Raw genomic sequence first — 57,196 nt, forward strand, 5'->3', positions numbered from 1 at the left:
GATCCACCCCCGGCAACCCGTGCAACCACCCCGCCAACGCCCGATTCGACAACCGCGACACCCCCAACACCTCACGGGCACGGGCAGGCGCATCGGCCGCTGTCGTCACGGGGACATCGGTGTCAGTGCTCACCGTTCGAGTCTAGCCCGGCGCACGACGGGGACACCTAGGATCAGGCCATGGCACTGCATCTGGAACCAGTCCGCATCCCCGTCCCGGGCGGCAAGGTCATCGAGGAGCTGGCCGGCCGCGTCGCGACCGGGCACAACAACTACTCGGTGGCACGCATGAGCGCGCCGGCGGGATGGGACGAGCCGGCCCAGGTCCCGGCCTTCGACGAGGTCACCTACGTCATCTCCGGCGAGGTCCTGGTGCACACCGAGGACGGCACCGAGACCGTGCGGGCGGGAGCGGGGATCCTGACCCGGGCAGGGGAGCAGGTGCGCTACGAGGCGGGCCCGGAGGGTGCGGAGTACCTCGCCGTGTGCGTGCCGGCCTTCTCGGAGGAGGGCGCCCGCCGTGCCTGAGCCGCTCAGCAGCGAGACCATCCGGTCGGCCCCCAAGGTCGTCCTGCACGACCACCTGGACGGCGGGCTGCGGCCACTGACGGTGCTGGAGCTGTCCCGGGAGGCCGGCCACGAGCTGCCCGCCGACGACGTGGAGACCCTCGCCACGTGGTTCCGGGACAGCGCCGACTCCGGATCCCTGGAGCGCTACCTGGAGACCTTCGACCACACCGTCGCGGTGATGCAGACCCGGGACGGGCTGGCCCGGGTGGCCAGGGAGTGCGTGGAGGACCTGGCGGCGGACGGGGTCGTGTATGCCGAGGTCCGGTACGCGCCCGAGCAGCACCTCGAGCAGGGGCTGGGTCTGGACGAGGTCGTCGAGGCGGTCGAGGCAGGGTTCCGTGAGGGGGTGGAGGCCGCCGCGGCACAGGGACACACGATCCGGGTGTCCGCACTGCTGACCGCGATGCGCCACGCCGCCCGCTCCCGCGAGATCGCCGAGCTCGCCGTGCGGCACCGGGACGCCGGCGTCTCCGGCTTCGACATCGCCGGGGCCGAGGCCGGCTTCCCGCCGACGCGCCACCTGGACGCCTTCGAGTACCTGCGCCGCGAGAACTTCCACTTCACCATCCACGCCGGTGAGGCCTTCGGGCTGAAGTCGATCTGGGAGGCGATCCAGTGGTGCGGTGCGGAGCGGTTGGGGCACGGTGTCCGCCTGGTCGACGACCTGACGGTCGGTGGCGTGCCGGTCGCCGAGCTGGACGACCAGGTGCCGTATGCCGAGTGGTCCCCCGAGCAGCTGTCCGCGGTCCGGCTGGGCGGCCTGGCGGCATACGTCCGCGACCGACGGATCCCGCTGGAGATGTGCCCCTCGAGCAACCTGCAGACCGGGGCCTCACCGACCATCGCGGCGCACCCCATCACGCTCCTCGACCGGCTGCGGTTCCGGGTGACCCTCAACACCGACAACCGGCTGATGAGCGGCACGTCGATGTCCCGGGAGATGGAGCTGCTCGTCGCCGAGGCGGGCTGGGGTCTGCCGCAGCTGCGGCGGGTCACCGTCAACGCGATGAAGTCGGCGTTCCTGCCCTTCGACGAGCGTCTGGAGATCATCGAGGGCGTGATCAAGCCCTTCTACGACGACTGAGCGTCTCGTGAGTGAGATTCGCACCCCTATTGGGGGTCAGAAGCCACTCACGAGGGCAACGACTCCGGTTACCGGGGGCGGGCGAGCGGGTCGGGGCCCAGGACCCGGGCGCGCAGGCGGTCGTCGCGCTCGAGCCGGAGCATGTCCCGGCGCCGGCGCTCGGCCATGACCGCCGACATCACCGCCTCGGGGTGCGCCTGTGGCGGCGGCAGCGGTGAGACGTACGGCATCAGGTCGGCGAAGAGCGAGGAGCCGGTCGCGGCCCGGCTCGCGGGCGTCAGCTCCTGGCGGCGGGCGAGGAACTGCCGGATCGCCACCGCGAGTCCGTCGGGGATCACGCCCAGATCGGTGCCGACCGCCCACGGTGCGAGCTCCGCGGGCATCGGCGGCGGTTCCGGGAGGGTGAGCCGGACCCGCTCGCGGACCACGTAGGTGCCGGCCAGGAAGTCACCCAGTCGCTTCGCCTTCTCGTTGGTGGCGGCAATGAGCAGCGCCAGGCTGCCCACAGTCAGCCACACCTCGAACCAGGCGGTGAGACCACGGATCAGCGCGTGCCGGAAGCCGATCGGTCCGGTGTCCTCCCGGACCGTGCGCAGCCCGAAGACGAGCTTGCCGAGGGTGCGTCCCTGGCTGAGGGTCTCGCTGGCGACGGGGACCGCGACCAGGGAGCCGACGAGCAGCAGGATCACCAACGCCTGGAGCAGCGCCATGTCCTCGCCGACCAGCTGCCACGGCGAGATCCAGAACGCGAGCAGGAGCACCAGGACGACAACGGCCAGGTCGATGGCGCCAGAGGCCATCCGCATCGGCAGGCTCGCCGCGGGCAGGTCGATCTCGACGGCCTCGGACGTGACGAAGCCGTCGGACTCGAAGATGCCCCGCGTTGCCATGGTGGCTCCAGGCTACTGGCGGTCCCCGCGGTGGTGCGCACCCGGCACACGGGCTGCGCCTATCCTGGCCGGGTGGACCTCGATGCGCTGGTGACCCGCCGCCGACCGGCGTGGGACCGACTCAAGGAGCTCTCCACGCAGCGTCGTCTCGGTGGCGCGGAGTCCGATGAGCTGCTGGACGGCTATCAGCGGGTGGCCACCGACCTGTCGACCGTGCGCTCGACCGCGCCGGACCCCTCCCTGGTGACCCACCTGTCGGGCCTGCTCGCCGGCGCGCGGCTGCGGTCGGCCGGGACCCGGACGTTCTCCTGGGACATGGTCGGCCGGTTCTTTGTGGAGGACTTCCCGGCGGCGCTGTACCGGCTGCGCCACTGGTGGATCCTCACGGCACTGCTCAACGTGGCCGTCGGGTTCGCGCTAGGAGCGTGGCTGTTCTACAACCCGGTGGTCGAGAACACGCTGATCTCCTCCGCGGAGGTGCAGCAGCTCGTGCAGAGCGACTTCGCCTCCTACTACTCCGAGAACGCCGCGAGCAGTTTCGCCGCCCAGGTGTGGATCAACAACGCCTGGGTCGCGGCGCAGTGCATCGTGTTCGGTGTGCTGGGCCTGCCGGTGATCTACGTGCTCTGGCAGAACATCGCCAACGTGGCGGTCACCGGGTCGCTGATGCACCAGCACGGTCGGGCGGACGTGTTCTGGGGGCTGATCACACCGCACGGGCTGCTCGAGCTGACCGCCGTCTTCGTGGCCGCCGGTGTCGGGCTGCGACTGTTCTGGGCGTGGGTGGCGCCGGGTCCGCGGACCCGCCTGTCCAACCTGGCGCACGAGGGCCGCACGGCCGCCGGTGTCTCGCTCGGCCTGATCGTCGTGCTGCTCGTGTCCGGCCTGATCGAGGCGTTCGTCACGCCCTCGCCGTTGCCGACCTGGGCGCGCATCGGGATCGGCGTGCTCGCCCTCGCGCTCTTCGTGCTCTATGTCTTCACCCTCGGCCGCTCGGCCGTCCGGCGGGGCATCACGGGTGACGTGGACGGGTCGCTGGTCGAGCACAGCGCGCCGACCGCGGGCTGAGCCGGCCTCAGTGCCTTAGCCGCCGGAGTCGCGCCGGCTCGGTGCGCCCGGCACGGAAAGTAGGGCACCTGCCCGATGCGCGGGCCTGCCTTAGGCGACGAACCTGGGGTGATCAGGCCCCAGAGGCACCGAGCACGGTCAGGAGCGCGCAATGTCGCTGGAGAACACCTATGTCGCACAGTCCGTGGCGGCGGAGCGGGGTGCCGCGCTGTCGCAGGACCTGGAGCTGAGGCGACGCGAGCGCCTGGTCTCCGAGGTGTCCCGCTTCGGCGGACACACCCGCGGACTGCCGGCGCTGCTGACGCGGACGACGCCCGTCGGCGGCGGCCACCCGGCCCCGTCAAGGTAGGGCCGGAACCAGTTCTGCGAGCACGGACCAGAAAGTCTCACACACCGCCGGCGGGACGGGTGCCGCCCACATCTGGTTCGTCAGCAGGACAGCGCTGAGACCGCGCTCCGTGTCGTTGCGCCAGGACGAGCCGAGGCCGCCGTCCCAGCCGTAGCTGCCGACGACGCCAGCGGACGGCGGGCCCAGCGCCACGCCGACCCCCAGTCCCCAGCCGGTGCGCCCGTCCGGAGAGGGCCCACCAGCACGTAGCTGTCTCTCCGTGAGCCGGTTGGTCGTCATGGCCGCCACCGTCCGCTCCGACAGGACGCGGGTGTCACGGCCCGCCCCACCGTCGCGCAGCATCACCGCGAACGACAGGAAGTCGCCCACCGTGGAGACCAGCCCACCGTCGCCGCCCTCGAAGGGAGGCGGGCTGCTCCACTGCCCCTCCACGGGGTCGTACACCCCGACGTGACCGGCGTCGGGGGCGCCCGCCGTGAAACACGCCCCGAACCGGGGGATCGAGGCGACGGGCACGGAGAAGCCGGTGTCCGGCATACCGAGGGGGTCCAGGACGCGCTGCCGCACCCAGTCCCCGAACGACACACCGGCCGCGCGCGAGACCAGGACGCCGAGCACCTCCGACCCGGTGTTGTAGAGCCACCGCTCGCCGGGCTGGTGCCGCAGGGGAACGCTGCCGAGCCGGGCGAGCCACTCATCCGGCGGCAGGTGCTCCCGGGGTGCGGGCGGTCCCATCGCCAGCCCCAGCTGAGCCAGCCGGTCCTCGAGCGGGTTCGGCCGGCCGAGGGCGGTGAAGTCCAGACCGTGCCCGAGGCGGAAGGTCAGCACGTCCTCGACGGTGATCGGACGCCGCGCGGTCTCGGTCTCCTCCACCGGGCCGTCCGGGCGCAGGAGGACCCGGGGTCCCGCGAGCTCGGGCAGCAGGTCGTCGACGGGCTGGTCCAGGGCGAGCACGCCGTCGTCCACCAGCGCGAGCGCCGCGACCGCGGTGACGGGCTTGGTCATCGAGCTGATCCGATAGAGGGTGCCGGTCTCGGCGGGGACCGTGCGCTCTGCGTCGAGGTGCCCGAGCGCACCGCTGCGGCGGTCACCGGCGACGTCGACGGCCCAGCTGAGTCCCGGCGGGTGCAGGGCGCCCACCAGGGGAGACAGTGCGGCGTCCAGGGCGGCGGACACACGGTCCAGGTCAGTTCCGGTCAGTGCCATGTGAGGGTAGACCGCCCGAGCACGCGCGGCTCACCGGTCGCGCACGACGGTGGTGGGCCCGCGGGCTGCCGCCGGGTCCAATCCATCGGGGCGCGGTCCGCGTACCACCTAGGTTGATCACTGTGACTACGGTCACACTCACCCCTGGAGGAACCATGCGACGTACCGCCCTCGCCTCAGCGACCGCCCTCGCCCTCGCTGCCTTCCCGCTCGCCGCTGCCGGTGATGCCCCCGCCGACACGGGGCGACCCCTCACCGTCGCGATGACCGGTGCCGCAGAGCGCCCCGGCCCCGGCGACCCGGACGGTTCCGGCACCGCCCACTTCCGTCTCAACCCGGGTCAGGAGCAGATCTGCTACACCCTCGAGGTCTCGGACATCGCCCCGGCGATGGCCGCCCACATCCACGTGGCCGGGACCGACGCACCGGGACCCGTCGTCGTGCCGCTCAGCCCGCCGGTCACCGGGATGTCCTCCGGGTGCGCCGATGTCGACCGCGAGCTGGTCATCGCGATCATCAGCGACCCCGGTGCCTACTACGTCAACGTGCACAACGTCGACTTCCCAGCCGGTGCCGTGCGCGGCCAGCTCGGCTAGGCGCGGGCGCACAGCCACGCGGGCCGGCACCTCAGAGTCAGGAGGTGATCAGAGCAGGCCCTGTGCCTTGAGGGCGAGGTAGTGGTCGGCCAGCTGCGGCGGCAGCTCGTCGGGGTCCGCCTCGATCACGTGCACGCCCATCCGTCCCAGCGCGTCGGCCGTGCGCTGGCGCAGGGAGACGGTCCGTTCCGCCGCGGCGGCGTCATAGACCGCGTCCAGGTCGCCGAGGTCCGCCCGCATCCGGCCCAGCTCGGGGTCGGCGACCGAGGCGACCACGACCCGGTGGTGCGCCGTGAGTGCCGGCAGGACGGGGAGGAGGCCCTCCTCGATCGCGGCCGGCTCGAGGGCGGTCAGCAGCACGACCAGCGCGCGACGCCGGGTGAGCCCGGTGACCCTGCCGGCGAGCATCGTCCAGTCGGCCTCGACCAGCACGGGCTCGATCGGCGCCATCGCGGTCACCAACTGGTGCAGCAGCGCCTTCCGGTCGGTGTTGGGTGTGACGCGGCCCCGCACCCGTCGGTCCCCGGCGATCAGGTCGATCCGGTCACCGGCGCGGGAGGCCAGGGCGGCCAGGAGCAGCGCGGCGTCCATGGCGGCGTCCAGGCGTGGCTGGTCGTCGATGCGGGCTGCGCTGGTGCGTGAGGTGTCCAGGACCAGGATCACCCGCCGGTCGCGCTCCGGCTGCCACGTGCGCACGACGACGTGCTGTCGTCGCGCGGTGGCGCGCCAGTCGATCGAGCGCACGTCGTCGCCCTCGACGTAGTCCCGCAGCGAGTCGAACTCGGTGCCCTGGCCACGGGTGCGCACGGCAGAGCGCCCGTCGAGCTGGCGCAGCTGGGCCAGGCGGCTGGGCAGGTGCTTGCGCGAGTGGAACGGCGGCAGCGCGCGCACGGTGCCCGGCACGCGCACGGACCGCTGCCGGGCGGCGGTGCCCAGCGGTCCCCACACGCGCACCGTCACCCGGTCGGTCCGCCGGTCACCCCGGCGGGTGGGCAGCAGCCGGGTGGTCATCCTGCGGCGCTCCCCACCCGGCACATCGAGGGTATGCCGCTCGCCGGACGCCCCCGCCGACGGCACCCAGGCGTCGCGCACCTGCCCGCGCATGCGTCGGCGGCTCGGGTTCGTCACGGTGAGGGTCGTGCTCGTCGCCTCACCGAGGCGCACCTGCTGGTCCTCCGAACGGCCCCAGGCGAGCCTGGCCGGGGAGGGGGCCAGCAGCAGGTCCAGACCGATCACCACGACGCAGCCGAGCAGCCACCACCGGACCGTCGTCATCGACGGCCACTGCAGGATGGGCGCCAGTCCGACCAGGACCAGCGCGACGGCCCGCCAGCTGAGCGCCACGGTCAGCGGGGGACGGGCACGGAGTTCAGCGCGCTGTCCAGCACCGAGGTCACCGATACACCCTCGAGCTCAGCCTCCGGACGCAGCGAGAGGCGGTGACCGAGCGTGCCGTGGGCGAGCGCCTTGACGTCGTCCGGCGTGACGAACGAGCGGCCGTTGAGCCAGGCCCAGGCGCGGCTCGTGCTCAGCAGCGCCGTGGCGCCACGTGGGCTGACACCCAGCTGCAGGGACGGGGACTGCCGGGTCGCCCGGGCGATGTCGACGATGTAGGCGATCACCTCCGGCGCCACCTGCACCCGCCCCATCGCGGCAGCTCCCGCGCGCAGGTCGGCCGGTCCGGCGACGGGGCGCACGCCGGCACCGGCGAGGTCCTGCGGGTTGAAGCCGGTCGCGTGCCGGTGCAGGACCTGCATCTCGTCCTGGCGCGGCGGGACGGGCAGCACCACCTTGAGCAGGAACCGGTCCAGCTGGGCCTCGGGAAGCGGATAGGTGCCCTCGTACTCGACCGGGTTCTGGGTCGCGGCGACCAGGAACGGGTCGGGCAGCCGCCGGGGTGTCCCGTCGACAGTGACCTGGCGCTCCTCCATGGCCTCCAGCAACGCGGACTGGGTCTTGGGCGGCGTCCGGTTGATCTCGTCGGCGAGCAGCAGGTTGGTGAACACCGGCCCCTGGCGGAACTCGAAGTCGCTGGTCCGCGAGTCGTAGACCAGGGAGCCGGTGACGTCACCGGGCATGAGGTCCGGCGTGAACTGCACCCGTTTGGTGTCCACGTCCAGTGCGGCAGCCAGCGTGCGCACCATCAGCGTCTTGGCCACACCGGGCACCCCCTCGAGAAGGATGTGCCCACGGGCCAGCAACGCCACGATCAGCCCGGTCACCGCCTGGTCCTGCCCCACGAGCGCCTTGCTCACCTCGGCGCGGACCCGTTGCAGGGCCTCGCGGGCCTGCTCCGGCCCGTGTTCCGCCCGGGGTGTGCCGTGCCCCGGCTCCTCGCTCGTCGTCATCAGCCGATCATCCCTTCCTCGAGGGACCGCACCTCGCGGGCGATCCGGACCAGTGTCTCGTCGTCGGGTGCGGTCGGGTCGACCAGCAGCCGGTGGAGCTCGTCGGTATGCCGCCCGGTCGCCTCGGCCAGCGACCGCACCACCTGCTCGGGTCGGCTGTGCACGGGCAGGCCCAGGCGGGCGGCGACGCGGCGTCGGGCGGCCAGCTGCAGGGACGCCAGGGCGCGCTCCCGGTCCTGGGCGCGCCGGTACATCCGGCCGCGGCTCTGTGTCGTCTCGACCGACCGGATGACCGCCGGGAGGGGCTCGACGACGACCGGACCCAGCCGGCGCCCGCGCCAGAGCATGGTGGCCAGCAGCGCCAGGACCAGCAGCACCACCGAGGGGACGAAGGCGTCGGGCAGGACGTCGGTCAGTGACTGCGGAGCGGTGTCGCCGGCGTCGGACACGGCCGGGACGTACCAGACCAGGTGCGGGTGGGCTCCCAGGAGGCGCAACCCGGCAGCGGCGTTCGCCTCCTCGGTGATGTGCTGGTTGGTCAGGGAGCCGGCGATGCCGGCGACGACCGTCTCAGGGCGGTTGCCGTTCGTGGCCAGCTCGACGAGGTAGCCCGCCCGGGCACCCCCGGCGTTGTAACCGGGGGTCGGAGGGAAGCAGGGCTCGGCAGTGCTCTCACCGGTCACCTCGACCAGGCGGTTGGCGTGGCTGATCCGGTCGCCGTCGCGCCACCTCAGCAGGGTGGCGTCGCAGGACGGGGCCGCCGCGCCGACCTGGGCGGTGCTGCCGCCCTCGACCGGCAGGCCGAGCGCCTCCGTGGTGTTGGACTCGGGGCTGAGGACGACCAGGCGACCGGCGCCGGCGGCATACTCGGTGACCCGCCGGCCGGTGTCCTCCCCGACCAGGGCAGTGCCGGCGACCAGGACCGTCGTGTCCGCCGACACCGGCGCGCCGAGCAGTTGGGGGAGCCCCCGGGCGACGGTGACGTCCACCCCCTCCTGCTCCAGGACGCGGGCCAGCGCCTGCATGCCGTTGTCCTCCGGGTTGTCGGGGTCGAACGGGACCTGGTTGGCGGTGCGCATGCCACCCAGGGCGGCCGCGGCGATCGCGATGACCAGCACGAGCACTCCCCACAGCGCGAGCCGTCGCCCGGTCCGGGCCGTCATGCCGCTACCCGCGCTGGCCGTGACCTGGCGAGGACGCGGTCCAGCTCGCGGACCCGCTCGGCCTGCTGCTGACCGGCATGCTGGTCGCCGTAGCAGACGGCGTCGAAGGCGTCGGCAGCCCCGAGCAGGGCGCTCGCGTGGTCGGGGAACGGGGCCCGCAGCCCGACCGCGATCTCGTGGGCGGTCGTGCCCGGAGCCTCGTCGAGCAGGGCGCGCTCGTCGGACGAGGCGGCGATGGCGCGATAGGAGTCGAGCAGGACGGCGTCCCAGTCGCCGTGCTGGGCGGCCGCGGAGGCCCGGGCCCGGTAGTCGGCAGCGGTCAGCCCGACCTCGTCGAGGACGGGGCCGCTGCTGCGATCGGTGAGCCTGCGGGTCCGGCGGGTGCCGCGGACCGCGAAGAACACCGCCACACTGACGAGGGCGAGCACGACGCCCAGCAGGAGGGTGGACAGCCCGGTCGAGCCGGGCAGGACCTCGATCACGCCGGTGATCCGGTCCATCAGCCAGCTCAGAGCACGCAGGATGAACGACTCGGCGCGGTTGTACTCGGGGCCGGCGAGCTCGCGCTCCAAGAGCTCCCGGGCCTCGTCCCGATCGGGGTCCAGCACGGTCAGGCCCGTCGCGCGGCGGCGCGCTCCTGAGCAGCCCGGACCAGACCGACGTCGAGGCCCTCGCGCCGGATCCGCTGGTCGAGGTACAGCAGCGCGGTGACACCAGCGGTGAACGGGGTGACGACCGCGCCGACCAGGAACGTGCTCAGGTGGTCCACGATGACCTGGAGGTAGTACTGCGCGCTCACGTCGCCGCTGACGAGGCCGAACACCAGGCCGATCAGCGCGCCCAGGAGCCCGCCGATCAGCGCGGCGAACAGGCCGGCCACGACCGCGGCCAGCACGGTGATGCCCAGGACCCGCCAGGCCTGTCTGCCCTCGGTCAGCGCCCACGAGCGCCGGATCCCCGTGATCGGCCCGGCCCTCTCCAGCACCACGGCCGCGGCGCCGAGGGAGAGCCGGGCATAGAGCCACAGCATCAGCGGGACGAACGCCAGCAGGAGGAGCACGAGGAGCACCGCCCCGATCGGGCCGAGCAGGACCGCCGCCAGGGCGCCAGCAAGCACGAGGACCAGGATCACGCCGAACACGGCCAGGAACGACAGGATCGAGATGCCGATCAGCGGCAGGATGCGGCCCCTGACCGCCTCCCACGTGGCCGCAATGCCGACGCGGTCACCGAGGGCCGCCTCACTGACCACATAGATCACGAACCCGCTGAGGGCCATCGTCGCCAGTGAGTTGAGCAGTGTCGGGACCATCCCTGCGATGGCGATCGCATCGAGCATCCCCAGGTCGGGGAAGAGGGTGGGGATGAGCAGGCTGAGGCCCAGCGAGGGGACCATCAGCACGGCGAGGACCAGCACGGCCATGCCGATCGTGGCCTCGGGATTGCGTCGCATGGTCTTCAGCGACCCCTCGAATATCTCTCCGAGGGTCAGTGGCCGCAGCGGGATGACGCCCGGCTGGTGCATCCGGACCAGATCCTCCGGCGGGAGGTCGTGCCACTGACCAGGCTGACCGTACGTCGGCTGGGGTCCGTAGGCCGGACCCTGCTGCTGGCCGTACTGCTGTTGGCCGTAGCCGGTGGGCGGTGGGGGTGTCTGGCCGTACTGCTGTTGGCCGTAGCCGGTGGGCGGTGGGGGTGTCTGGCCGTACTGCTGTTGGCCGTAGCCGGTGGGCGGTGGGGGTGTCTGGCCGTACTGCTGTTGGCCGTAGCCAGCGGGCGGTGGGGGTGTCTGGTCGGGAGTCTCGCTCCCCGAGTCGACATACCTCCTCGGCTGCCAGTAGCCCTGCTCGCCAGCCCCCTGGCCCTCGCCGGATGCCCCGCTGTCCTCGTCAGGATGCTGCCCCACGACGCCCCTCCTGCCTGGTGTGCGCGGACCGAGCGTCCGCGGTCAGTTGCGGGACCCTGGCCTCTGCCTCACGAGCGGTCATCGGCTCGGCTCCCAGTGCCTGCTGGGCCCTGACGATACCCGGCTCGAGGCGTCGTAGCGCCAGCCCCCGGCGCACCAGGGTCAGGGGCGGCTTACGGCGCTCGGCAAGGTCTCGGACCAGCCTGCGGACGAAGGTCTTCCAGGGGTGGTTGCGGATGCACCAGGCGGCCGCCAGGAGACCGCGGTCGGTGAGCCCCGCCACGGTGTCCGCCGCAAAGATCCCCTCGGCGACCACGAGGGGATGGCCATCCAGGTGCACCAGGTGCCGGCCTGTCGCGCGTGAGGTGGCGATGTCATAGACGGGCACCTCCACCGTGCCGTCCCGGCACAGGGTCTCGAGCGCCGCCAGGGCGTCATCCAGCCGCCAGGACCGGACATCGTCCCAGTCGGGGAGTCCGGCCTGCGGGCTCATCGGGAGGTCGGGGTCATCACCGTCGCGGTAGAAGTCGTCGAGCTGCACCACCGGCCAGCCGTGGGCGGCGTGCAGCCGCCGGGCCAGGCGCGACTTCCCCGCACCGCTCGGGCCCGCGAGCACCAGCACCCGGGCAGGAGGGGGCGACTCGGTGCTCATAGGTCGGAGTTTACGTGCCGGTGGGGACCGTGCCGGAGCCTAGACTTGCCGGACCATGGCTGCCTCGGAGTCCCAGACCTACCGCACCCTGCCCGCCCGCGTCGTCGGCTGGGTCATCCTCGTGGCGATCGGTGGTCTGGCGGTCATCATGGGCGTTGTGGAGGCCGGCCTGGGCAACAACCCGGTGTCTCCGGCTGCGTTCCTGGCCGTCGTCGCCGCGGTCGTGTGGGCCGTGCTGCTGAGGCCCTGTGTGCGCCTCGAGCCGGACAGGGTCGAGATGAGCAACCTGCTGACCGACGTGTCAGTGCCCTTCTCCCGGCTGGGCGCCGTCGAGCACCAGTGGTCCCTGGAGCTCATTGACAACGCGGGTGACAAGCACAGCTCGTGGGCGATCCCGGTGCGTCGCGAGCTCAGGCCGCGCAGGGACATCGACAGCTATGCCGAGTCGACCACCCGCGGCCGGGCCCACGAGGGCAACAACGCCGAGGCGGTCGCCGGTCACGTCCTGCGCGCACAGCAGCGCTGGAAGCTCGACGGGGGAGTGGCAGAGCCGGGGCAGGGCGCGCGGCGCACCTGGGCGCTGAGCGCGATCATCCCCGTCGTGGCCACCCTCGTGCTCCTCGCGCTCGTGCTCCTCCTCGGCTGACGCCCTCTCCACGCTGACCGGGCGCGTGGGCGCCCGTGTCCTCTGCTGACCGAGCGCGTGGGGCGCTGAGGTCAGGCTCGGGTCAGCTCCTCCATCGTGGCCCGGACCGAGGCGAGCCGGCGGCTGGCCTCCGCCCGAGCCGTCGTCAGTTCAGCACGCTCGACGGGGACGACCGCCTCCAGGTAGACCTTGAGCTTCGGCTCGGTGCCGCTGGGGCGCACGATCACCCGCGTCTGGTCAGCGAGCAGATAGCGCAGCCCCTCGGTGGGAGGAAGACCGCCGGCGCCCAGGGCGAGGTCCTCGGCCGAGAGGACGGCGACGCCGCCGAGCTCAGTCGGCGGGGTGTGGCGCAGCCGCTCCAGGACCGGGGCGATCAGGGCCAGGTCGCGCACGCGCACCGAGAAGGCATCGGTCTGGTGGACGCCGTGCACCAACGCCAGGTCGTCGAGGACGTCGGAGAGGGTGCGACCCTGCTGTTTGAGGGTGGCGGCCAGCTCTGCCACCAGGAGGGCGGCCGTGATCCCGTCCTTGTCAGGAACGGTGCCCGGGTCGACGCAGTAGCCGAGGGCCTCCTCGTAACCGAACCGCAGTCCCGGGACGCGACCGATCCACTTGAAGCCGGTCAGTGTCTCGACCGCCGGGAGGCCGGCCCCCTCGGCCATCGCGCCGAGCAGCCGCGACGACACGATCGAGCGAGCCAGGACGGTGCGCTCGCCGGACGGGTCGATGCCGCGGTCGATGAGGTGCTGTCCGAGCAGGACCCCGACCTCGTCGCCGCGAAGCATCCGCCAGCCGTCCGGCCCCGGCACCGCGACGGCACAGCGGTCCGCGTCCGGGTCGTTGGCGATCACCAGATCGGGCTGCACTCGCTCGGCCAGGGCCAGGGCGGCGTCGATCGCACCCGGCTCCTCCGGGTTCGGGAACGACACGGTGGGGAACTCCGGGTCCGGTGCCGACTGGGTCAGCACCGCCTGGGGCTGGGGGAAACCGGCGGCCTCGAACGCTGCGAGGACCGTGTCGGTCCCCACCCCGTGCAGCGCGGTGTGCACGATCGAGACGTCCCGCGGACCGTCCGGCGCCACGACGGCCGCCGCCGCCTCGATGTACCGGTCCAGCAGCCGGTCGTCCAGGGTCTGCCACCCGTTCGTGGCCAGGGGCACGTCGGCGGCGCTGCGCACGGCACCGATGTGCGTGGCGATCTCGGAGTCGGCGGGCGGCACGATCTGGGAGCCGTCCCCGAGATAGACCTTGTAGCCGTTGTCATGCGGCGGGTTGTGACTGGCCGTCACCATGACCCCTGCATCCGCCCCCAGGTGGCCGATGGCGAAGGCCAGGACCGGGGTGGGCAGGGGCCGGGGCAGGACCAGGGCCCGCCCGCCCGCGGCGGTCACGACGGCTGCGGTGTCCCGGGCGAACACGTCGGAGTTGTGGCGTGCGTCGAATCCGATCACGACGGTCGGCTCGGGATCGACCCGTTCCTTGAGGTATGCCGTGAGGCCGGCGGCGGTGCGGATCACCACGACGCGGTTCATCCGGTTGGGGCCGGCCCCCAGGGCGCCGCGCAGCCCGGCGGTGCCGAACTCGAGCAGTCCGGAGAACCGGTCGGCCAGGTCCGTGAGGGCGGCGCTGTCGGAGTCGCGCGCCGCCTCGATGAGCGCGGCGAGCTCGGACCTGGTCTGCGGGTCGGGGTCCTCGGCGACCCACGCCTCGGCGAGGCCGATGAGTTCGGTGCTGGTCGGCATACTCACATCCTGCCGATGATCTGGGCGAGGAGCGTCCCGCACCGCTGGGCCGCCGCCCGACCCGCCTCGAGGACCTCCTCGTGGGAGAGGGGCGTCTCGCTGATGCCGGCGGCCGGGTTGGTCACGAGCGAGACGCCGAGGACCTCCATGCCGGCCTCCCGGGCCGCGATCGCCTCCAGCGTCGTCGACATGCCGACCAGGTCACCGCCCAGGATCTTGGCCATCCGCACCTCGGCGGGCGTCTCGTAGTGCGGACCGCGGAACTGGACGTAGACACCCTCGTCGAGGCTCGGGTCGACCTCCCGGGCGAGGTCCCGCAGTCGCGGCGTGTAGAGGTCGGTGAGGTCCACGAAGTTGGCGCCCTCGATGGGTGACTCGCCGGTGAGGTTGATGTGGTCGCTGATCAGCACCGGCGTGCCGGGCGCCCACTCCGGGTTGAGCCCGCCACAGCCGTTGGTGAGCACGACCGTCCGGCAGCCGGCAGCCGCCGCTGAGCGCACCGCGTGGACCACGGCCCGCACCCCACGGCCCTCGTAGTAGTGGGTCCGCGTGCCGAAGACCAGGGCGCGCTTGCCGCTCCCGCTGATCTCGACGGAGCGCATCGTGCCGGTGTGTCCGGCCACGGCCGCACCGGCGAACCCGGGGACCGTCGTGTTCTCGACGGTGGCCACCGTGTCACCGATGAGGTCGGCCGTCTGACCCCAGCCCGACCCGAGGACCAGGGCGATGTCGTGGGTCTCGGTGCCGGTGTGCTCGGCGATGACGGTGGCGGCCGCCCGGGCCAGGTCCGCAGGGGTTTCGGTGGTCACCGGGGAAGCGTACCGATGGTTGGATGGGACCCGTGAGTGGAGCGCAGAAGTCAGTAGTCATCGTCGGGGGCGGACCGGGCGGGTACGAGGCGGCACTGCCCGCTGCGCACCTGGGCGCCAGGGTCACCGTGGTCGAGCGGGAGGGGCTCGGTGGTGCCGCGGTGCTGACCGACTGCGTGCCCAGCAAGGCGTTGATCGCCACCGCCGACTTCATGGACCGCTTCAGCGCCGCCGAGCGGATCGGCGTCGGTTTTGACGGGGCGCCGCGCGACCAGGGAGTCACCGCCCACCTGTCCGACGTGAACGCCCGGATCATGCGGTTGGCCGCGGCGCAGAGCCAGGACATCAAGGGCAAGCTGGTCGACGCGGGCGTCGAGGTGGTCAGGGGAGCAGGGCGTGTTGTCCGGCCGGGCGTGGTGGAGGTCGCCGTCGGTGTCGGTCACGTGGAGTCGGGGGAGGAGCCCGCGCCGTCCCCGACCGAGCGCGCCGGGCAGACGCGCCAGCTGGAGGCCGACATCATCCTGGTGGCGACGGGTGCGCGCCCCCGGGTGATGGACACCGCGGTCCCGGACGGCGAGCGGATCCTGACCTGGCAGCAGATCTATGCCCTGCCGGCGCTGCCGGAGCACCTCATCGTCATCGGCTCCGGCGTGACCGGCGCCGAGCTGGCGCACGCCTACCTCGGCCTCGGCTGCGCCGTCACCCTCGTCTCCTCGCGCGACCGCGTGCTGCCCGGGGAGGACCAGGACGCCGCCACCGTGCTGGAGGAGGTCTTCCGCAGCCGCGGCATGACCGTCCTCAACCGCTCCCGCGCCGCCGGCGTGGTGCGCGCGGGCGAGGAGGTCGTGGTGACCCTCGAGGACGGTCGGGAGGTCCGTGGGTCGCACGCGCTGCTCGCCGTCGGATCGACCCCCAACACTGCCGACATGGGGCTCGAGGAGGCCGGGGTCACGCTGTCCGACTCCGGTCACGTCCTGGTCGACCGGGTCTCGCGCACCTCCGTGCCCGGTATCTATGCCGCAGGCGACTGCACCGGGGTGCTCCCCCTGGCCTCGGTCGCCGCGATGCAGGGGCGCATCGCGATCGCCCATGCCCTGGGGGATGCCGTGGCGCCGTTGAACCTCGGGCGGGTGAGCTCGAACATCTTCACCGACCCGGAGATCGCCACCGTGGGGGTCTCCCAGGCCGACGTGGACTCGGGCAAGGTCGATGCCCGCTCCGTGATGCTGCCACTGACCGGCAACCCGCGCGCCAAGATGCAGAACACCAAGCACGGGTTCGTCAAGATCTTCGCCCGCCAGGGCAGCGACACGATCCTGGGTGGCGTCGTCGTGGCCCCCAGGGCCAGCGAACTGATCTTCCCGATCACCCTCGCCGTGGCCAATCGGCTCAACGTCGATCAGTTCGCCTCGACGTTCACGGTCTACCCCTCGATGTCCGGCTCGATCGCCGAGGCGGCGCGCCAGCTGCACACCACCCAGGCCGACTGACGGGCACAGGTATGCCGCAGCGCGCGGCACACCTGTCCCTGCCGGACCCGAGGCGGTCGGGTCAGCCGACCGGTGTCCCGTCGCGTTCGGGCGGGGGGATCGCGAAGAAGGCGGCCAGCGCGAGACCAGCGGCGATGAGGAATCCCAGGCCCACGCTGAGGATGCTGATCAGGCCGAGCGGGCCCAGGACGACCGCCGCCCCCAGAGCCGCCCAACGCACATCGCGGCGGTCCTGCACCAGAGCCGCGGCAAGTGCGAGGGCGGTGCCGACCAGCATGATGCCGGCCCAGACGAAGATCCCGGGCTCCACGTTGCCCTGCTCGCGGATGATCGCCAGATAGACCGCGGTGGTGAGTCCCGCGACGGCTGCGGCGGCCACCGCCCAGCCTCTGCCCGTCCGAGAGCTCGGCGCCTCCATCACGCCACGCTACCCACATCCGGGAGCACCCGCCCGGTGGCTGTCGGGCCCCGAACCCACCAGTAGGCTGCCCCCATGAGCGACTTCGACCTGTTCCGCATCTCCGAGGACCACGAGGCACTGCGTGAGGCTGTGCGCGAGGTGTGCGAGAACAAGATTGCTCCGCACGCCGCGGCGGTCGACGAGGAGAGCCGGTTCCCGCAGGAGGCGCTCGACGCCCTGCGCTCCACAGACTTCCACGCCCCGCACATCGCGGAGGACTACGACGGTGTCGGGGCTGACGCGCTGGCCACGTGCATCGTCATCGAGGAGGTGGCGCGCGTCTGTGCGTCGTCCTCGCTCATCCCGGCCGTCAACAAGCTCGGCACCATGCCGCTGATCCTGGGGGCGAGCGAGGAGATCAAGAGCAAGTACCTCCCGCCGGTCGCCCGTGGCGAGGCCATGTTCTCCTACGGTCTGTCCGAGGCCGGCGCCGGCAGTGACACCGCCGGCATGAAGTGCAAGGCGATCGAGCAGCCCGACGGCACCTTCCTGCTCAACGGCCAGAAGTCCTGGATCACCAACGCCGGGGTCTCCGAGTTCTACACGGTCCTGGCGGTCACCGACCCCGACGGCGAGCGGGGGCGCAACGTCACCGCGTTCGTCGTGGAGAAGTCCGACGAGGGCTTCACCTTCGGTGAGCCAGAGAAGAAGCTGGGCATCAAGGGTTCACCGACCCGCGAGCTGCTCTTCGAGAACTGCTCGATCCCGGCGGACCGGATGGTCGGCCAACGGGGTGAGGGCCTGAAGATCGCACTGCGCACGCTGGACCACACCCGGGTCACGATCGGTGCGCAGGCCGTCGGCATCGCCCAGGGAGCCCTGGACTTCGCGCTCGGCTACGTCAAGGAGCGCCAGCAGTTCGGCAAGAAGATCGCTGACTTCCAGGGCATCCAGTTCATGCTCGCCGACATGGGCATGAAGCTCGAGGCCGCCCGCCAGATGGTCTATGTCGCGGCGGCCAAGTCCGAGCGCAACGACCCTGACCTGCCGTTCTTCGGTGCTGCGGCCAAGTGCTTCGCCTCGGACGCGGCGATGGAGATCACGACCGACGCGGTCCAGCTGCTCGGTGGCTACGGCTACACCAAGGACTTCCCGGTCGAGCGGATGATGCGCGACGCCAAGATCACCCAGATCTACGAGGGCACCAACCAGGTCCAGCGCATCGTCATGGCGCGTCAGCTCCTCAAGGGCTGACCCACGCCGCGCCCTCGGACAAGGGCGCCACGGAAACCCGGGCGACTCCGCGCACGTGCTCTGCCATGCTCGGTCTGTGTCCGACACCCACTGGCAACCCGTCGCTGACCTCGCGGCCCGCCTGGAGGCCGAGGGGCACTTCTCCGGGATCCTGCACGTCTCCAGGGCCGGTCAGGTGGTTTTCGAGTCCTGTCACGGGATGGCGAACCGGGCGGACGGCATACCTGTGCGACCCACCACCAGGTTCGGCACCGCCTCGCTGAGCAAGCTGTTCACCGCTGTCGCGGTGCTGGACGCCGCCGGCCGAGGGGAGGTCGGTCTGCAGGACTCGATCGTCGACGTGCTGCCGCCCGACAAGCGGCCCGGCACGCTGCGCCCTGACGTCACCGTGCACCACCTCCTCACCCACACCTCGGGCATCGCCGACTACTTCGAGGAGGACGAGGACCTTCCGGGCCACCAGGAGGACTACGCGGCGCTCTGGCAGCAGCTGCCGAACTACACGGTGCGCGACGACATCGCCCTGCTGCCACTCTTCGCCGACCTCCCGCCCGTGTGCCCACCCGGGAAGGCCTACCACTACAGCAACGCCGGCTACGTGCTGCTTGGCATCCTGCTCGCGCACGTGTCGGGACTGTCCTTCACCGAGGCGGTCTCGACGCGCGTCTTCGCCCCGGCCGGGATGCGCGCGAGCGGCTACCCCGCGCTGGACGAGGCGCACCCGGACGTGGCGACCGGCTATCTGCCCCCGGTCGGGGGCGGGCCGTGGCGCAGCAACATCTTCTCAGTGCCGGCCGTCGGCGGAGGCGACGGCGGCGCGGTGGTCACCGCCCGGGACGTCGCCACCTTCCTGCGTGCCGTGCACCGCGGGGGCGTATGGCGCGGGGTCACGCCTGAGCTGGTGCTCACCGAGCGGGTGGCGATGCACGAGGGCCGGGCGGCCGGATACGGGGTGGAGCTGCGCACGGACGGGTCGGCCGTCTTCGGCAAGGACGGTGGTGACCCGGGGGTGGCGGCGGTCGCCCGCCACCTGCCGGCGAGCGGGACCAGCGTCGTCCTACTGGCGAACACCGACTGGGACACGGCTCCCGGGATGGCTGAGCTGGCCAACCTGCTCATCGACACGGCAGAGTGGGCACCGTGACCACCGACGATGACCTGCGCCACCTGCACCGCTGCGTCGAGCTCGCCCGCGAGGCGCTCGAGGCCGGGGACGAGCCGTTCGGCTCGATCCTGGTCGACGCCACCGGTGCTGTGCTGTTCGAGGACCGCAACCGGGTTCGGGACGGCGACCACACCCGACACCCCGAGTTCGAGATCGCCCGCTGGGCGGTGGGCCACCTCACCCCGCAGGAGCGTGCAGCCGCCACCGTCTACACCTCCGGCGAGCACTGCCCCATGTGCGCCGCCGCGCACGGCTGGGTCGGGCTGGGGCGGATCGTCTATGCCGTGTCCTCGGCCCAGCTGACGCAGTGGCGGTCGTCGTGGGGTGTCCCCGCGGGGCCGGTGGCGCCACTGCCGATCGGCGCGGTCGTGCCCGGGGCGGTCGTCGACGGCCCCGTCCCCGAGCTCGAGGACGAGATGCGCCAGCTGCACCGGAGCCGCTTCCCCGAGTGACGGGGGCCCCAACTCCCGACACACCGTCCGGGGAACCCCCGGATCGGGTGTCTGCTGCCTAGATTGCTGCCCAGTAGCTGGTCCCCGACCCGGAGTGAGACGAGATGGTCAGCAGCCCTCCTCGCACGGCGGTGCCCCGGACGCGACGCCCGGTCCCCGCACGACAGCGCGCGGTCTACCGGCGCCGCAGGATCGTCGTGGCCGTTCTCGCCCTCGTGGTGATCGTGGCGCTCGCCCTCGGCATCCGGGCCATCATCTCCGCCCTGACCACGGGCGGGGAGGCAGCAGCCTCACTGCCGGTGGCCGACCAGCCGGTGCAGATCGAGCTGCCGGACGGCGAGCGCGCGATCCCGCTGCGCGCCGCCGCCCTCAACGACTCGGGCCGGATCGACCCACCACCCGACGAGGGGATCTGGTACACCGGCCACGACCGGGTCGCGCCGGGGGAGCTGGGGACCGCCGTGATCGTCGGGCAGGCCGAGGACGACGGCAAGCCAGCGGCGTTCGGGGCCCTCACCTCCGCGGGCGAGGGCGACCGGGTCACCATCACCTTCGGTGACGGCGTGACCCTCGAGCTGGACGTCGTGAGCAACCAGATCCTCACCGAGGACGAGCTGGCGGACTCCGACCTGGTGTGGGGTGCCCAGCAGGACACCCACCGCACGGTCCTGGTGACCAGCGACACGGTCGAGCAGGGGGAGCGCGAGGGGCACGTGGTGGTGGTCGGTCAGTTAGGTTAGGGCTGGTGGACACCACAGCCCGCAGCCGCGACGGCAGCATCCACGTCACCGATGAGCGGTTCAACACCATCTCCCACCTCTTCGGGTCCTGCTTCGCGGTCGTCGGTGCGGCGCTGCTCATCGCCCAGTCCGGCGACCAGGGCGACCCGTGGAAGATCGTCGGGTTCAGTGTCTACGGTTTCTCACTGATCACCCTGTTCCTCGCCAGCACACTCCACCACGGGCTGGACCTCGGGCCGCGTCTCAACGACGTCCTGCGGACGCTCGACTACACCTCGGTCTTCCTGCTGATCGCGGGCACCATCACCCCGCTCGTGCTGATCCTGTTCCGCAACACCTACGGGTGGACGGTCTTCGGCACGGTGTGGGGCATCGCGGTGCTCGGCATCGTGCTCCGCTCGGTCTGGCGGCAGCTGCCCAAGTGGGTGACCAACACCCTCTACATCACCCTGGGCTGGATGACCGTGCTGCTGGTCGGGGCGGGTGTGGAGCTGGACCTGGGGGCGCTGGCCCTCATGGCCGGCGGTGGCCTGGTCTACAGCGTCGGCTTCGTGATCTTCGTCATCGAGCGGCCGAACCCCTGGCCCGGTGTGTTCGGTTTCCACGAGCTCTGGCACGCCCTGGTGGTCGTGGCCGCGCTGCTGCACTACCTCCTGATGTACTTCTACGTCCTGCCCGCCTAGTCGCCGGGCGGATCGTGGTCCGCGGACCGGACCGCCCGACGAACCGCCTCGGCCACCGCTCCGTCCGACTCCGCTGGCACGCACCGCAGGTCCAACAACAGCTCGCCCGCCTCCACGCGCCCCACGACAGCCGGGTCGCCGGTCCTCAGCGGCAGTGCCAGCTCCTCCGGCACGGCGACCGCCCAACCGGGGAGCAGGACGCCTGGGGCGCCGCCGCCGCCGACGACACCGTCGTGCCGCCGCACGCGACCGCCGACCTGTTCGGCGAGGAGGTCCGCCCGCGCGCGCAGCACGTCGACGTCGACGGTCCGGTAGTCCGTGACGGGGGCGGTCCCACCGCGCAGGGTCGCCTCGAGGCCCGCCAGGGCCAGCTTGTCGGCGCGCAGGGCCCGGGCGAGCGGGTGCCTCCGCAGCCGCTGCACGACGTCCGGCCGCCCGAGGACCAGGCCGGCCTGTGGGCCGCCGAGGAGCTTGTCCCCGCTGGCGGTCACCACGCTCGCACCGTCCTGGAGCGCGGTGCTCGCATCCGGCTCCTCGGGCAGCGCCGCATCGGGCGCGAGCAGCCCGGAGCCGATGTCCACGACCACCGGCGGCCCCAGCGTGGCGAGCTGCCTTACCCCGACCCCACCGGTGAAGCCCTCGACACGGAAGTTGCTCGGGTGGATTTTGACGATCGCACCGGTCTGGGGGCCGATGGCCCCCCGGTAGTCGTCCCGGGTGGTCCGGTTGGTCGTGCCGACCTCCCGCAGCCGGGCCCCGGTCGAGGACATCAGCTCGGGCAGGCGGAAGCCGTCGCCGATCTCGACCAGCTCTCCGCGGCTGACGACCACCTCCCGGCCCCCTGCCGCCAGGGCTGTCACGGCCAGCAGGAGCGCGGCGGCACCGTTGTTGACCACCAGCGCGTCGGTCCCGGCCGGGACGTGGTCCCGCAGCCCCTGGAGCACCGCCGCCCCGCGGGGTCCCCGCCGCCCGGTCTGCACGTCATACTCCAGGTCGGTGTAGCCGCTGGCCCGGACGATCGCCTCGATTGCCTTGCGGGACAGGGGAGCCCGACCGAGGTTGGTGTGCACCACGACCCCGGTGGCGTTGAGCACGGGACGTAGCGGCGGCACCCGGTCGGGCAGCTCGCCGAGGGCGCGCTCGAGCACGTCCTCTGGGGCGATGGCCCCGCGGCGGGCCAGGTCCTGGGCCCGGTGCACGGCGGCCAGTATGTCGGCACGCGCCAGTCCCTCGGTGGCTGCGGTCAGTCGGGGGTCGGCCAGCAGTTGGTCGGTCCGCGGGATCCGTCGCCGGGGGTCGGTCTGGCTCACAGCCGGTTCAGCGGATGATCTGGACGGGGCACTTCGCGTGGTGCAGCACGGCCCGGCTGGTGGAGCCCAGGAGCAGGCTGGTCAGGTCACCGCGGCCGCGCGCGCCAACGATGAGCGCCGCCGAGTCGGCGGCCGCCTCGGCGATGACCTCCTCCGGGCGTCCCTCGACCACGACGTCCGTGACGGTCAGGCCCGGCTCCTCACGTAGGATCTCCTCGGTGGCCTCCGCCGCCACCTTCTGCGCGGCCTCCGTGCGTAGCTTGACGGCCTGGGACATCGAGGCATAGCCCTGGGGTGGAGTGCCGCGGTTGTCCTGGTAGGGCTTCTCCCAGACCGTGATCACCTCGAGCGGCGCCCCGTAGCGGCGGGCGACGTCGGTGGCGTGGTGCACGGCCCGGGCGGCGCTGGAGGAGCCGTCGGTGGCGACCGACACCTTGTGTTGCGGGCCCGGGACCGGCAGGGCACCCGGTGGCACGATGGTCACGGGGCACCGGGCGAGGGTGGCCACGTGGTAGGCCGTCGAGCCGAGCAGGATCCCCGAGACACGGCCGCGGCCGCTGTTGCCGACGACGATCATCCGCGCGGTCAGCGAGATCTCCTCCAGTGCCGCTGCCGGGCTCGAGAGCGAGGACTTGCTGGTGACCTCCACGGTGGGGGCCGCGTGGCGCGCGACCTGAGCGCCTCGCTCCGCCACCACGAGGGCGCCCTTGTGCGCCTCCGCCGGGGTCCACAGCCCGTAGCCGGCGTCCTGGACGTAGCGGATCCGGTCCGCCGCGTGCAGCACGACGAGTGGTTCCCCCTGGTGCTCGGCGATCTGGGCGGCGTACTCGACTGCCTTCTGGGCCAGGTCGGAGCCGTCGTAGCCGACGACGACCGGGCGGGCTGCAGGACTGCTCATCTCGTCTCCTCGCGGTTCGTGCCTGCCATAGTGTCGCGTCCGGGCCGCTCGTGCCACCGCGCGGTCGTCTCAGGCACGGCCGGTGAGCAGGTGCGCCTTGACCACGAGCAGCTCGCGCGGCGGCGCGGCGTCGTAGGGCGGCACCAGGCGCAACCCCTCCAGCTCGTTGGGCTTGCGCCGCGTGAGGGTCTCCCGGGTGACCCTCCAGCCGGTCTCCTCCAGGAGGCGGTAGTAGTCATCGATCCGCAGTCTGTTCTGGTAGCCCAGGCTGTTGTTGGCCAGCCGCCACCGGGTCGGTCCCAGGGTGAGGAAGTGGAACTCGTTGATCCGCGGGTCGTGACCGGCGTAGTGGTCGGCCAGGTCGATGTAGTGGCTCATCCGGGCGTCCTCGGAGCCCACGCGGCGGAACTCCGTGAAGATGCCCCGCAGCACGTCGGCCGGGATGTGCTCGAGGGTGTTGTTGGAGACGAGCAGGTTGGTGCCGTGCGTCTCCGGGAGGTGCGAGAGGTCGCGGGCGTCCGCGATCCGCGGGATGATGCCGAGCGGCTCGAGCAGCTCGGCAGCGGTGCTCGACCGAGAGGACCCCAGGAGCTCCCGCAGCCGCGCCATCCGCTCGGGGGAGCCCGTCCTGATCCGACCGGCGGCCTCGAGGTCGCTCAGCAGCTGCATCGCCAGCCGCACCCGCTGCGCGTCCAGGTGCTTGCCCTTGTCGATGGTGACCACCGAGCCCCCGTGGACAGCCAGCCCGAGCGGCACGATCGGGAACCAGCCCGTGCCGATCTCGACGGCCCGGGTGCGCCGGAGCGGGATGCCGCCGGGGTTGCCGAGCGCGTGCAGGTGCTGTTCGACGTGGTGCCACTTCGACAGGAAGTAGTCCACCTCCAGGGCGGGGCCGCGCAGCCTGCGCCGGATGCCGTCGTCCAGCATGGCGGCGCCGGGCGCGACAGCGAGCGCCCCCTGGGCGGCGGCCTTCACCCACCAGCGGTTCAGCACGCTGCCCGCCACCGGCTCACGGCTCGATCGACAGGGGCTCGCCGGTGCGCAGGGCCTCGAACAGCTCGGCCGCCTTGGCCTCGTCCCACAGCACGCTGGAGCCGACGTGGGTCGAGTAGTTGGCGTCGCCGATCGGCACGGTCAGGGACTGGCCCTCGCCCTTGGCGATGGACCGCATGGCCAGCGCCATGCGGCCGGTCTCCCACATCGAGGTGTCCTCGCCGAGCGCCATCGCCGACCCGGTCGCGGTGCCGACATCCTTGAGGCGCCAGGGCAGCAGAACCGTCCCCGGGGTGGCCATCTCCTTGGTCAGGGCGGCCAGGAACTCGCGCTGCCGCTCCACCCGCCCGAGGTCACCGCGGGGGTCGCTGTAGCGCATCCGGACATAGTTCAGCGCCTGGGCACCCTCCAGGTGCTGGCAGCCCGCCGGCAGGTCGAGGCGCGTCTTCTCGTCCACGACCGGTTCGTCCAGGCACATCTCCACGCCGCCGACCGTCGCCACGACCTCCACAAAGCCGCCGAAGCCGATCTCGAGGTAGCCGTCGACGCGCAGGCCCGTCGACTGCTCGACGGTGTCGACGAGCAGCGGCGGGCCGCCGATCGAGTAGGCGGCGTTGATCTTGTTGGAGCCGTTGCCGGGGATCTCGACGTAGGAGTCCCGCGGGATGGAGACCAGGACCGGGTCGCCCGAGTCAGGCAGGTGGAGCAGCATGAGAGTGTCGGCCCGGGAGCCCTCGGCGTGGCCGGTCACCAGGTCGTTGCGCTCCTCCCTGCTGAGGTTCTCGCGACTGTCCGTGCCGACCAGCAGGAAGTTGCTGCCGGACCCGCCCTCGGGGCGGGCCGAACCGGTCGGCGTGGCGTCGACCCGGTCGATGGAGTTCCACACGCTCGTGACGGCCCAGATCATCGAGCCGACATACGCCAGCACGAGGAGCAGCAGCACCGCCATGAACCGCCGCAGTGCGTACCGCCGGCGTCGGCGGGGACGGGGCGGCCGGCCCCCCGGGCCACCGGGCCCACGCGGGTCGCGACGGGGCGGCGCGACCGGCTCCTCGGCATACTCCCGCTCCACCCACCGCTCGTCGGCGTAGTCCTCCTCGGCGTAGCCGTAGTCGGCCGCGGTCGCACGCCCGACGGGGAGCTCCCGGGTCCGGTCGTCGCCGTCCGGGTAGGGGTCGTAGTCGGACTCCTGGTAGCCGGACTCCGGGTAGCCCCGCCCGTAGTCGGCGGTGTCCTGCCAGTCCTCGCGGCCGTCCCCGGGGTCGCGCCGGCCCCCGCTGCCGCGCGGTGCGCGCGGGATCGGTCGTGTCCAGTCGTCCTCGGGGTGGTTCGGCACGCCGACAGAGTAGGCGCTCGGGCTGGGTGACCGCTGCTCCCCACGCCGGGCCACTCGGGCTCGGTCCGCTTTCCCGTCCGTTGCCGGGTAGCCTCGACGCCGTGACTGCCCCCTTCCCGCCCGTCTCCGTCATCATGCCGGTCCTCAACGAGGAGCGGCACCTGGCCGAGGCGGTCCGCTCCGTCCTGGCCCAGGAGTATGCCGGCGAGCTGGAGGTCGTCGTGGCGGTCGGCCCGAGCCGGGACCGCACCCAGCAGGTCGCCGAGCAGATCGCGGAGACCGACCCGCGGGTGACCCTCGTGGCCAACCCCTCGGGGCGCACCCCCGACGGGCTGAACGCCGCCCTCGCCGCGGCCCGGCACGAGATCATCGTGCGGATGGACGGCCACGGCGAGCTCTCCGAGGGCTACATCGCCCGCTCCGTGCAGGTGATGCAGGAGACGGGCGCCGCCAACGTCGGCGGCGTCATGCTCGCGGAGGGGCAGACCGACTTCGAGCAGGCCGTGGCCGTGGCCATGCGGTCCCGGCTGGGTCTGGGCAGCGCGCGGTTCCACATCGGGGGACCGCCAGGACCCGCCGAGACCGTCTTCCTGGGCGTCTTCCAGCGCGACTGGTTGCGCCGGGTCGGGGGCTATGACAGTGCCTACTCCCGGGCGCAGGACTGGGAGATGAACTGGCGGATCCGCCGCATGGGCGGCACCGTGTGGTTCGACCCCGAGCTGGAGGTGACCTACCGGCCGCGACCCGACCTGCGGGCGCTGGCGCGGCAGTACTTCACGACGGGGCAGTGGCGGCGCCGGGTGATGAGGCAGCACCCGGCCTCCGTGAGCGCGCGCTACCTCGCGCCCCCCGTGGCCCTGGTGGCCGTGGTCGCGGGCGCTGCGGGAGGGCTGGTGTGGCGGCCGCTGCTGCTGGCACCGCTGGGCTACGCCGCCGCGGTCACCGTCGGTGGGATCGCGATGGGCGCCCGGCGCGGTCCGCGGGTCGCGCTGCGGGTGCCGGCCGTCCTGGCGACGATGCACATGTCCTGGGGAGCCGGCTTCCTGCGCGGCACGCGGGACGACTGACCCGGACCACACGGGACCGGACACGACGCGACCCCGCTCCCGGTGTCGGGGCGGGGCCGCGGTGACAGGCGCGGTCAGGCCAGGTCGACGGTCAGCGTCGGGCCGGTCTTCTCCTGGACCTCCTCGACCGTGACGCCCTCGGGCACCTCGCGCAGGACCAGGCCGTCCTCGGTGACGTCGATGACGGCGATGTCGGTGATGATGCGCTGGACGACCTGCAGGCCGGTGATCGGCAGGGTGCAGTCGTCCAGGATCTTGTGGGTGCCGTCCTTGGCGACGTGGTCCATCAGCACGATCACCTTCTTGGCGCCCAGGACCAGGTCCATCGCGCCGCCCATGCCCTTGACCATCTTGCCGGGGATCATCCAGTTGGCGATGTCTCCGGCGGCCGAGACCTGCATGGCACCGAGGATGGCGGCGTCGACCTTGCCGCCGCGGATCATGCCGAAGCTGGTGGCCGAGTCGAAGATCGAGGCACCGGGACGCAGCGTGACGGTCTCCTTGCCGGCGTTGATCAGGTCCGGGTGCTCCTCGCCGTCGTAGGGGTAGGGGCCGACCCCGAGGATGCCGTTCTCGGACTGCAGCACCAGCTCGACGTCGTCGGGCACATAGTTGGGGACCAGGGTCGGCATGCCGATGCCGAGGTTGACGTAGTCGCCGTCCTGGAGCTCGCGGGCGGCGCGGGCCGCCATCTCCTCACGGGTCAGTGCCATGGCTCAGGCCTCCTCGGTGGTGGCGGCGGGCCGGGGCCCCCGCGTGGTGTGCTTCTCGATCTGCTTGGCGGCGACCTGCTCGGCGGTCAGGGGCAGGACCCGCTGGACGTAGATGCCGGGCAGGTGCACGTCGTCGGGGTCGATCTCGCCCGGCTCGACGAGCTCCTCCACCTCGGCCACGGCGATCCCGGCGGCCATCGCGCACAGCGGGTTGAAGTTGCGGGCCGAGCGGTTGAAGACCAGGTTGCCGTGGCGGTCGCCCTTGGCGGCGCGGACCAGGCCGAAGTCGGCGAAGATCGACTCCTCGAGCACGTACTCACGGGTGTGGCCACGGACGGTGTACTCGCGCTTCTCCTTCGGCGGGGACTGCTTGGTCACGTTGCCCTCGGCGTCGTAGTGCCACGGCATGCCGCCCTCGGAGACCAGGGAGCCGACCCCGGTGGGTGTCCAGAACGCCGGGATGCCGGCACCGGCCGAACGCATCTTCTCGGCCAGGGTGCCCTGCGGGGTGAGCTCGAGCTCCAGCTCACCGGAGAGGTACTGGCGAGCGAACTCCTTGTTCTCACCCACGTAGGAGGCGATGACGCGGCTGACGCGGTGCGCCGAGAGCAGCACCCCCAGCCCGGCGCCGTCGATCCCACAGTTGTTGGAGACGACCTCCAGGTCGGTGCTGCCCCTGGCGAGCACCGCGTCGATGAGGACGCTGGGGACCCCGGAGATGCCGAACCCACCGACGGTGAGCGTCATGCCGTCCTCGATGCCCTCGACGGCTTCCGCAGCGCTGTTGACTACCTTGTCCATGCCCGAACCCTACCGGCGGGCCGGGGCGGCGCGGAGGTCGGGGTTATGTGCGGACGGTCACACCCTCACTGACCATCCGCGGGTCGTCCTCGGCGGGCTCCGGTCCGCGGACCAGCACCAGGGAGGAGCCGGTGGACAGGGCGTGCAGCAGGTGCTGCAGGAGCGTGTATGCCGAGGTGCCGGTGACCAGGGCCCGTGACCCGGGTGCCCACTCGGCCGGGCCGAACAGCTCGCCGTAGGGGACCCGGTCGCCGTCGTGGACCAGGGCGTCGTCCTCGGCCTCAGGCTCGTCCCAGGGTGTGAACCCGTCGCCGAAGCTGGACACCTCCTTGGCCTCGTCCATGACGCCGGAGCGCAGGTCGCCGGCATACTCGCGGGCCAGGGCGGCGAGGGTGACGGCGACGACCTCGTCGGCGTCCTCGGCGGTGGGCGAGTCGGGGTCCGTGGTGACCAGCACGTCCGCGCCCTCGTGGGGGTCGAGGGTCAGCGTCGCGCCGACGGCCCAGACGGCCAGCGCCCAGTAGCAGGTGCGCCAGTGCGGGCTGGGGAGGTCGAGCAGGACCACGGAGCCGCGCTGGACGTCGAGCCCTTCCTGCAGCGCGTTGGCTGCCTTGGCGACCCAGTTGTCCAGGACACGCCGGGAGATCTCGATGCGCTCGCCGTGGGTGGGGCCGGGGCTGTCGTCGTAGTACGTGATGGCAGGCCGCGTCGGGTCCTCGCGCACGAGGTCGGTGAGCGCCTGGTGTGGGGTGAGCACGGGGTCACGCTAGCCGAGACCACCCCCGGCACGCGCCACGCACCCGTCTCTGTTCGGGGTGGGCGGGGGCGGAGCCCCTCGTGTGGGTGTGTGGTTGTTCGGGGGTGCACGGGGGCGGAGCCCCTCGTGTGGGTGTGTGGTTGTTCGGGGGTGCACGGGGGCGGAGCCCCTCGTGTGGGTGTGTGGTTGTTCGGGGGTGCACGGGGGCGGAGCCCCTCGTGTGGGTGTGTGGTTGTTCGGGGGTGCACGGGGGCGGAGCCCCTCGTGTGGGTGTGTGGTTGTTCGGGGGTGCACGGGGGCGGAGCCCCTCGTGTGGGTGTGTGGTTGTTCGGGGGTGCACGGGGGCGGAGCCCCCGTGTGATGTCATCCTGTTCCTCGTGACAGCCTCTGCCTCCCCGCGGCCGCTCGTGCGGCTGTGGGACCCGGGGCGTCCGGTCGACATCGCCGCCACCTGGGGGACGCTGCGGCGTGGAGCGGGCGACCCCACCTGGAAGATCACGGACGGCGTGCTCTGGCGCGGCATCCGGACCCTCCTGGGGCCGGTGACCCTGCGCATCGCCTCGCGCAGGTCCGAGGGGCGGATCGTGGCGCATGCGTGGGGTGACCCGGCCGTGAGCGGGTGGCTCCTGGACAACCTGCCGCGGATGCTGGGGCAGGATGACGACCCGGCGGGCTTCGTGCCGCACCACGAGCAGGTGGCGGCCGCCCTGGCGCACCGCGGCCAGGGCTGGCGCGTCCCGTGCACCGGACTGGTCCTGGAGTCACTGGTGCCGGCGGTCATCGAGCAGAAGGTGACCGGTCAGGAGGCCTTCGGTGGCTACCGCCGCCTGGTGCGCCGGGTGGGGGAGATCGCCCCCGGCCCTGGTGCCGATCTCGGTCTGTATGTCGCGCCGGACCCTGAGCGGCTCCGGCGCGTCCCCTCGTGGGAGTGGATGCGACTGGGGGTCAGCCCGCAGCGGGCGGACACCCTCATGCGGGTCGTCCGGCTGGCCGACCGGCTGGCGCCGGTCTGCGAGCTTCCCTTGCCCCAGGCGCACCGTCGGATGCGGGCGGTCCCCGGCGTCGGGGTCTGGACGGCCGCGGAGACCGCGCAGCGGGCGCTGGGAGATGCCGACGCCGTGAGCTTCGGCGACTTCCACGTCGCCAAGAACATCGGGTGGGCGCTCACCGGTGAACAGCTCGACGACGACGCCCTCGCCGAGCTGCTGGAGCCCTACCGGGGCCACCGCTACCGCGTGCAGCGGCTCCTCGAGCTGGCCGGCGCGGCGCGTCCGCGGCGTGGACCGCGGATGGCGCCGCGCACCCACCTGCCGGTGCGCTGAGGGTCGCGGCCCCAGCCGGAGCGGTCGTCTCAGTCGGCCGGGCTGCCGGTGCGTCCCTCGCTGACAGCGGGGGCCGCCGCACGTGCCACGGCGGTGCCCCCGAGCCCCTCGCTGGCCAGCGCGACCTCGAGCCGCGCGCAGACGCGTCCGGCGACGAACGGGTCGGCGGCCTCGACGACCAGTCCGTGCGGGGTCTCCCGCACGGTGGCCGGCTGCTCGCCGTGCCGGGCGAGCCGGACCGCCCGGGCCAGCCGGTCGGCATACTCCTCGGGTGCCACGGAGGCCACGCCGACGCTGTCCGCAGCAGGGGTCCCGGGCGCGACACCGAGCGCCGAGCGCACGGCCTCGGCGGCACCCAGCCCGAACCAGTCGCCCGCACCGGTGCGGACCAGCGCCCGTGCCCCGGCAGCACCCGGGCCGGTCACCGTGCCCTCGGGCAGGCCGCGCACGAGGGCTGCGGGCACGCCGGAGGCCTTGCCCTTGACGAGGTCGGCGGCCGCGGCGATCTCGTCGGCCACGGCGCGCGAGGTCACCGCGAGCGGACGGCCGTCGACGTCGGTGGAGCCACGCAGGTCGTCGAGCACCGCGACCGCGCACGCACCGAGGGCGAAGTCGGTCTGTCCGGCCCGCCACGGCCTGCCCGCGGTGTCGGTGACCACGATCCCGATGCGGGGGAGCGGCTGCCCGTAGGCAGTGAGCAGGTCGGCATAGAGCTGGCGCGCGGCCAGGTCGGGGTCGTGGGGGAGCACCAGCAGCCGGCCGTCGGGCCCGGTGTTCGAGCCGTCGATCCCCGCGCCGGCCATGACCGGCCCCGCCAGGGCCTCCACGACGCGGGTGGTGCCGGAGGGTGCACGGCGCTCGGCCACGATCCGGCGGCTGTGCCGCAGCACCGACTCCGCGCGCCCGTCGTCCGGTTCGCGCAGGTCGTGGGCCTTGGAGACGATCTTGCTCGAGACCGCCAGGACGTCGCCGTCCTCGAGGGTGAGGCCGGCGTGGGCGAGGGCGTCCCGCAGCACCTCCCCGAGGTGGTCACCGGCCGTGATCTCCGGTATGCCGTGGAGCGGGTGGATCGTGACCGGTCGCCCTGCGGTGCTCATGCGGTGCGGCGGGAGGACAGGTCGGTGGCCAGGTCGAGTGCGGCCCCCGCGATGCGGGCGGCGCCGTGGACGTCACGCATGCGCAGGTCGAGCGAGCGGACCTCCGCGCGCAGTCCCGCGGCACCTGCGGCGTCGGCGTCGTCGACCAGCCAGCCGTCGAGGAAGTCTGCGTAGAGCCCGGCGACACCTGTGGCGCTGACCTCGACGTCGAGGGCGGCCAGGCAGGCGTCGGCATGGCCGCGGACCGGGGCGCCGCCGATGATCGGACTGACACCGACCACCGGTGCCCGGGAGCCACGCAGGGCGTCCCGGACCCCCGGGATGCCGAGGATGATCCCGATCGAGACGACCGGGTTGCTGGGCGGCAGCAGGATGACGTCAGAGGTGCGGAGCGCGTCCAGCACCCCTGGCGCGGGGACCGCCTGGCCGAGCCCGGCGACCGTGAACCGGTGGGCCCGGACGGCGGCCAGGAGCTGCACCCACCACTGCTGGAAGTGCACCGCCTGCTCGCCGCCGGCGGGGTCGTCGATGACGACGTGCGTCTCGATGGGTGTGTCGGTCGCGGGCAGCAGCCGGACCCCCTGGTCCGGCAGCCCCCACCGCTGCGCCAGCCGCTCGGTGACCTGGCTGAGCGTCTGCCCCTGGCCGAGCCACTGGCTCCGCGCGATGTGGGCGGCGAAGTCGCGGTCGCCCAGACCGAACCACTGGGGCTGTGCCCCGAGGGCGGCCAGCTCCTGCTGGACGGTGTGGGACTCGTCGGCACGGCCCCACCCCTGGCTCTCGTCGACGCCGCCGCCCAGGGTGTAGAGCAGGGTGTCCAGGTCGGGGCAGATGCGGAGCCCGAACAGCGTGATGTCGTCGCCGGTGTTGCCGATGACGACGACCTCGCTGTCGCGGTCCTGCCGGACCTCCCGGAGCTCGTGGAGCAGGCCGCGGACGAACCGCGCCCCACCGACGCCGCCGGCCAGCGCGGTGACCCTCATGTGGTGAACCTCATGCCTCCGATCCTCGCACCCGTGGCACGGTTCTCGGCAGCGGAGGTGGGTCGCGGGGGCCCCGCCCGCAGGGTGGAACACCCGAGGTCAGCGCCGTCTAGCAGATCCGGGCTTGACGAACGCGCATGACACGCGTGTAATTCTCTTGTTGTTACTTGTGCTGGGTGAGGGTTTGGAGGAACCGTGCACGAGCTGGAGATCATGACATTTTTGACGAGCACCGACACCGAGTCGGACGAGGCCTCGTGGCAGGAGCGCGCCCTGTGCGCACAGACTGACCCCGAGGCCTTCTTCCCGGAGAAGGGCGGCTCGACCCGCGAGGCCAAGAAGGTGTGCGTCGGCTGCGAGGTGCGTGCCGAGTGCCTGGAGTACGCCCTGGCGCACGACGAGCGCTTCGGCATCTGGGGTGGCCTGTCCGAGCGGGAGCGTCGCAAGCTGAAGAAGCGCGCCGTCTAGGCGGCGCGCCTCATCGTGCCCGCCACACCCGTGACCCGGGTGCGCGATCGACCGCGCGTTCCGGTGGAGGACCTGACCGTCCTCCTCCTGACGCACCCCGGCGGCCCCGTGGCGCTGCAGGCCCTCGACGCCCTCGCCCTGCAGCAGCCCCTCCCCGACAGGGTCCTCCTCACCGGACTCACCGCCGACGACCCCGAGGTGGCTGAGGCCCGTGCCCACCCTCTGATCGCCGAGGACGGCGTCGAGCTGGTTGTCTGCGAGCCGCTCCCGGACCCCGACGGGGAGCCACCGCTGTGGCGAGTGGTCGAGGACGCCCGTGCCGGCCTGCCGACCGCCCCGACGCACTGGCTCTGGATCCTCCACGACGACTCCGTCCCCGAGCCGCAGGCCCTCGCCAACCTCATCGAGGCGACCCGTCGCTCCAGCGGCGTCGGGATCGTCGGCCCCAAGCTCGTGCGCGCGGACGACCCCCGCCGGCTCGTGTCGGTGGGGCACCGGGTGACCCGTGGCGGCCGCGACGTCGACGGGCACGTCGCCCACGAGCTGGACCAGGGGCAGCACGACAAGCGGGTGGACGTGATCGGGGTCCCGCTGCCGGGCATGCTCGTCCGCAGTGACGTCCTGGCAACCGTGGGTGGCATCGACAAGGCCTTCGGGGCCGGCGCGGAGGGACTGGACCTCTGCTGGCGGAGCCACCTGGCGGGCCACCGGGTGGTGGTGGCCACGGACGCGGTCGTCCGGCAGGGCGAGAACGGTCACCCGCCGCCGACCCTGACAACCAGGCGGCGCACCCGGCAGCTGGCCCTGGCGCGGGGGTCCTGGTGGGCCTCACCGTGGCGTGCCCTCGGCATCCTGCTCACCTCGATCCTCGCCTGGCTGGGGCTCCTGCTGGTCAAACGGCCACGCGAGGCCGCCGCCGAGTTCGCCGACACCGGCGCCGTCCTGGCACCCGCCCGCGGCGCGGGTGCCAGGTGGCGGTTCCGCCGCCGCAGGCGCGTGCGGCGCAAGGACCTGTCCGGTCTCTTCGCCCCGCGCAGCAGCGGGTGGCACGGCACGACCGACACGGTGCACGGCGCGCTCGCGGACCGGGGCGACCGCCGGGCTGGCGCGGCCCTGGAGACCGGGCCGGTCTCGGAGGACGCCGAGTCGGTGGAGGCTGCGCCCGCCCGGGTCCGCTCCTGGTGGAGCTGGCCCCTGGTGCTCGCGCTCCTGGTGGCGCTGGGCGCCGCCCTGGTTCGCTGGCGGGAGCTGCTCCCGTCCCTCTCGGGCCGTGGCTACGGCGTCACCGGCGGTGAGCTCCACCCGGTCAGTGCCGGCTGGGTCGACCTCTGGCACGGCTGGGTGGACCCCTGGACCGGCTCCGGCCTCGGCAGTGCCGCCGAGCCCCCTGCCTGGTTGCTGCCCATGACGGGGTTCACGTGGGTCGTGGAGCAGCTTCCGTGGGTCGACGCGTCACGGTCGCCCGCGTCCGTCACTGTCACCTGGATCCTCTTCGCCGCCATCCCGCTGTCCGTGGCGTCGGGCTATGCCGCGGCACGTGTCGGGGTGCGGGCGCCCTGGGTGCGTGCGGTGGCGGGTCTGGTGTGGGCCGGGATGGCGCCGCTGTCGGCCGCCGTCGACGGGGGGCGTCTCGGGCCCGTCATCGCCCACACGGCCCTGCCGCTGATCGTGGCGGGCGTCGTGGTGGCCGGGTCCCGCCGCCACGGCGTGCAGCGCACCACCACCACCTTCGCCACGATCCTGCTGGTGACGCTCGTGGGTCTGTTCACGCCGGCCGTCCTGCTCCTCACGTTCGTCGCCGGGCTGCTGGTCCTGCTGTTCGGCCCCGGCTGGGGCAGATTGCGTGGCCTGTTGCTCGCCGTCCTGCCGTGGTTGCTGACCGGACCGTGGCTGCGCGAGGTCCTCGCCGATCCGCGCACCGTGCTCGGTGGCGCCGGTGCCGCGCAGGTCGGCCCCACCGGTGTCGAGCCCTGGCAGGCGCTGCTCCTGCACCCGGGCGGTGCCCTGTCGCCGACGCTCTGGTGGACCGTGCCCCTGCTCCTACTCGCCCTCGGCGCCACGCTGCGCCGTGGACACCGGGGGCGGCGGGCCGGTGGTCTCCTGGTGGGTGCACTGCTCGGTCTCGGGGCCGCGCTCGCGGCGCCCCTCGTCCACGTGGGTGTCGTCCCGGCCGGTCACGCCGAGGCCGGGGAGGTCGTCACCGCCTGGCCCGGTCTCTTCCTGAGTGTGGCCGCCGCGTGCCTGCTGCTGGCCGCGGCGCAGGCCGTGGAGCTGCCCCGTGCGGCGGGGCGGGCGCCGTGGCACGCGCCGCTCGTGGCGGTGCTCACGGGCGTCGTCGCGGTCGCCGGTCTGGGCACGCTCGCCTGGACGGTGTCGTCCGGCACCGGGCCACAGCTCACGGCGGCGGACCGCCCCTACCCGGCGGTCGTGGAGGAGCAGGCCGAGGGGCCCGAGTCCCTGCGCGTGCTCGACCTGGCCGTCCGGGATGACGCGGTCACCTACCGGCTCGCGGGTCGCGAGCCCGGCCTCTGGGTGCGGGACCAGGTCGCCGAGGTCGTGCTGGCCAGCAACGCAGGTCCCCGCGACCCGGGGCGCGAGGCGCTCGCCGACGCCGTGCTGGCGCTCACCGACGACGGCAGCGCGGACGACTCGAGCGTCGCCCACGAGGCGCTGCTCGACCTGGGGGTCGGCTACGTGGGGCTGCGGGCCGCCCCTGACGACCCCCTGGTGGCCAACCTCGACGCGACCGCCGCCCTGTCCCGCGTGAGCTCCGGCAGCGACTTCCTGCTCTGGCGGGTGGGCAGTGCGGGCGCCGAGGACGCCCTGGTGCCACCGGCCCGGGTCCGGTTGGTCGACCAGGCCGACACCCCGCTCACCGTGGTCCCCGTGGACGGCCCCCACAGCGTCCTGCGGGTCAGTCACGACGCCCCCGACGGGACCTCCGCCCTCGTGGTCTCCGAGGCCGCGGGCTGGGCCGAGGTCGCGGAGGTGCGCGCCAGCGGTGAGCTCCTGGATCCCGTGCCCGGGCAGTGGCCACCCCGCTACGAGGTGTCGGCCGGTGAGGCGGACCAGCTCCAGGTGGTCCTGCCCCAGGAGGACCTGACGTGGCGGCTGGCGACGCTCGCGCTCGGGGCTCTCGTGCTGTTCCTGGCGCTGCCGTTCGGATCACGACGCAGGAGGACACCCTGATGGCTCGCGACCGCAGGCGCAGGGGCTCGCGACAGCCCCGCGTCGACGACCTCTTCTACGACAATCCCCCCACGCCCGGCGAGGAGGAGGCCGCGGACGCCACCGAGGCGTCGGACGGGGCGGAGACCGGGCAGGATGCCGGGACGGTCGGGACCGGGGCGGAGCCCGGTCACCCGGAGACGGCCCCGGTTGGCTCGGAGAGCGCCAGCGGGGGTGGCTACGCCGCCCGCGGTGACCGTGATCTCCCGGGCTCCTCCGACGGGACCTACGCCGGCGGGCCCTCCTCCGCCCGACCCCGGACGGGCGCTGCCGTCCGCTGGGCCCGAGCGGTCGTGGTGGCGGGCGCGGTGGCCGGCCTCGTGTACGCCGCCGGTGGTGTCGGCACGCTCGACCTCGCTACCGCCCTCGGCACGGCCGAACCGGCCCCCACGGCGCCGACCCAGGTGGCCGGCCTGGCGGTGGTCACCGACAGCAGTGTCGGCTGCCCGGGGCCGGGCTTCTTCGGTCTCGACGACCCGAGCGTGGCCGAACCGCACCAGGGCGTCGGTGTCTACGCCGGCACCGCCCCCGCAGAAGCCCTCCCGGAGGGGGTGGAGGCCACCGGCACGGGCGAGCTCAGGCTCGTCGGGACGCCCGAGGGGGACAGCCGCACCACGACGCGACGGGGCGAGGTGGTCCGCATCTCCGCGTACGACGCCCGGTGGGCCAGGGTGACTGCTGACGGATCCCTGGCGGCCGGACTCGGCGCCTCACAGCTCGGCTACAGCTTCGAGGAGCAGAGGTGGGGCCTGACCACCGCGGTCTGCGGCCCTGCGCGCGACGACCACTGGCTGGTCGCCGGCGGGGCTCAGCCCGGCCGGGCCGAGCGCCTCGTCCTGACCAACCCGACGGGCAACCCGGTGACCGTCTCGGCAGAGGTGCTGGGGGCAGCCGGGCCGGTCGAGGTGGTCGGCGGCAGCGGCATCGTGGTGCCTCCCGGCGGTCGTCACGTGCTCCTGCTGGACGCGCTGGCCCCCGGTGAGAAGCGCCCGGTCGTGCACCTCAGTACCACGGGAGGCCCGGTCGTCGCCGCGCTCGCCGACCGGTGGCTCGAGGGCACGCTGGACCGCGGCACGGAGGTGACCACGCCGACCGCGGCGCCGGGCACCCAGCTGCTCATCCCGGCCGTGCCCGCCCCACGCCCAGGGACGGCGGACACCGCGACCGTCCGGGTGGCCGTTCCCGGCACCGAGGCGGCGGTGGTCCAGCTGCGCGCCCTCACCGCCGACGGTCCGGTCCGGCTGGAGCAGGGTGTGGCCAACGTCGAGCCGGGCTCCGTGGTGGACGTGGAAGTCAGTGACCTCCCGGAGGGCACCCAGGGGGTCGAGGTGGCGGCTGACACCCCCGTCGTCGCCGCAGCCCACGCCGAGCGGCGGGACGAGCCGGAGGGGATCGGCGAGATGGCCTGGGTCCCCGCGGTGACACCCTCCAGCGACCTGATCGGCGCACCCCTCGCCAACCGCGGGGAGGCCGATCTGGGCCGGACCCTGTCCATGGCCTCGCTCGAGGGCGCCCGCGTCGAGGTGGTCACTGTCCGGGGCGAGCGCGTCGTGACCAGCGAGCTGGAGGTGGCTGCTGCCTCGAACCGCACCGTGCCCGTGGGCCCGGGGGTCGAGAGCGTGTGGGTGCGTCCCGTCGAGGGCTCCGTGTCCACGGCGGTGATCACGACGCTCGAGCACCCACGGGGTACGCAGATCGCTGGTCTCCCGCTGCCGGAGGCTCCGGTCACCCGCCAGCTGCGCTCCATCGCCCCCTGGTTGCCGTAGCGGGCAGCTGCGCCCATCGCCTGCCGGGTGCCGTAGCGGCGGCAGTGGCGGCCTAGGTGAGGTCGTCCGGGTCCAGGCCGAGCATGGTGGCGATCTGCTCGGCCAGGACCTCGTGGACCAGCGTGCCCAGGTCGTCCTCCTGGGCGCGTGCCTCCACCGGCCGCCGGTAGACGACCACGCGCGCCGGCAGGGAGCCCTCGGCGGGAAAGAGACGGCCCAGGGCGATGCCCGACTCCCAGGGCGCCGGGTCGGTCGGCGGGACGTCCTCGACCGCGATCTCCAGGTCGGTCAGCTCCCGTCCCAGACGGCGCTCGATGACCTGGACGGCATCCAGCACGAGATCGTCGAACCGGGCCGAGCGACTCGTCATGGCCGGCACGGGCGGCCAGGCGAGGGGGCCGCGCAGGCCACGCCCGCGACGGTCGCGCCGACGCGTGCCCGTGCCCCGTCCGGGGTGCCCACCCATCACTACCTCCACGCCGTCTCGACCCGGGCGCCAGGTTGAGCGCCCGGTGGGAGTCTGCCACCGTTCCCGGCCCACCGGGGCCTTCGCGGCGTGGTTGCCGCGCAGAACCCGACCGACGGCATACAGTCTGGGATCGTGGCCATCTCCCGTCAGTGCTCCAAGACCGCGTGCGGCAACAGTGCCTTTGCCACGCTGACCTACGTCTACGCGGAGCAGACCGCAGTCCTGGGCCCACTGGCCACCTACGCCGAGCCGCACTCCTACGACCTCTGCGACGACCATGCCCGGCGCCTGACCGCGCCGCGGGGCTGGGACATCGTGCGGCTGGAGATGGGGGAGGAGCCGCCGGACGACCTGGTGGCCCTGGCCGAGGCGGTCCGGGAGCACCGGGCGCACTCCGGGGACCCCGCGTCCCGACCGCTGCGCCCGGCAGAGGCCACCGTGACCGAGATCGGTCGCCGCGGCCATCTGCGCCTCCTGCGCGACCGTTAGGCTCGGCGCGTGACCTCAGCGCGCCTCCGGGACTTCATCAAGGCCTATGACGTGCGCGGACTCGTGCCGGAGGAGCTCAACCCGGCCGTGGCGACCGCGCTCGGCTCTGCGTTCGCCCAGGTCGTCGTGCTGCCCGAGAGCGAGTCGGCCATGGTCATCGGCCACGACATGCGGGCCTCCTCCCCGGAGCTCTCCCGTGCCTTCGCCGCCGGTGTGTCGGCCCACGGCGTGGACGTGACGATGATCGGGCTCTGCTCCACCGACGGGCTGTACTACGCCAGTGGCGCCCGGTCCGTGCCCGGTGCGATGTTCACCGCCAGCCACAACCCGGCCGCCTACAACGGGATCAAGCTGTGCCGCTCCGGCGCGCGACCGGTCGGGCTGGACAGTGGGCTGGCCGAGGTGCGCGACCTGGCCCAGTGGCTGCTCGATCGTGGAGCGAACCATGCCCTGCCGGCGGGCGACCGGGTCGGCAGCATCGAGGAGGCCGACCTGCTGGTCGACTACGCCGACTTCCTGCACTCGCTGGTCGACCTGACCGCGGGGCGGCCACTGCGGATCGTCGTCGACGCGGGCAACGGCATGGCGGGGCACACAGTCCCGGCAGTGCTGCAGCGTTCCGGCCTGCCGCTCGAGGTGGTGCCGCTCTACTTCGAGCTGGACGGCACGTTCCCCCACCACGAGGCCAACCCGCTGGAGCCGGAGAACCTGCGGGACCTGCAGGCGGCCGTGCGGGCGGAGGGTGCCGACCTGGGACTGGCCTTCGACGGTGACGCCGACCGCTGCTTCGTCGTCGACGAGCGTGGCGAGCCGGTCACCCCGAGCGCGATCACCGCTCTCGTGGCGGCCCGGGAGATCGCCCGCGAGGTCGCGGCCGGGGTGGAGGCGGCAGAGGTGGCCATCGTGCACAACGTGATCTGCTCCCGGGTCGTCCCGGAGACGATCGCCGCAGCGGGAGCCCGGGCGGTGCGGACGCGCGTCGGGCACTCCTACATCAAGGCCCACATGGCAGAGCACGACGCGGTCTTCGGGGGAGAGCACTCCGCCCACTACTACTTCCGGGACTTCTGGTTCGCCGACACCGGCATGCTGGCGGCGATGCACGTCCTGGCCGCCCTCGGGGGGCAGGAGCGCCCGCTCTCGCAGCTCGTGGCCCCCTACGAGCGCTACGTCGCCTCCGGCGAGATCAACTCGTTCGTGGAGGACACCGACGCCGCCATCGCTCGGGTCCGCGCCTGGGGTGAGGAGCGGGGCGCTAGTGTCGACCTGCTCGACGGGCTGACGATGGGCACCGGGACCGACCAGGAGTTCTGGTGGCTCTCGCTGCGGCCCAGCAACACCGAGCCGCTGCTGCGGCTCAACGTGGAGGCCTCCGACGGGGCCACGATGTCCGCGATCCGTGACGAGGTGCTGAGGATGGTGCGCGCATGACCGATGCGATCGAGCCCTGGGTGCGGGAGATCCTGCGCTGCCCGGTCGGCCGGCACGAGCTGGTCGACGCCACGGACGACGCCGGGCAGCCGGTGCTGGAGTGTGCCGAGGACTGCGGCGGCCCGGGCCAGCGACGCCAGTACCCCGTCACCGACGGCATCCCGGTCCTCCTCGAGAGCGACGCCACCACCGTCACGCGCTGAGGAGCCCCCATGGCACCGCACATCGACGACGCCCTGCTCGACGACCCCGACGAGCTGCTCCGCAAGGACAGCCGGCAGACCCTGCGTGCCCTGGCGACGGCCGGGGCGCAGGTGCGGGAGTCGGTCACCCTGGCCCAGGAGGCGGGCATCGAGCGACTGAGCCGCCTCGACCGGCCGCGCTCGGTCCTGGTCGCTGCCCTGGGCGGGTCGGCGCTGGTGGCCGACGTGCTCGAGCTGCTCGCCGAGCCCGGCTCACCGGTCCCGGTGCAGGCCCGGCGCAACCTGCCCCTGCCGGGGTGGGTCGGGCCGCTGGACCTGGTGGTCGCGGTCTCGCTGTCCGGTCGTGCGCCGGGGCCGCTGGCGATCGCCGCGGAGGCAGCCCGGCGCGGGGCCTCGCTGCTCACGGTGGGGGCGGACGACTCACCGCTGGCCGAGGTATGCCGTCGCGCGAGGGGGGTGCACATCGGCGTCGGCCGTGGCCGCACCAGCTCCCGGACGGCGCTGTGGAGCCTGCTCGTGCCGGTGCTGCTCGGCTCGGACGCGATCGGCATCGTGGAGGCGCCGGCCGGGCTGATGACCGAGGTCGCCACGCGGCTGGACGAGGCGGCCGAGGCCTACCGCCCGGCCTCGGAGTCGTTCGTCAACCCGGCCAAGCTGCTGGCGCTCCAGCTGGCCGAGACGGTGCCGATGGTGCTGGGCGACGGGCCGCTGAGCGGCGTGGCCGCGGCACGGGCCTCGTCGATGCTCGCCCGCACGGCGCGGATCCCGGCGTCCTGGGGCGAGCTGCCCGATGCGGCGAGCCAGATCGTGGCCTGTTTCGACGGGCCCTACTCCGCGGTCGGGGGCCGTCGTGCGGGGACCTACGACGCGGGTCGCATCCGGCTCGGTGACATCGACACCAGCGGCTGGGAGCCGCACCACTTCGCCGAGCCCGAGGGCGACCTCGCGGAGATCCCGCGTGGGCAGGCCGGTCGCGATATCTTCGCCGACCCGTTCCTGGACGGACCGTCCCTGCCGGAGCTGGGGCTACTGACCCTCCGCGACGCACCGGTCGATCCACCGACCCAGGAGTCGGTGCAGGTCGAAGCGCTGACCGACGCCGTGCTGATGACGGCGCGGGACGCCGGGGTCAGGGTCATGGACGTGATCGCCCAGCCGGGTCGCCCGCTGACCAGGCTGGCCGAGCTGGTCGCCACGGTGGACTTCACCGCCTCCTACCTGGCTCTGGGGCTGGGGCTCGACCCCTCGGTGTCACCGCACGTGGCGGACCTCAACGACCGCACCCGGTGAGTCGGGGTCAGGAATGGGCCGTGGCTCGCCGGCGCTGACGACGCTGGGACTGGACCTGCACGAGGAGGAGCTCTACCGGCTTCTCGTGGACCGGCCGGGACTGACGCTGGCGCAGTGTGGCGAGCTCGTGAGCAAGGAGACGGCCGCGGTCTTCCCCGAGCTCCCCCGGCGGCTGGTGGCGCGGGGTCTGCTGATCGAGGACGAACCGGGACCGACCTACCGGGCCAGTCCACCCGCTCTGGCGCTGGGTCCACTGGTGGCCGCCCGGCTGGAGGAGCTTGCCCAGGTCAGGACCGCCGTGGCCACGCTCTCCGACCACTTCCGCGCCTCTCACACCGCGCCACCGGGTTCACCGGTGGAGGTGGTGCTGGGGCGGGAGGCGGTCGCGCACCGGTTCCTCCAGCTCCAGCTGGCGGCCCGCAGCGAGATCCTCGGCATGATGCCCGTCCTGGGTGACTCGGCGGTGGTGGCGAGCGACGAGAACACGGCCGAGGCCGACGCCATCCGCCGCGGCGTGCGCTACCACGTCGTGATCCCACGGGACTGGCTCGAGCAGCCGGACGCTGAGCGACAGACCCGGTGGGCGCTGGAGGCGGGACAGCGGATCACCGTGGTGGAGCGGATCCCGGTCCAGGCCGTCATCGCCGACCGCACCATGGCCATGGTGCCCCTGTCATCGGGAGCCACCGCGTCCGAGCCGGCCGTGACGATCGTCCACGAGTCGGGGCTGGTGCAGGCGCTGGCCGCGCTCTTCGACCTGGTCGCAGCCGGTGGGTGGCCACTGGTGGCGGCGGGCCGTGCCCCCGACGACGGGGGAGACGGGTCCGGTGCCGGCCAGCTCGACGAGGTGGACCGCAGGGTCCTCGCCCTGCTCCAGGCGGGCCAGACCGACACGGGTGTCGCCCGGCACACCGGGACCTCGCTGCGCTCCCTGCAGCGGCGCGTCCACCGGTTGATGACCCTGGCCGGGGCCACCAGCCGGTTCCAGCTCGGTTGCCATGCCGTCCGTCACGGCTGGCTGCCGCCGGACCCGGACGAGCCGGGGCCACCTCAGGGATAAGGCTGACGGTGAGATGTGGCGCGTTCCCGCCGATGCCACTTCCCGCCACCGGAAGCTCTTGCCCGTCCCGGTGCTGCCTGGTGACATGAGCACACCGCGCTCGCCGCCCCGAGGCGAGCCGACGTCCCAGGAGGTATCACGTGGTTCACCCACGTCTGCGCATCGCCCTGAGCGCCACCGCCAGCCTCGCCCTGGCTGGCAGCCTGCTCGCCTCACCGTCGGCCGCCGAGCCCTCGGCGCAGGGAGAGCAGCACCGCAGCCCGATTGCCGAGAAGGTCCTGCACGACCCCGGGACCGCCGCCCCCGTGATGACCCGCGACATCGACGACACGGTCCGCCGCGGGTCGGCCGCGGGCGTGGCCCGGGAGCACATCGCGGCGCACGCGGAGCTCTACCAGGTCGACAGCACCGACCTGGTCCCGGTCCCAGGCAGCCGGAGTGCCGGGACCGACGAGGAGTCGGTCAGGTTCCAGCAGACCTACCGGGGCGTGCCGGTCTTCGGGGCGCAGTACGTCGTCCACACGGCGGGTGACGCGACAGCCCGCACCGTCGAGACGGTGACCGGCAAGGTGTTCTCCGAGCTCGCCGTCGACACCACACCGGTTGTCGGCGTCGAGGCGGCCCGGGACCGACTCTGGATGGACTCCACCGTCGCCGCGATGGACGATCCCACGATCACCGACCAGGGACTCACTGTGGTCCCCTCAGGGCGGGGAGTGCTGGCCTGGCAGTTCGAGGTGACCGGGACCGACCGGGCTGGATCGCCGGTGCGTCAGCGGGTGCTGATGGATGCCTCGGTCGGGGCGGTCCTGCTCTCCTACAACCAGATCCACGCCGCCGACGCGGAGGGCACGGGTGTCACGTTCGACGGTGAGGAGGTCAGTCTGTCCGTCACCGCCACGGAGGACAGCCGCTTCGAGCTGCGCGACCGGGGCCGGGCCATGTACGCCCGGACCGGTGGTGAGATCCACACGCTCGACGCGCTGGGGCGTCCCTACCAGGACTACGCCAACGCCCTGCCCGAGGACACGCCGATCTTCAGCTCCGACACAGCGCGGTTCGACGGCACCGCGACCAGCCTGGGAGCGGTCGACGCCCATGTCAACGCCGGCAAGGTCTATGAGTTCTTCCTGCACGAGCTCGGGCGCGACGGCGTCGACGGCGAGGGTGGCACGATGCTCTCGGTCGTCAACGTGACCTCCAACGGCAACGAGTACGCCAACGCCTTCTGGGACGGCACCAAGATGGTCTACGGGAGCTCCGACGGTGTCCCGTTCTCCAAGGCCCTGGACGTGGTGGGCCACGAGATGAGCCACGCCATCACCGAACACAGCGCGAACCTGCTCTACATCAACCAGAGCGGGGCGCTCAACGAGGCGATCAGTGACTACTTCGGCAACGCCATGGAGGTCGACGACCTCGGTATGGCGATGACGCACCCCCAGGCCGGGCTCCTCGGTGAGGACCTGTGCGCGGTCGGCACTGTGCCCGAGGAGTGCGCCATCCGGGACCTGAACGACGGGCGCCGCGCTGACGAGGACTACCGGCTGCTGTCGCTCGGCCACGACAACGGGGGTGTCCACCTCAATTCCACGATCGCCTCCGGTGCCCTGTGGGACCTCCGCGAGACCCTCGACCCGGCGGTCGCGGACCGGCTCGTCTACACCGCCCTGACCGAGTACCTCACGCCACTGTCCGACTTCACCGACATGCGCGTGGCGGTCGAGCTGGCAGCCCGCGCAGAGAAGCTCTCCGAGGCCGACCGGGAGGCCGTTGCCGCCGCCTTCGACGCCCACGGCATCTATGCCGGCTGGGAGACCGCCTACCCAGAGGACGCCGACCTGCTCCTGGGCAACACGGTCTCGGCCTACGAGGGCTACGCAGGGCACGCCGATGTTGCCGCCGTCACGAGCGGCGACCGATGGGCCACCTCGACCCTCGACATCGCTGGGTTCTTTGCTGGCACACCGAGCTACTCGCTGGTCGTCGGCACCTTTGCCCCCGGGGAGCTGCGGACCATCAACAGCGAGGGTGCCTGGGACATCGAACCCGCCATCTCCGGTGCAGAGCTGCTCTGGACGCGGGTCTCGGGGGAGGAGATGCAGGTCGTCGCCCAGAGGGGCAACGGTCTGGGTGGCACCCGAGTCGTCTCCACCAACCCCGGTGAGAGCTACGCCCCCAGCGTCGACGGCACCACGGCCGCGTGGTTGACCAGGCTCGACGGAGACACCGACGTCTGGGTCCGGCAGGGTGGGGGCGCCCCGGTCAACGTGACGCCGGAGGCAGGCACGCAGGCCGGCCAGGTGGTCGTCGACGGCAGTGTGGTGGCGTGGCTCGACGGCTCCCGCGTCACCCGTCTGGACCTCGCCTCGGGCGAGCGTTCGACGGTGCGCAGCGGCGCCAACATCTTCTCCGGGACCGACTCCCTGGCGGTCACCGACGACGGGCTGTTCTGGAGGTCGAGCGGGTTCTTCGGCGACTCGATCTACTACACGTCGCACGGTATGGAGGTCCCGGCGAAGCTGTCGCTCGGCCGCGTCTACAGCGGGCAGTTCGCGGTGAACGACGACCACTTCGCCTTCAACACGACCACGGTCTGGGGCAGCTGGGGCTACCCCTCGGGCGAGTCCGACATGCACAAGCTCCGGATCGCTCCCGCCGGGGACGTGATCGCCGGGCAGGCGACGTTCGAGCGCTACTCCTGCGGCTTCGGGGCGCAGCTGTCCCCGTCCTTCGGAGACGGTGAGCGGTTGGTGTACCTGAGCACCTCGCAGGCGCGCACCGACCTGGTCACCCGCAGCGGGCCCGCCGGGTCCTGCTGAGCCCGCACGCCACAGCGGTGCCGTCGTCGTCAGCCGGACGCCGACGGCACCGCTGCGTCGCGAGCTCCCGGCCCGTCCGGGATCAGGGGGTGAGGGGCTCCGGAGAGTCCAGACGCATCAGTCGGGCACCGTTGTGCCACAGGACGTCACGGAGCCAGTCGTCGCCCAGGTCCCACCTGGCCAGGGCCTGCAGCTGGTGTGCGTAGGGGTAGGGGATGTTCGGGAAGTCCGCACCGAGCACGACTCTGTCCTGCAGGTCCCGCAGCCGCGGCAGGTAGTCGGCCGGAAGCGGTGAGCGGGCCTCCACGTAGTCCGTCCCGGCCATCGTCGTGTCGAGGTGCACCCCGGCATACTGCTCGGCCAGGTCGGCGAACTCGTGGTGCTCCGGCATCCCCAGGTGGGCGATGACCAGGACCAGCCGGGGGAAGCGGCGCAGCAGCGCCGCCACCGGCTCAGGGCCGGTGTGCCGCCCGGGGTGCGGGCCGGAGCCCGCGTGCAGGACGACCGGCACCTGCGCGTCCTGCACGGCCGACCAGGCCGGGTCGAGCAGGGGGTCGGTCGGCGCGAACCCGCCGACCGTGACGTGCGTCTTGAACAGTCGGGCGCCGCGCTCCAGCGCCTCCAGCACGTAGCTGGCCGCCCCGGGCTCGGGGAAGAACGTGGCCGAGTGGACGGCCTCCGGGACCCGCGCCGCGAAGTCGGTGCACCAGTCGTTGAGCCAGGCCGCCATGCCGGGCCGGTGGGCGTAGGTGAGCGAGGGGATGGCGCGCAGCCCCAGCTCCCGGACCCGGTCCAGCCGCTCCGCCTCGGGAAGCCGGTAGTGGATCGGCCAGTCGCCCGCCGCCGACCAGCCGTGGGCGTCGAAGTGTGCCCAGACCTTGGTGAGCACCCGCTCGGGCAGGAAGTGCACATGGATGTCGGCGAGCCCGGGCAGGCCCAGGGAGGTCACCCAGGCGGCGACCTCGGCGTCGGTGCCGGGCCCGGCACCCGGATCGGTCATGTGGTCGATCGGCACAGCCCCGAGTATGCCGTGGGGCCGGGTCGGTGAGTCGGACCGGGCCGGACCGCGGATCCGGGGCACCGGGGGAGATACCGTGTCCCCACGCCCACAAGGAGGTCCGCGTGCCCGACGAGGCCGTTCCCGCGCCCGACCAGCCGGCACCCCGGCATACCGCCCAGCGCCCGCTCGAGGAGGGGATCGAGCGGGACTTTGCCCGCAACCTGTCCTACGGGGAGTACCTCGACCTGGGACGGGTCCTGTCGGCCCAGCACCCCCGCTCGGTGCCCACCCGGCACGACGAGCTCCTCTTCATCATCCAGCACCAGACCTCCGAGCTCTGGCTCAAGCTGATGCTGCACGAGCTGCGCTCGGCCCGCGACCTGATCCGGGCCGACCAGCCGCGGCCGGCGCTCAAGCGGCTCGCCCGGGTCAAGCACATCCAGACGGTGCTCACCGAGCAGTGGACGGTCCTGGCCACGCTGACGCCCAGCGAGTACGCAGAGTTCCGCTCGTTCCTGGCGACCGGGTCGGGGTTCCAGTCCTGGCAGTACCGCTCCGTGGAGTTCCTGCTCGGCAACAAGAACGCCGAGATGCTGCGCGTCTTCGAGCACGACCCCGCGGTGCACGCCGAGCTGTCCACGTTGCTGCGCGAGCCCAGCCTGTATGACGAGGTGCTGGCCTGGCTGGCCCGCCAGGGCTATGCGGTGCCCGGCGAGCTGCTCGACCGTGACTGGTCGCGCCCGCACGAGGAGAACGAGGGGCTCGTCGAGCTCTTCGGGCAGATCTATGCCGCCCCGCAGGACCACTGGGGCGTCTACGAGATGTGCGAGGAGCTGGTGGACGTCGAGGACAACTTCCAGTTCTGGCGGTTCCGGCACCTCAAGACGGTGGAGCGGATCATCGGGTCCAAGCGGGGGACCGGGGGTTCCTCGGGTGTGCCGTTCCTGCGGCGGGCACTGGAGCTGACGTTCTTCCCCGAGCTGTATGCCGTGCGGTCCCGGATCCAGGACGTCGAGCCGGAGGGCTACCACCATGACTGAGCAGCTCACCGACTGGGAGGCCGTGGCCGCCGAGCTGGACGCGGCGGATCCGCTCGCGGGCTTCGTGGACCGGTTCGAACCGGCCGAGGGCCTCCTCGCCTACTTCGACGGCAACTCCCTGGGTCGGCCGGTGCGCGGCACCGCGCAGGAGATGGCGCGCTTCGTCGAGCAGGACTGGGGCACCAGTCTGATCCGGGGCTGGGACGAGGCGTGGCTGCGGTGGCCGCAGGAGACCGGCGACCTGGTGGCCTCCGCGGCGCTCGGCGCCGCGCCCGGCCAGACGGTCGTCGCCGACTCGACCACCGTCATGCTCTACAAGGTGCTCCGCGGGCTGGCCGACGCGCAGGTGGCCGCGGAGCCGGCCCGCACCCAGATCGTGCTGGACACCGACAACTTCCCGACCGACCGGTATGTCGCCGAGGGCGTGGCGGCCGAACGCGGGATGGAGCTGGTCTGGATCGATGCGGACCCGGCCTCCGGAGTGACGAGCGACCAGGTGGCCGAGGTGCTGGGGGAACGCACAGCCGTCGTGCTCCTGAGCCACGTCGCCTACCGGTCCGGCTACCTGGCGGACGCGCCCACGATCACCGACCTCGTCCACCGCGCCGGCGGGCTGGTGCTGTGGGACCTGTGCCACTCGGCCGGCTCGGTGCCGCTGGCCCTGGACGACTGGGGAGTCGACGCCGCCGTCGGCTGCACCTACAAGTACCTCAACGGTGGGCCCGGGGCGCCGGCCTTCGCCTACCTCGCCGCCCGGCACCAGGACGCCGTGCGGCAGCCGATCCAGGGGTGGATGGGCAGGCGCGACCCCTTCCTCATGGAGGCGGGCTACCAGCCCGCCGAGGGCATCCGGGCACTGGTCAGCGGCACCCCGCCGGTGGTCGGCATGGTCCCGCTCCGGCTCGCCCTGGAGCAGCTGCGACAGGCCGGGATCGAGGCGGTCCGCGCCAAGTCCCTCGCGCTGACCGACCTGGCCTGGCGCATCGTCGAGTCCTGGCCCGAGGACCTCGGCGTGAGCATCGCCTCCCCACGGGAGCACGACCGGCGCGGTGGCCACCTGACCATCCGCCGCCACGACTTCGCAGACGTCAACGCCCGGCTCTGGGAGCAGGGCGTCATCCCCGACTTCCGGTCCCCGGACGGTCTGCGGCTCGGGCTGTCACCCCTGTCGACCAGTTTCCGCGAGGTGGTGACCGGGCTGCAGGCCATCCGGGCGATGCTGGGTTGAGGCGCGTGCCGCCGCGCCAGCCGCGGTCCGTAGTCTGTCCGCGTGGCTGACTACGACCTCATCATCATCGGCACCGGCTCGGGCAACTCCCTGGTCACCCAGGACTTCGCGGACAAGAAGGTCGCGGTGGTGGAACGCGGCATCTTCGGTGGCACCTGCCTGAATGTCGGCTGCATCCCGACCAAGATGTTCGTCTACGCGGCGGAGGTCGCGACCACGATCCGGGAGGCCCACCGCTTCGGGGTGGACGCCACGCTCGACGGGGTGCGCTGGGCCGACATCCGGGACCGCGTCTTCGGTCGGATCGACCCGATCTCCGAGGGAGGCCGCGACTACCGCGTCCACGGCCCGAACACCGAGGCCTACCTGGGCCACGCCACCTTCGTGGGCGAACGGGAGCTCGAGGTCGAGATCACCCAGCCGGGGGGACGGCACACGGTCGGGGAGCGGCACCGGATCACCGGGGACCAGATCGTCATCGCCACCGGCAGCCGGGCCACCCTGCCCCGGGCCATCGCGGACTCCGGGGTGCCCGTCGAGACCTCCGACACCGTGATGCGCCTGGAGGAGCTGCCGGCCTCCATGGCGATCATCGGCGGTGGGGTCATCGGCGCCGAGTTCGCGCACGTCTTCTCTGCCCTGGGGGTGGATGTGACGCAGGTGCAGCGCAGCGAGCGGCTACTGCACCACCGGCTGGACCCGGAGATCAGCGAGCTGTTCACCGAGCAGGCCAGGCAGCACTGGGACCTGCGGCTCAACACGGAGGTGACCGGGGCGACCCGGACCGACACCGGGGTGCGGCTCCAGCTCAGCCACGGCGACCCGCTCGACGTCGACGTGCTCCTCGTCGCGACCGGACGGGTGCCCAACAGCGACGGCATGGGACTGGACGTGGCCGGCGTGGACGTGCGTCCCGACGGCCGCGTGGTCGTCGACGAGCACGGCCGGACCACCACTCCCGGGGTCTGGGCCCTCGGTGATGTGAGCGCCCCGGTGCAGCTCAAGCACCTGGCCAACCACGAGGCACGGGTGGTCGCCCACAACCTGGTGCACCCGGAGGACCTGCGGACGTTCCACCACGACACCGTGCCGGCAGCGGTCTTCAGCCACCCGCAGGTGGCCACCGTCGGCCTGACCGAGCAGGACGCCCGCGCGGCGGGCTACGACGTCACCGTCAAGGTCCAGCGCTACGGCGACACGGCCTACGGCTGGGCGATGGAGGACACGACGGGCGTGGCCAAGCTCATCGGGGACGCGTCCACCGGTCTGATCCTGGGCGCCCACTTCATGGGACCGCACGCCTCCACGCTGATCCAGACCGTCATCCACGCGATGACCTTCAAGCAGTCGGCGCACGAGGTGGCCAGGGACCAGTTCTGGATCCACCCTGCCCTGGCCGAGGTCGTGGAGAACGCGCTCCTGGGGCTGTGACCACTGGGCTGGCCGGTTCCCCGGCACGGAGACCGTAGGATGGTCTGACCTGGGACCGGACCCGATGACCGGTCCCGCAGACCAGCCCCGCGGCATACCCGCTGCGGACACGCGATCGAGGGAGCCCCAGACGATGACGTTCGACTTCAAGGTCAAGGATCTGTCCCTGGCGACGGCAGGGCGACACCAGATCCGCCTGGCCGAGCACGAGATGCCGGGGCTGATGGCGCTGCGTGAGCGCCACGCGTCCGCGCAGCCGCTGGCCGGGGCCCGCATCGCCGGGTCGCTGCACATGACCGTCCAGACGGCCGTGCTCATCGAGACCCTCGTCGCGCTGGGGGCGCAGGTGCGCTGGGCCTCCTGCAACATCTTCTCCACCCAGGACGAGGCCGCTGCAGCCGTCGTGGTCGGTCCCGCAGGCACCTCCGAGGACCTGCAGGGTGTCCCCGTCTTCGCCTGGAAGGGCGAGACACTGGAGGAGTACTGGTGGTGCACCACCCAGATCCTCGACTGGCCCGGTGACGAGGGCCCCAACATGATCCTCGACGACGGCGGCGACGCCACGCTGCTGGTCCTCAAGGGCCGCCAGTGGGAGCAGGCCGGTGCGGTGCCGACCCCGACCGAGGAGGACAGCGAGGAGTACCACGTCATCCTCGAGACCGTGCGCGAGACCCTCGAGTCGCAGCCGACGCGGTGGACCACGATCGCCGAGGGCATCCGCGGTGTCACCGAGGAGACCACGACGGGCGTGCACCGGCTCTACCAGCTGCACGAGACCGGTGACCTGCTCTTCCCCGCGATCAACGTCAACGACTCGGTCACCAAGTCCAAGTTCGACAACAAGTACGGCTGCCGGCACAGCCTCATCGACGGCATCAACCGCGCCACCGACACGCTGATCGGCGGCAAGGTCGCCGTCGTGTGCGGCTTCGGGGACGTCGGCAAGGGCTGCGCGGAGGCACTCGCGGGGCAGGGCGCCCGCGTGATCGTGACCGAGATCGACCCGATCTGCGCGCTGCAGGCGGCGATGGAGGGCTACCAGGTCGCGCGCCTGGAGGATGTCGTCGGCATCGGTGACTTCTTCGTCACGACGACCGGCTGCTGCGACGTGATCCGTCCCGAGCACATGCTCGCCATGAAGGACAAGGCGATCGTCGGCAACATCGGGCACTTCGACAACGAGATCGACCTCGCCGGCCTGTCCCGTGTGCCCGGGGTCCGCAAGACCGAGATCAAGGCCCAGGTGCACGAGTGGACCCTGCCCGCACAGGACGCGGACGGCGAGAGCCCCGCCCGCGGGGAGCGCTCGATCATCGTGCTGTCGGAGGGGCGCCTGCTCAACCTGGGCAACGCCACGGGCCACCCGAGCTTCGTCATGTCCAACTCCTTCGCCAACCAGACCCTGGCCCAGATCGAGCTGTTCACCCGGCCCGACGAGTACCCCGTCGGCGTCCATGTCCTGCCCAAGCGGCTCGACGAGGAGGTCGCCCGCCTGCACCTGGGGGCACTGGGGGTCGACCTCACCGAGCTGACCAAGAAGCAGGCCGAGTACCTCGGCCTGGACGCCTCCGGCCCGTTCAAGCCGGAGCACTACCGTTACTGAGGTTGATGAGTGAACGCACGCGTACTGGTAGTCGATGATGATCAGGCCCTGGCCGAGATGCTCGGCATCGTGCTGCGCAAGGAGGGGCTGGAAGTAGCCCACTGCGCGGACGGCGGGCGTGCCGTGGCGCTCTTCCGCGAGTTCCGCCCCGACCTGGTGCTGCTGGACGTCATGCTGCCCACCCTCAGCGGCGTCGAGGTGTGCCGTCACCTGCGCGCCGAGTCCGGCGTCCCGATCGTGATGCTGACGGCGCGCACCGACACCAAGGACGTGGTGGCCGGGCTGGAGGCCGGCGCGGACGACTACGTCGTCAAGCCGTTCAAGCCCCAGGAGCTGCTGGCCCGCATCCGCGCCCGGCTGCGGCGCAGCGACCGTCGTGAGCCCTCGCAGCTGGCCGTCGGTGACCTGGTCGTCGACGTCGCCGGACACACCGTCAAGCGGGACGGCGAGGAGCTGCCCCTCACGCCGCTCGAGTTCGACCTGCTCGTGGCGCTGGCCGGGCGACCCAACCACGTCTTCGACCGGGAGTCGCTGCTAGAGAAGGTCTGGGGCTACCGGCACGCCGGCGACACCCGTCTGGTGAACGTCCACGTGCAGCGCCTGCGGGCCAAGATCGAGAAGGACCCGGAGAACCCGCAGATCGTGCTGACGGTCCGCGGCGTCGGATACAAGGCCGGGCCGGCCTGAGGACATGAGCACCCCCGCGCACGGAGGAGGGGGAGTGGTGGCCTGGTGGCGCTCCTCCCTCCGGCTGCGGGTGATCGTCGCCACGATGCTGCTCGGCACCACGGTCACGACGCTGATCGGGACCGTCCTCTTCGCCCAGGTCGCCGAGGGCCTGGTGCACCAGGCAGTCTCTGCGGCGACGGTCGACGCGGCGCAGGAGGTGCGCAACGCGCAGGAGCGCTTCGATGCGGTGCCCCGCAGCGACGACACGAGCCTCAACGCCACCACCAACGAGATCGTCGGGCAGATCACGCCCGCCGACCAGTCGCTCCGTCGGACGGTGCTGACCCGGAGCCTGGACAACGACCGGGACGCCAAGATCACCACGCTGGCCTCCAGCGACCTCGACCTGGACGACATCCCGACCGCCCTGGCCGAGGCCCTGCGCGATGACCCCAGCAACCAGCAGGTGATGGTCACCGACGTCAACCTGGCCACCTCCGACCGGCCCGTCCCCTCGGTCATCGTCGGGTCCCGGGTCGACATCTCCCGGGCCGGGCCGCACGACCTCTACCTGATCTACCCGATGGCCCGCGAGCAGGCCACCCTGGACCTGATCCGGCAGTGGTTCGCCCTGGGTGGCCTCGCGCTGCTCGGTCTGATGGGTGCCGTGGCCTGGGTTGCCACGAGCATGGTCGCCGGCCCGGTCGGGCACGCGGCGCGGGTCAGCCAGCAGATGGCGCTCGGGCACCTGGACGAGCGCCTCCCGGTCCGCGGCTCCGACGAGCTGGACCAGCTGGCGATGTCGTTCAACACCATGGCGGACAGCATCCAGTCCCAGATCCAGCAGCTCGAGACACTCTCCATGCTGCAGCAGCGGTTCGTGTCCGACGTCTCGCACGAGCTGCGCACTCCGCTGACCACGATCCGCATGGCCGGAGAGGTGCTGCACGCCTCCCGGGACGACTTCACCGGCCCGGTGGCACGCTCGGCCGAGCTCCTGCACGAGGAGCTGGACCGGTTCGAGGACCTGCTGACCGAGCTGCTCGAGATCAGCCGCTACGACTCGGGTGCGGCCGACCTGGAGATCGACCGGATCGATCTCGCCGGGGTGGTCCGGCAGGTGCTCTCGGCCCTGTCCGCGCTGGTCGACCACAGCGGCTCGGACGTGCGCCTGTCCCTGCCCGAGGGCCCCGTCGTCATCGAGATGGACCAGCGGAGGGTGAGCCGCATCCTGCGCAACGTCATCGCCAACGCCCTGGACCACGGCGAGGGCAGCCCGGTCGAGATCTGCCTGGCCACGAGCGACGACGCGGTGGCCGTGACCGTCCGGGACCACGGTGTGGGCCTCACGGCGGAGCAGGCGTCCATGGTCTTCGACCGCTTCTGGCGCGGTGACCCGGCCCGCAACCGGACGACCGGCGGCACCGGCCTCGGGCTGGCGATCTCGCTGGAGGACGCCCGTCTGCACGGTGGTTACCTCCAGGTGGCCGGTCGGCCCGGGGAGGGCGCGGCGTTCCGGCTGACCCTGCCGCGCAGCCAGGCCTCACCGATCAGTGCCGAGCCGGGCCCGGTGCCGCTGGACCCCGCCCGCGACCTGGAGGTGCCCCCGGTGCTGACCGAGCCCGTGACGACCGGAGCAGAGGAGCGACCATGAGCCGTCGAGCGGGCATGAGCCGTCGAGCGGGCATGAGCCGTGGAGCCCGCCTGGTCCCGGGAACGACCGTGAGCGCTGCAGCGGCGACCGGCCGTGCAGACCAGGCGAGCCCCCGCGGGGGCGCCGTACGCGCTCGACTGCTGGCCGGCATACTGCCTCTGCTCCTCCTGCTCTCGGCCTGTGCGGGCCTGCCCACGGGCGGGCCGATCGAGCGCGGCCTGCCGGTGCGGGGCGCACCCGTCCAGGAGGTGCGTGCGCTGCCGGTCGGCCCCGAGGAGGACGCCAGTCCGGAGCAGATCGTGGCCAGCTTCCTGCGGGCCAGCGGCAGCTTCGCCGACGACCACGAGGTGGCCCGGTCGTTCCTGACCGGCGACCTGGCCCGTCAGTGGCGACCCACCAACCAGGTCCTGGTCTATGACGGGGAGCCCCGGTTGACCGTGGTGGACGGCGCGACCGTCGAGGCCGAGGTGAACGTGCGCGGGACGGTCGATGAGGAGGGCTACCTCGTCGAGGAGCCCCGCGGCACCACCCGCACCGACCGGTTCACGATGGAGCAGGTCGGTGGGCAGTGGAGGATCAGCGGCTTCCCCGAGGACTACGGGGTGTGGCTCTCGGAGATCTCCTTCGAGCAGCAGTACGACTCCTACTCCATCCACTACATCACCCCCGACACCGGACTCCTCGTGCCCGACGTGCGGTGGTTCCCACGGGGCGACGGCCTGCCCACGAGCCTGGCGTCGGCGCAGATCGGGCCGGTGCCGGACTACCTGGCGGGGGCCGCCGCCACCGGGATCTCCGAGGATCTGCACCTGGTGGCCAGCGCCGTGCCGGTCGACCCGGCCACCGGCACGGCGACCGTCGAGCTGCGGGGTCTGTCGCTCGGGGGCTCCGAGACCCAGCAGAAGGAGCTGTTCGCCCAGTTCGCGCGCACGCTTAAACAGGCACCGGGGGTCAACAGCGTCCTGATCCGCGGGGCCGGACGGCCACTGGACGTGGAGGGGCTCGAGAACCCGATCTCCGACGTAGCGTCCACCGGCTTCGACGACGCACTCTGGACGGTGCCGTTCGGTCTGTTGCGCGCCACCGTCGAGCTGCGTCCCGTGATGGCGCTGCACTATCAGCTGCAGGACAACCTCAGTGCTGATCCCGAGCTGCCTCGGGTCCCGATCCGCTGGGAGAAGCTGGCGACCGACGCGGAGGTCCGGGAGTTCGCGGGTGTGGCGGCCGTCAGTGCCGACACGCTGTGGCGGTGGCGCAAGGGCACGGACACGGTGATGGAGGGCATCGGCCAGGAGCTCACCGCGCCGACGTTCGACCGGTCCGGCGGACTCTGGGTCGCCGGCCGCTCGACCACCGGTCCGCGCGTGTGGGTCATCGCCCGGAGCGAGCCGCTGAGCCGGGCCGTGGCGCGTCCGCTGGAGACGCCGTGGCTCGAGCCGAACCAGCGGGTCACGGAGTTCCGCGTCGCGGCGGACGACCGCCGCGCCGTCATCGTCGTGGAGGACATGGACACCGACGAGGTCCAGATCGGGATCACCGGCATCGTGCGGGACAAGGACGGTCGGGCCACCGCGCTCACCGAGCCCTACCAGATCGGTCAGACCCTGACCAGCGTCACCTCCGTGGTGTGGTCCTCCCAGACCGAGCTGTTCCTGCTGGGACGTCAGGCGCAGGACACCACGGACCGGCCCTTCATCGTGCACATCGGAGGGTGGCTCGAGCCGCTGCGGCTGGTGTCCGAGGCCACCGACGTGCGGGCCGTGCCCTCGGACACCAGCTCGGCCCTGATCGTGCTCAGCGAGCAGGGGCGGATCTACACCCAGGACCGCAACGACTGGGGCATCGGCCGCAACGGCGACGACGTCATCATCCCCGGCACCTGATCCGGCCGCGGGGGTGAGGGCCGGTTGTCCACAGCCGCGCCGGGCCACCGGGACCGTCCACCGGTCACCCGGTCCGGGGACGGGGCGACCGCCGCCCGCGACAGGGTGGGGCCATGTCGGGACGTTCCACTCCGGGGCGGGTCACCGCCGCAGCACTCGGGACCGGACTCGGTGCCCTGGGGGACCTCGTCCTGCCGGCGCGCTGTGGCGGGTGCGACCTGCCCGGCGAGCGGTGGTGCGCGACCTGTCGGCGGTCCCTCGCCGTCGCGCCTGCCCCGCACCCGTGGAGCCCCACCCCAGCCCCACCCGGGCTGCCGCTCGTCTGGACCGTGCTGCCCTATGACGGACCGGTCCGCACCTGCCTGGTGAACTGGAAGGATGCCGAGCGCAGGGACTTGACCACTGTCCTCGCGCCGCTGCTCAGCGAGGTGCTGCTGGCCGCCCTGCTCACCTGCCCGGGGCGTCCCGTCCTGGTTCCGGCCCCGTCGGCCCGAGTCAACTCCCGGCGACGCGGCGACCACCCGCTGCGTACCCTCCTCCGGCAGGCCGTGCGCGCCCTGCCCCGCGCGGCACGTCCGCCGCAGGTCCCCGCACTGCGACTGTGCCGGCCGGTGGCCGACCAGGCGGGGCTGGACAGTCGCGGCCGTGCCGAGAACCTGTCGGGGGCCATGGTGGTGACCGAGGGTGCGGGCCGACGGGTCAGCGGGGCCGTCTGCCTGCTGGTCGACGACGTCATCACCACCGGCGCCACGCTTGCTGAGGGAGCGCGGGCGCTGCGCGCGGCAGGCGCCACCGACGTGCTGGCCGTCACCGTGGCGGCGACCCATCGACGGCCCGCGGCCCACTGAGCCGGTCGGCGGCGGCCGGCACCTCGTCGGTGGCGAACGGATCGGCGACATACCACCCCACCCCTGTCATTCCACAGGGAACCGGGCTAGTGTCTGGTCATGGGAAGCCCCCAGCGTCTGCAGG

53 protein-coding genes are annotated in these 57,196 nt (G+C 72.6%); 31 read left to right on the forward strand and 22 right to left on the reverse strand.

Annotation, left to right across the window (positions count from 1 at the left end):
• The first annotated feature begins 180 nt into the window (after positions 1–180).
• Both DA085_RS16985 and DA085_RS16990 read left to right on the forward strand, forming a co-directional pair.
• Positions 181–528 (forward strand): cupin domain-containing protein, encoded by a 348-nt coding sequence (locus DA085_RS16985; protein WP_109474183.1) that lies wholly within the window; start codon positions 181–183, stop codon positions 526–528.
• Positions 521–1,654 carry an adenosine deaminase gene (locus DA085_RS16990; protein WP_109474184.1) on the forward strand — a complete coding sequence of 378 codons (1,134 nt, stop codon included), beginning with the start codon at positions 521–523 and terminating at the stop codon, positions 1,652–1,654. The genes DA085_RS16985 and DA085_RS16990 overlap by 8 nt, the downstream gene beginning before the upstream one ends.
• 68 nt (positions 1,655–1,722) lie before the next feature.
• On the opposite strand, the gene DA085_RS16995 is transcribed toward DA085_RS16990, so the two are convergent.
• Entirely contained in the window at positions 1,723–2,544 is an 822-nt protein-coding gene (locus DA085_RS16995; RefSeq protein ID WP_109474185.1) for an RDD family protein, read from the reverse strand.
• A 72-nt stretch (positions 2,545–2,616) separates the two neighbouring features.
• Between DA085_RS16995 and DA085_RS17000 the strand changes: the two genes are divergently transcribed.
• Together DA085_RS17000 and DA085_RS17005 are read left to right on the forward strand one after the other, a co-directional pair.
• The gene (locus DA085_RS17000) at positions 2,617–3,612 is read left to right on the forward strand and encodes a stage II sporulation protein M (RefSeq protein WP_109474291.1); all 996 of its coding nucleotides are present in this window, start codon (positions 2,617–2,619) and stop codon (positions 3,610–3,612) included.
• A gap of 151 nt (positions 3,613–3,763) precedes the next feature.
• Entirely contained in the window at positions 3,764–3,961 is a 198-nt protein-coding gene (locus tag DA085_RS17005; protein WP_109474186.1) for a hypothetical protein, read from the forward strand.
• Here DA085_RS17005 and DA085_RS17010 read toward each other — a convergent pair.
• Positions 3,953–5,167 (reverse strand): serine hydrolase domain-containing protein, encoded by a 1,215-nt coding sequence (locus tag DA085_RS17010; protein WP_109474187.1) that lies wholly within the window; start codon positions 5,165–5,167, stop codon positions 3,953–3,955. The genes DA085_RS17005 and DA085_RS17010 overlap by 9 nt on opposite strands.
• A gap of 155 nt (positions 5,168–5,322) precedes the next feature.
• Between DA085_RS17010 and DA085_RS17015 the strand changes: the two genes are divergently transcribed.
• Positions 5,323–5,763 (forward strand): CHRD domain-containing protein, encoded by a 441-nt coding sequence (locus DA085_RS17015; RefSeq protein WP_109474188.1) that lies wholly within the window; start codon positions 5,323–5,325, stop codon positions 5,761–5,763.
• A gap of 48 nt (positions 5,764–5,811) precedes the next feature.
• On the opposite strand, the gene DA085_RS17020 is transcribed toward DA085_RS17015, so the two are convergent.
• The 6 genes from DA085_RS17020 to DA085_RS17045 are packed head-to-tail and all read right to left on the reverse strand — an operon-like array spanning position 5,812 to position 11,832.
• Entirely contained in the window at positions 5,812–7,107 is a 1,296-nt protein-coding gene (locus DA085_RS17020; RefSeq protein ID WP_109474189.1) for a DUF58 domain-containing protein, read from the reverse strand.
• A gap of 2 nt (positions 7,108–7,109) precedes the next feature.
• Entirely contained in the window at positions 7,110–8,111 is a 1,002-nt protein-coding gene (locus DA085_RS17025) for an AAA family ATPase (RefSeq protein ID WP_109474190.1), read from the reverse strand.
• Positions 8,111–9,274, reverse strand: coding sequence for a DUF4350 domain-containing protein (locus DA085_RS17030; RefSeq protein ID WP_109474191.1), 1,164 nt, complete (start codon positions 9,272–9,274; stop codon positions 8,111–8,113). Before DA085_RS17030 ends, DA085_RS17025 begins: the two co-directional genes overlap by 1 nt.
• On the reverse strand, positions 9,271–9,882 hold the full coding sequence (locus DA085_RS17035) for a DUF4129 domain-containing protein (RefSeq protein WP_109474192.1): 612 nt from the start codon (positions 9,880–9,882) through the stop codon (positions 9,271–9,273). Before DA085_RS17035 ends, DA085_RS17030 begins: the two co-directional genes overlap by 4 nt.
• 2 nt (positions 9,883–9,884) lie before the next feature.
• Positions 9,885–11,180, reverse strand: coding sequence for a DUF3824 domain-containing protein (locus DA085_RS17040; RefSeq protein WP_109474193.1), 1,296 nt, complete (start codon positions 11,178–11,180; stop codon positions 9,885–9,887).
• Positions 11,164–11,832, reverse strand: coding sequence for a uridine kinase family protein (locus DA085_RS17045; protein ID WP_109474194.1), 669 nt, complete (start codon positions 11,830–11,832; stop codon positions 11,164–11,166). Before DA085_RS17045 ends, DA085_RS17040 begins: the two co-directional genes overlap by 17 nt.
• Before the next feature lie 55 nt (positions 11,833–11,887).
• Between DA085_RS17045 and DA085_RS17050 the strand changes: the two genes are divergently transcribed.
• Positions 11,888–12,478, forward strand: a complete 591-nt coding sequence (locus DA085_RS17050; RefSeq protein ID WP_109474195.1) for a hypothetical protein — start codon at positions 11,888–11,890, stop codon at positions 12,476–12,478.
• Positions 12,479–12,549: 71 nt separating this feature from the next.
• Here the strand turns inward: DA085_RS17050 and DA085_RS17055 are convergent, their stop codons facing one another.
• Both DA085_RS17055 and DA085_RS17060 read right to left on the reverse strand, forming a co-directional pair.
• On the reverse strand, positions 12,550–14,220 hold the full coding sequence (locus tag DA085_RS17055) for a phospho-sugar mutase (RefSeq protein ID WP_109474196.1): 1,671 nt from the start codon (positions 14,218–14,220) through the stop codon (positions 12,550–12,552).
• A gap of 2 nt (positions 14,221–14,222) precedes the next feature.
• Positions 14,223–15,029, reverse strand: a complete 807-nt coding sequence (locus DA085_RS17060) for a purine-nucleoside phosphorylase (RefSeq protein ID WP_109474197.1) — start codon at positions 15,027–15,029, stop codon at positions 14,223–14,225.
• 23 nt (positions 15,030–15,052) lie between these two features.
• Between DA085_RS17060 and DA085_RS17065 the strand changes: the two genes are divergently transcribed.
• Positions 15,053–16,519, forward strand: coding sequence for an NAD(P)H-quinone dehydrogenase (locus tag DA085_RS17065; RefSeq protein ID WP_109474198.1), 1,467 nt, complete (start codon positions 15,053–15,055; stop codon positions 16,517–16,519).
• Positions 16,520–16,580: 61 nt separating this feature from the next.
• Here DA085_RS17065 and DA085_RS17070 read toward each other — a convergent pair whose 3' ends face one another.
• On the reverse strand, positions 16,581–16,937 hold the full coding sequence (locus DA085_RS17070) for a hypothetical protein (RefSeq protein ID WP_154402239.1): 357 nt from the start codon (positions 16,935–16,937) through the stop codon (positions 16,581–16,583).
• A gap of 75 nt (positions 16,938–17,012) precedes the next feature.
• Here DA085_RS17070 and DA085_RS17075 point away from each other — a divergent pair, with 75 nt between their 5' ends.
• The 5 genes from DA085_RS17075 (at position 17,013) to trhA (ending at position 21,213) form a co-directional block, all read left to right on the forward strand.
• A complete protein-coding gene (locus DA085_RS17075; RefSeq protein ID WP_109474200.1) occupies positions 17,013–18,173 on the forward strand; it encodes an acyl-CoA dehydrogenase family protein in 1,161 nt (386 codons plus the stop codon).
• Between the two features lie 76 nt (positions 18,174–18,249).
• The gene (locus tag DA085_RS17080; protein WP_161958538.1) at positions 18,250–19,317 is read left to right on the forward strand and encodes a serine hydrolase domain-containing protein; all 1,068 of its coding nucleotides are present in this window, start codon (positions 18,250–18,252) and stop codon (positions 19,315–19,317) included.
• Positions 19,314–19,790: a nucleoside deaminase gene (locus DA085_RS17085; protein ID WP_109474292.1), complete on the forward strand. Its 477-nt coding sequence runs from the start codon at positions 19,314–19,316 to the stop codon at positions 19,788–19,790. The genes DA085_RS17080 and DA085_RS17085 overlap by 4 nt, the downstream gene beginning before the upstream one ends.
• A 104-nt stretch (positions 19,791–19,894) precedes the next feature.
• Positions 19,895–20,530, forward strand: coding sequence for a class F sortase (locus DA085_RS17090; RefSeq protein ID WP_161958539.1), 636 nt, complete (start codon positions 19,895–19,897; stop codon positions 20,528–20,530).
• Positions 20,531–20,535: 5 nt separating this feature from the next.
• Positions 20,536–21,213 (forward strand): PAQR family membrane homeostasis protein TrhA, encoded by a 678-nt coding sequence (trhA, locus tag DA085_RS17095; RefSeq protein ID WP_109474203.1) that lies wholly within the window; start codon positions 20,536–20,538, stop codon positions 21,211–21,213.
• On the opposite strand, the gene selA is transcribed toward trhA, so the two are convergent.
• The 4 genes from selA to DA085_RS17115 form a co-directional block, all read right to left on the reverse strand.
• Positions 21,210–22,523, reverse strand: a complete 1,314-nt coding sequence (gene selA / locus DA085_RS17100; protein WP_109474204.1) for an L-seryl-tRNA(Sec) selenium transferase — start codon at positions 22,521–22,523, stop codon at positions 21,210–21,212. The genes trhA and selA overlap by 4 nt on opposite strands.
• A 7-nt stretch (positions 22,524–22,530) precedes the next feature.
• Entirely contained in the window at positions 22,531–23,421 is an 891-nt protein-coding gene (locus DA085_RS17105) for a universal stress protein (protein WP_109474205.1), read from the reverse strand.
• Positions 23,422–23,490: 69 nt separating this feature from the next.
• Positions 23,491–24,426 carry a hypothetical protein gene (locus DA085_RS17110; RefSeq protein WP_109474206.1) on the reverse strand — a complete coding sequence of 312 codons (936 nt, stop codon included), beginning with the start codon at positions 24,424–24,426 and terminating at the stop codon, positions 23,491–23,493.
• Positions 24,427–24,430: 4 nt separating this feature from the next.
• On the reverse strand, positions 24,431–25,750 hold the full coding sequence (locus tag DA085_RS17115; RefSeq protein ID WP_237565582.1) for an LCP family protein: 1,320 nt from the start codon (positions 25,748–25,750) through the stop codon (positions 24,431–24,433).
• 101 nt (positions 25,751–25,851) lie between these two features.
• Between DA085_RS17115 and DA085_RS17120 the strand changes: the two genes are divergently transcribed.
• Positions 25,852–26,817 (forward strand): glycosyltransferase family 2 protein, encoded by a 966-nt coding sequence (locus DA085_RS17120; protein ID WP_272914499.1) that lies wholly within the window; start codon positions 25,852–25,854, stop codon positions 26,815–26,817.
• Positions 26,818–26,891: 74 nt separating this feature from the next.
• On the opposite strand, the gene DA085_RS17125 is transcribed toward DA085_RS17120, so the two are convergent.
• The 3 genes from DA085_RS17125 to DA085_RS17135 are packed head-to-tail and all read right to left on the reverse strand — an operon-like array spanning position 26,892 to position 29,088.
• Positions 26,892–27,530: a CoA transferase subunit B gene (locus DA085_RS17125; RefSeq protein ID WP_109474207.1), complete on the reverse strand. Its 639-nt coding sequence runs from the start codon at positions 27,528–27,530 to the stop codon at positions 26,892–26,894.
• Positions 27,531–27,533: 3 nt separating this feature from the next.
• Complete coding sequence (locus tag DA085_RS17130) at positions 27,534–28,331, reverse strand: CoA transferase subunit A (RefSeq protein ID WP_109474208.1); 798 nt, start codon at positions 28,329–28,331, stop codon at positions 27,534–27,536.
• 43 nt (positions 28,332–28,374) lie between these two features.
• On the reverse strand, positions 28,375–29,088 hold the full coding sequence (locus DA085_RS17135) for a TIGR03089 family protein (RefSeq protein WP_109474209.1): 714 nt from the start codon (positions 29,086–29,088) through the stop codon (positions 28,375–28,377).
• A 377-nt stretch (positions 29,089–29,465) separates the two neighbouring features.
• Between DA085_RS17135 and DA085_RS17140 the strand changes: the two genes are divergently transcribed.
• Positions 29,466–30,410: a DNA-3-methyladenine glycosylase family protein gene (locus DA085_RS17140; RefSeq protein WP_237565583.1), complete on the forward strand. Its 945-nt coding sequence runs from the start codon at positions 29,466–29,468 to the stop codon at positions 30,408–30,410.
• Between the two features lie 29 nt (positions 30,411–30,439).
• Here the strand turns inward: DA085_RS17140 and DA085_RS17145 are convergent, their stop codons facing one another.
• Positions 30,440–31,507 carry a coenzyme F420-0:L-glutamate ligase gene (locus DA085_RS17145; RefSeq protein ID WP_109474210.1) on the reverse strand — a complete coding sequence of 356 codons (1,068 nt, stop codon included), beginning with the start codon at positions 31,505–31,507 and terminating at the stop codon, positions 30,440–30,442.
• Positions 31,504–32,490 (reverse strand): 2-phospho-L-lactate transferase, encoded by a 987-nt coding sequence (gene cofD / locus DA085_RS17150; protein ID WP_109474211.1) that lies wholly within the window; start codon positions 32,488–32,490, stop codon positions 31,504–31,506. The genes DA085_RS17145 and cofD overlap by 4 nt, the downstream gene beginning before the upstream one ends.
• A 213-nt stretch (positions 32,491–32,703) precedes the next feature.
• Between cofD and DA085_RS17155 the strand changes: the two genes are divergently transcribed.
• From DA085_RS17155 to DA085_RS17165, 3 genes are read left to right on the forward strand one after another with little or no spacing between them, the layout of a single operon-like run.
• Complete coding sequence (locus tag DA085_RS17155) at positions 32,704–32,958, forward strand: WhiB family transcriptional regulator (RefSeq protein WP_109474296.1); 255 nt, start codon at positions 32,704–32,706, stop codon at positions 32,956–32,958.
• Between the two features lie 39 nt (positions 32,959–32,997).
• A complete protein-coding gene (locus DA085_RS17160; protein ID WP_161958540.1) occupies positions 32,998–36,147 on the forward strand; it encodes a glycosyltransferase in 3,150 nt (1,049 codons plus the stop codon).
• A complete protein-coding gene (locus DA085_RS17165; protein WP_109474213.1) occupies positions 36,147–37,952 on the forward strand; it encodes a DUF5719 family protein in 1,806 nt (601 codons plus the stop codon). Before DA085_RS17160 ends, DA085_RS17165 begins: the two co-directional genes overlap by 1 nt.
• Positions 37,953–38,004: 52 nt before the next feature.
• On the opposite strand, the gene DA085_RS17170 is transcribed toward DA085_RS17165, so the two are convergent.
• On the reverse strand, positions 38,005–38,322 hold the full coding sequence (locus DA085_RS17170; RefSeq protein WP_337189791.1) for a metallopeptidase family protein: 318 nt from the start codon (positions 38,320–38,322) through the stop codon (positions 38,005–38,007).
• A gap of 231 nt (positions 38,323–38,553) precedes the next feature.
• Between DA085_RS17170 and DA085_RS17175 the strand changes: the two genes are divergently transcribed.
• The 6 genes from DA085_RS17175 (at position 38,554) to DA085_RS17200 (ending at position 45,716) form a co-directional block, all read left to right on the forward strand.
• A complete protein-coding gene (locus DA085_RS17175; RefSeq protein WP_109474297.1) occupies positions 38,554–38,910 on the forward strand; it encodes a DUF3499 domain-containing protein in 357 nt (118 codons plus the stop codon).
• Between the two features lie 9 nt (positions 38,911–38,919).
• Positions 38,920–40,341 (forward strand): phosphomannomutase/phosphoglucomutase, encoded by a 1,422-nt coding sequence (locus tag DA085_RS17180; protein WP_109474215.1) that lies wholly within the window; start codon positions 38,920–38,922, stop codon positions 40,339–40,341.
• Positions 40,338–40,544, forward strand: a complete 207-nt coding sequence (locus tag DA085_RS17185; protein ID WP_109474216.1) for a Trm112 family protein — start codon at positions 40,338–40,340, stop codon at positions 40,542–40,544. Before DA085_RS17180 ends, DA085_RS17185 begins: the two co-directional genes overlap by 4 nt.
• Positions 40,545–40,553: 9 nt before the next feature.
• On the forward strand, positions 40,554–41,834 hold the full coding sequence (locus tag DA085_RS17190; RefSeq protein ID WP_109474217.1) for an SIS domain-containing protein: 1,281 nt from the start codon (positions 40,554–40,556) through the stop codon (positions 41,832–41,834).
• Between the two features lie 13 nt (positions 41,835–41,847).
• On the forward strand, positions 41,848–42,894 hold the full coding sequence (locus DA085_RS17195) for a TrmB family transcriptional regulator (protein WP_109474218.1): 1,047 nt from the start codon (positions 41,848–41,850) through the stop codon (positions 42,892–42,894).
• A gap of 140 nt (positions 42,895–43,034) precedes the next feature.
• On the forward strand, positions 43,035–45,716 hold the full coding sequence (locus DA085_RS17200) for a M4 family metallopeptidase (protein ID WP_109474219.1): 2,682 nt from the start codon (positions 43,035–43,037) through the stop codon (positions 45,714–45,716).
• Between the two features lie 82 nt (positions 45,717–45,798).
• Here the strand turns inward: DA085_RS17200 and DA085_RS17205 are convergent, their stop codons facing one another.
• Positions 45,799–46,731, reverse strand: a complete 933-nt coding sequence (locus tag DA085_RS17205; RefSeq protein WP_337189792.1) for an amidohydrolase family protein — start codon at positions 46,729–46,731, stop codon at positions 45,799–45,801.
• A 107-nt stretch (positions 46,732–46,838) separates the two neighbouring features.
• Here DA085_RS17205 and kynA point away from each other — a divergent pair, with 107 nt between their 5' ends.
• The 8 genes from kynA to DA085_RS17245 all read left to right on the forward strand — a co-directional run bounded on the left by kynA (position 46,839) and on the right by DA085_RS17245 (position 57,072).
• Positions 46,839–47,756, forward strand: coding sequence for a tryptophan 2,3-dioxygenase (gene kynA / locus DA085_RS17210; protein ID WP_109474220.1), 918 nt, complete (start codon positions 46,839–46,841; stop codon positions 47,754–47,756).
• Complete coding sequence (locus DA085_RS17215) at positions 47,749–48,984, forward strand: kynureninase (protein ID WP_109474221.1); 1,236 nt, start codon at positions 47,749–47,751, stop codon at positions 48,982–48,984. The genes kynA and DA085_RS17215 overlap by 8 nt, the downstream gene beginning before the upstream one ends.
• A 42-nt stretch (positions 48,985–49,026) precedes the next feature.
• Positions 49,027–50,415: a mycothione reductase gene (locus tag DA085_RS17220; protein ID WP_109474222.1), complete on the forward strand. Its 1,389-nt coding sequence runs from the start codon at positions 49,027–49,029 to the stop codon at positions 50,413–50,415.
• Between the two features lie 133 nt (positions 50,416–50,548).
• Positions 50,549–52,018, forward strand: coding sequence for an adenosylhomocysteinase (gene ahcY / locus DA085_RS17225; RefSeq protein WP_109474223.1), 1,470 nt, complete (start codon positions 50,549–50,551; stop codon positions 52,016–52,018).
• Between the two features lie 9 nt (positions 52,019–52,027).
• Complete coding sequence (gene mtrA / locus DA085_RS17230) at positions 52,028–52,705, forward strand: MtrAB system response regulator MtrA (protein ID WP_109474224.1); 678 nt, start codon at positions 52,028–52,030, stop codon at positions 52,703–52,705.
• 4 nt (positions 52,706–52,709) lie between these two features.
• The gene (gene mtrB / locus DA085_RS17235) at positions 52,710–54,341 is read left to right on the forward strand and encodes an MtrAB system histidine kinase MtrB (RefSeq protein WP_109474225.1); all 1,632 of its coding nucleotides are present in this window, start codon (positions 52,710–52,712) and stop codon (positions 54,339–54,341) included.
• Entirely contained in the window at positions 54,338–56,224 is a 1,887-nt protein-coding gene (locus tag DA085_RS17240) for an LpqB family beta-propeller domain-containing protein (protein ID WP_154402240.1), read from the forward strand. The genes mtrB and DA085_RS17240 overlap by 4 nt, the downstream gene beginning before the upstream one ends.
• A 113-nt stretch (positions 56,225–56,337) precedes the next feature.
• A complete protein-coding gene (locus DA085_RS17245) occupies positions 56,338–57,072 on the forward strand; it encodes a ComF family protein (RefSeq protein WP_109474227.1) in 735 nt (244 codons plus the stop codon).
• The last annotated feature ends 124 nt before the right edge of the window (positions 57,073–57,196 follow it).

The sequence above is a fragment of the Ornithinimicrobium cavernae genome (assembly GCF_003121625.1).
In the GTDB taxonomy this organism is placed as follows: domain Bacteria; phylum Actinomycetota; class Actinomycetes; order Actinomycetales; family Dermatophilaceae; genus Ornithinicoccus; species Ornithinicoccus cavernae.

Excerpts from the sequence above, each read along its gene's own strand:
- DA085_RS16985 (WP_109474183.1), top strand. The coding sequence starts at position 181 with ATGGCACTGCATCTGGAACCAGTCCGCATCCCCGTCCCGGGCGGCAAG.
- DA085_RS16995 (WP_109474185.1), bottom strand. The coding sequence starts at position 2,544 with ATGGCAACGCGGGGCATCTTCGAGTCCGACGGCTTCGTCACGTCCGAG.
- DA085_RS17005 (WP_109474186.1), top strand. The coding sequence starts at position 3,764 with ATGTCGCTGGAGAACACCTATGTCGCACAGTCCGTGGCGGCGGAGCGG.
- DA085_RS17010 (WP_109474187.1), bottom strand. The coding sequence starts at position 5,167 with ATGGCACTGACCGGAACTGACCTGGACCGTGTGTCCGCCGCCCTGGAC.
- DA085_RS17015 (WP_109474188.1), top strand. The coding sequence starts at position 5,323 with ATGCGACGTACCGCCCTCGCCTCAGCGACCGCCCTCGCCCTCGCTGCC.
- DA085_RS17025 (WP_109474190.1), bottom strand. The coding sequence starts at position 8,111 with ATGACGACGAGCGAGGAGCCGGGGCACGGCACACCCCGGGCGGAACAC.
- DA085_RS17030 (WP_109474191.1), bottom strand. The coding sequence starts at position 9,274 with ATGACGGCCCGGACCGGGCGACGGCTCGCGCTGTGGGGAGTGCTCGTG.
- DA085_RS17045 (WP_109474194.1), bottom strand. The coding sequence starts at position 11,832 with ATGAGCACCGAGTCGCCCCCTCCTGCCCGGGTGCTGGTGCTCGCGGGC.
- DA085_RS17050 (WP_109474195.1), top strand. The coding sequence starts at position 11,888 with ATGGCTGCCTCGGAGTCCCAGACCTACCGCACCCTGCCCGCCCGCGTC.
- DA085_RS17055 (WP_109474196.1), bottom strand. The coding sequence starts at position 14,220 with ATGCCGACCAGCACCGAACTCATCGGCCTCGCCGAGGCGTGGGTCGCC.
- DA085_RS17065 (WP_109474198.1), top strand. The coding sequence starts at position 15,053 with ATGGGACCCGTGAGTGGAGCGCAGAAGTCAGTAGTCATCGTCGGGGGC.
- DA085_RS17070 (WP_154402239.1), bottom strand. The coding sequence starts at position 16,937 with ATGGAGGCGCCGAGCTCTCGGACGGGCAGAGGCTGGGCGGTGGCCGCC.
- DA085_RS17075 (WP_109474200.1), top strand. The coding sequence starts at position 17,013 with ATGAGCGACTTCGACCTGTTCCGCATCTCCGAGGACCACGAGGCACTG.
- DA085_RS17090 (WP_161958539.1), top strand. The coding sequence starts at position 19,895 with ATGGTCAGCAGCCCTCCTCGCACGGCGGTGCCCCGGACGCGACGCCCG.
- DA085_RS17105 (WP_109474205.1), bottom strand. The coding sequence starts at position 23,421 with ATGAGCAGTCCTGCAGCCCGCCCGGTCGTCGTCGGCTACGACGGCTCC.
- DA085_RS17125 (WP_109474207.1), bottom strand. The coding sequence starts at position 27,530 with ATGGCACTGACCCGTGAGGAGATGGCGGCCCGCGCCGCCCGCGAGCTC.
- DA085_RS17130 (WP_109474208.1), bottom strand. The coding sequence starts at position 28,331 with ATGGACAAGGTAGTCAACAGCGCTGCGGAAGCCGTCGAGGGCATCGAG.
- DA085_RS17145 (WP_109474210.1), bottom strand. The coding sequence starts at position 31,507 with ATGAGCACCGCAGGGCGACCGGTCACGATCCACCCGCTCCACGGCATA.
- cofD (WP_109474211.1), bottom strand. The coding sequence starts at position 32,490 with ATGAGGGTCACCGCGCTGGCCGGCGGCGTCGGTGGGGCGCGGTTCGTC.
- DA085_RS17155 (WP_109474296.1), top strand. The coding sequence starts at position 32,704 with ATGACATTTTTGACGAGCACCGACACCGAGTCGGACGAGGCCTCGTGG.
- DA085_RS17165 (WP_109474213.1), top strand. The coding sequence starts at position 36,147 with ATGGCTCGCGACCGCAGGCGCAGGGGCTCGCGACAGCCCCGCGTCGAC.
- DA085_RS17170 (WP_337189791.1), bottom strand. The coding sequence starts at position 38,322 with ATGACGAGTCGCTCGGCCCGGTTCGACGATCTCGTGCTGGATGCCGTC.
- DA085_RS17185 (WP_109474216.1), top strand. The coding sequence starts at position 40,338 with ATGACCGATGCGATCGAGCCCTGGGTGCGGGAGATCCTGCGCTGCCCG.
- DA085_RS17190 (WP_109474217.1), top strand. The coding sequence starts at position 40,554 with ATGGCACCGCACATCGACGACGCCCTGCTCGACGACCCCGACGAGCTG.
- DA085_RS17195 (WP_109474218.1), top strand. The coding sequence starts at position 41,848 with ATGGGCCGTGGCTCGCCGGCGCTGACGACGCTGGGACTGGACCTGCAC.
- DA085_RS17215 (WP_109474221.1), top strand. The coding sequence starts at position 47,749 with ATGACTGAGCAGCTCACCGACTGGGAGGCCGTGGCCGCCGAGCTGGAC.
- ahcY (WP_109474223.1), top strand. The coding sequence starts at position 50,549 with ATGACGTTCGACTTCAAGGTCAAGGATCTGTCCCTGGCGACGGCAGGG.
- mtrB (WP_109474225.1), top strand. The coding sequence starts at position 52,710 with ATGAGCACCCCCGCGCACGGAGGAGGGGGAGTGGTGGCCTGGTGGCGC.
- DA085_RS17240 (WP_154402240.1), top strand. The coding sequence starts at position 54,338 with ATGAGCCGTCGAGCGGGCATGAGCCGTCGAGCGGGCATGAGCCGTGGA.
- DA085_RS17245 (WP_109474227.1), top strand. The coding sequence starts at position 56,338 with ATGTCGGGACGTTCCACTCCGGGGCGGGTCACCGCCGCAGCACTCGGG.